The sequence below is a fragment of the Paraburkholderia sp. J63 genome (assembly GCF_905220245.1).
Taxonomy (GTDB): domain Bacteria; phylum Pseudomonadota; class Gammaproteobacteria; order Burkholderiales; family Burkholderiaceae; genus Paraburkholderia.
In genome coordinates this window covers 171809-225859 of record NZ_CAJMZF010000010.1, presented here as the reverse complement: position 1 = coordinate 225859, position 54051 = coordinate 171809, and the positions used below count along the sequence as shown (strand labels likewise).

Sequence of the window (54051 nt, the reverse complement as noted above, 5' to 3'; positions counted from 1 at the left end):
ATTTGAATATCAGAATGCTAAAACGCAACTCGTGTCGCCTTGCGGGTTGCCCACTGGCGGGCAGCGTCGTGGTCGTGAGAGGCGACCCGCTGCCCGCCCGTGGACAACCCACGACTCAACGCTTCACGGAGACTAGATCACATCAAATCGCTTTCTGCAAATCCGTCCGTCGAGTCGGGTCAACCTCAATTTTCAAGCTACGGTGATTGCATTTTTAGCGCACATTGGCAGTTGCCATCGCCCCCTCATGCCAGCCGCTCCTGTAATACCACGATCAGGCGCTGAGCAAGCGGTGACAGATATGCGCCCGCCCGGTACGTCATGCCCACTTGCCGGCGCAAGTCTAATTGCTCCGTGCCCAAGCGCAATGCGCGCAAGCCCCGCAACGCCCCTAGCGACTCGGTTCCGGCCACGCAGAGCATCGTCGTGCCGCGCAGCAGGTAAAGCAGCGAGTTACTCCCGAAGTCCGTCTCGACGCGCAGCTTCGGCCCCGCGAGGCCGCGCTGCCGGAACGCCTCGTCGACCTGCTGACGAATCCGTATGTGCGGCGCGGGCAGCAGCCACTGCTCGTCGGCCAGGTCGGCAAGCGTGAGGCCGCGCTTGCGATGCAGCCGATGACCCTCGTCTGCCAGCACGACGAGGCTGTCATGAAAAAGCTCGACGAACTCGCAGGTGCCATCGTTGCTGTCAAGCTGTGGCGCAACGATCAGGTCAAGTTCGCCCGCGAAGAGCAGTGCGCCGAGATCACGCGCGAGCCGCCGGCGTAACCGCAGCTTCGCCGCGGGCCGCTCGGTCATCAGTTGCTGGCACGCGCCGAGCACGAGCGAGCCCGGCACAGTCGGCGAATAGCCGATCCGCAACAGGCCCTGCTCGCCGCTGCGCAGCGCTTCCATTTCCTTTAACGCGTCGTCGTACTCGAGCGCGATACGCCGCGCTCGCGCAAGAAAGAGCGTGCCGGCGGGCGTTGGCGTCACGCCATTCACGGTGCGTTCGAAAAGCGGCAAGCCAGCCTGTTCCTCCACGCGCCGCAGCGCCTTCGTAAGCGCCGGCTGGCTCATGCCGAGCGCTTCCGCTGCCTTGCCGATGCCGCCGTGCTCCTGCACGGCCAGTAGATAATCGAGGTCGCGTGTTTCCAAGGTCATTCCCATTGGTTATGCACCTATGCCAGCTACGGCATTGAGGTGATGCCCAACATCTTACAGACTACGGTCAGACCGATGAACCAGGAGACACGCATTGAGCTTTGCCTATTTTCTGCGCCGTGCCGCACGCTACTGGGGCGACCGCCCGGCGGTCATCCACCACGACCGGCATCTGAGCTTTCGTCAGCTCGACGAGCGCTCGACGCGCCTCGCCAATGCCCTGCTGGGATTGAGCCTCGCGAAAGGTGACCGCGTCGCCGTGCAATCGCGCAACTGCACGGAGCTGGTCGAAATCGAATGCGCGCTCTACAAGGCCGGCCTCGTCAAGGCTGCGCTGAATCCGCGCTTCACGGCGCATGAGGCCGCCGATGTCGTCGAAAATTGCACGCCGCGGGTCCTGATTGCAGGACCGGGGTACACCGGCTATACGCGGCAGTCGGCCGGCTTCGCCTCGATCGAGACTTTCATCGCAATCGGCGGGGACGCCCCCGGCTATGCCGGTTACGAGACACTGATCGAACGCGCGAGTCCGCAGGCGCCGGACTATCGTCCGCAGACAGACGACCTGGCCGTGCTGCACTTTTCGTCGGGTTCGACCGGACGCATCAAGGCGGCCATGCAAACCTACGGCAACCGCCTCGCGTCGCTGCGCAAGATCGTCCTCGGCATGGACCGCCCGGCGCGCCCGGGCGACCGTCTCGCGCTGATCGGGCCGGTCACGCACGCCTCGGGCATGCTGATGCAGCCCTATCTTTTCAACGGCGCGACGCTCGTTCTGTTCGATGCCTTCGAGCCAGCCCGTTTTATCGCCGATATCTCGCGCCTGTCCATCACCCATGCCTTCATGGTGCCAGCCATGATCAACATGCTGCTCGGCGAACCGGCCCTCGACACAGCCGACCTGCGCAGCCTGAAGATGCTCGGCTACGGCGCCGCGCCGATGGCGCCCGCACGCATCGAGGAAGCCTGGGCGCGCATCGGCCCGGTGCTCTCGCAAGGCTATGGCGCGAGCGAGTCGACTTCGGGCGTGACCCGCCTGTCCATCGCCGATCACGCCGACGCGCTTGCGCATCGTCCCGCGCGGCTCGCTTCATGCGGACGGCCGCTCGGCGAAACCGAGGTCTGCGTGGTCGACGAACAGGGCCGCGAGGTAAGCGGCGAGACCATCGGTGAAATCGTGATTCGCGGCAACGACGTCTTCCGCGGCTACTGGGGCGCGCCGGAGCTGACCGCCGAGGTGCTCGTCGACGGCTGGCTGCGCACCGGCGACCTCGCGCGCGTTGACGAAGAGGGCTTCATCTATCTGGTCGATCGCCGCAAGGACATGATCATCTCGGGCGGTTTCAACGTCTATCCGACCGAGGTCGAAGCGATGCTCTACCGTCATCCGGATGTGCTCGAAGCTTGCGTGATCGGCGTGCCCGACGACAAATGGGGCGAAGCCGTCAAGGCCGTGGTCGTGCTCAAGCCAGGGCGCGAGGCGACGGCCGAGGCGCTCGCCGCGCACTGCCGCACGCAGCTCGCCGACTACAAGCTGCCACGCTCGATCGCTTTCGTCGCCGGCCTGCCCAAGAACGCGAGCGGCAAGATTGCCCGCAAGCTCGTGCGCGAGCAGTACTGGCAAGGCGCCGCGCGGCGCGTCAACTGAATTCACAGGAGACCTTATGTTCGACCACCTGAACGGTCCCGCGTTTGTAGCAACGCGCGAAGGCATCCGCCGCTTCGTCGCCGACGAACTACTGCCGATGGAGCGCGAGCTCGGTCTCGGCAGCGAGGACGTCTGGCCGAAAGCGACCCTGCAGCGGGTATGGCGGCGCTCGGCCGAACTCGGCTACTACGCGGCCTGCCTGCCGGTTGCGCTTGGCGGCAAGGAACTCTCGATTCTCGAGCAATGCGCGCTGAAGGCCGACCTCGCCGCTTCAGGGTCGGCGCTCGCCCCGCATGTGCTGGGCGACCTGGGCGGCCCGCCGCGCGTGGGCAACATGCTGAAATACGCGACGCCCGAACAGCTCGAGCGGTATTTCAAGCCGGTCATTCGCGGCGAGAAGTCGACCTGCTTTGCGCTGACCGAACCGCATTCGGGCTCCGATGCCCAGAGCATCTCGACCACGGCCATCGTGGATGGCGACGCGCTGGTGATCAGCGGCGTGAAGCATTACATCAGCGGCGCCCCGTTCGCCGATTTCGCGATTCTGATGTGCGTGACCGACGCAAGCGCGAGCCCGCCCGAGATCACCGCCGTTCTCGTCGATCTCGATCTGCCCGGTGTCACGGTCGAGCAGCGCTACGTGCCGATGTCGGGCCAGCATATCGATGCGGATATCCGCTTCGAGAGCGTGCGCGTGCCGCTTGCGAACGTATTCGGCGGCAAGGGCAACGGCTTTCGGCTCGGCATGTCGCGCATCAACGTGAACCGCCTGCTGCATTGCCCGACCATGCTCGGGCTCGCGACGGCGGCCTACGAGGCCTCGCTGGACTACGCCCGCACGCGCCGCCAGTTCGGCGGCCCGATCGCGCGCTTCCAGGCGATCCAGCACATGCTCGCCGACATGGCCGCCGCGCTCTGGGCCTGCGAGAGCATGATCGCCCAGACCGCGATGCTGGCCGATGCCGGCGCCGATCTGCGCGCGAAGGCGGCGGCCTGCAAGCTGTTCGTCTCGGAGCGCTGCTTCGAAGTGGCCGACAAGGCGGTGCAGATCCACGGCAACGTGGGCGTCACGCGCCACCACCCGATCGAGCAGACGTTCCGCAAGCTGCGCATGTTCCGCATCTTCACCGGCACGAGCGAAATCCAGCGCAACACGATCGCCCGCGCCATCCTCGAGCCCGCCCAGGCCACGAGCTGAACCGGCAATACCGGCATAAGGAGATTCAAGCCATGGCGCAAACGAAACCGGCGTGGTCCTGCCTGAAAGACGTCAGGATTGTCGACGTGAGCCAGCTACTGCCGGGACCCCACGCGACGTCATTGCTCCAGCAACTCGGCGCCGACGTCGTCAAGGTCGAGCCCCCGGGTGCCGGCGACCCGACACGCATGCTCAGTCCCGTCCTGTTCGCCCAGCTCAATCGCGGCAAGCGCTCGGTGGCGCTCGACCTCAAAACACCGGCCGGCAAGCAGGCGTTCATCGAACTGATCCGCGAAGCCGATGCGCTGGTCGAGGGCTTCCGGCCCGGTGTCATGGCGCGCCTCGGGCTCGACTATGCGACGCTCGCCGCGGTGAACCCGCGCCTCGTCATGTGCTCGATCTCGGGCTTCGGGCAGACCGGCCCCTATGCGCACGCGCCGGGCCACGATCTGAACTACCTGGCGCTGGGCGGCTTCTGGTCGGTTCCCGTTCAGGTCAACGACCGCGTGACGCGGCCGCGCATCCGGATCGCCGACTATGCGGCGTCGAGCCATGCCGCGCTCGCGCTCACCGCGGCCATTCTGAGCGCCCGTGCGAGCGGGCTCGGCCAGCATCTCGACGTCTCGATTCACGACTGCGTGATGGCATGGACCGCACCCGCCGCGTGGGCGTCGCGCGAGTACGTCGACCATCCGCTGGACTCCACGGGCGTGATGCCGGAGAACGATCTCTTCGAGACACGCGACGGCCGGCACCTCGCGCTCGGCATTCTCGAGAACAAGTTCTGGCTGAATCTGCGCGAGGCCATCGGCGCCGACTTTCCCGCGCTGATGGACGAACGCTTCGCAACGCGCGCCGGGCGGCAGCGGCACAAGCAGGAGGTCAACACGCTGCTTGCGCGGATCTTCGCGACGCGTCCGCTTGCGCAATGGATTGCGACGCTGCAACGTTTCGACCTGCCCGTCTCGCCCGTGCTCGACGCACACGAACTGTTCGCGGACCCCCATGTGCAGGCGCGCGGCATAGTGCGCGAGATCGCCGCCGACCAGACCGTCGCATGCCGCTTTCCGGTGAAGTTCTCACTCGGGCTGCCCGACGGCGACGACACCGTCCCGATGCCCGGCGAGCACGAAAGATAAGGCACGAACAGAACGACAATCACGGAGACAAAGACGGTGAAAATCGACGATCCCTCGTACAGCCCGGGTCGCGCATGGTCCATCGCGGCCATGCTCGCCCTGATGATGCTCGTGAATTTCCTGGACAAGGTCGTACTGGGACTCGTCTCGGTACCGATGATGCGGGAGCTTCATCTCACGTCGACGCAGTTCGGCGTGATCGGCGGGAGCCTGAACTGGCTGTTCTCGATTTCAGCGGTGCTCGGCGGTCTGCTGGCAAATCGCGCATCGACGAAATGGCTGCTGCTCGCCATGGCCGCTGCGTGGACCACACTGCAATTGCCGATGCTGCTTGCCGGATCGATCTGGAGCATCCTCGCCTGCCGTGTGCTGCTTGGCGCGAGCGAAGGGCCTGCTTCGCCAGTCGCCGTGCATGCGCTCTACAAGTGGTTTCCCGATGCGAAGCGCAATCTGCCGGTTGCGGTGCTCCACCAGGGAAGCGCGCTTGGGCTGCTCGTTGCGGGACTCGGCATACCGGTCGTCAGCGCGCACTGGGGGTGGCGCGCGAACTTCCTCGTGCTGGCCGCGCTCGGCGCGCTCTGGTGCGCCGCCTGGCTTGTCTTCGGCGCGGAAGGAGCCCTGACCACGCGCGCGCCTGCCGCGTGCCAGGTACGCGTGCCCTATGCCCTGCTGCTGACCGACCGGACCGTGCTAGGCACCTTTGCCGGGCACTTTGCCGCGAACTGGATTCTCGCCATGACGCTGACCTGGATTCCGACGTGGCTGCAACTCGGCATGGGCTACGAGGCGCATGCAGCCGGACGCATGTTCGCCTTGTTCGTCGCGATCACGGCGCCGCTGAGCCTCGGGCTTGCAGCGCTCTCGCAGCGGCTGCTGGCGCGCGGCGTGCCGTCGAGGCTCGGCCGAGGGGCATTCGTTGCGGCAACCCTCGCCGTCGCAGGGATGCTGATCTCGGCGCTCGCACTGCCCGGCCTGCCGCCGCTCGCGAAGTTCGTGCTGCTCACGCTCGGCAGCGGCATGACGCTCGTGACGTACTCGATCGGACCCGCGATGCTCGGCGAGGTGACACCCGATTCGCAACGAGGCGGCATCCTCGCGCTCAGCAACGGATTCTCGTCGCTCGCGGGCCTCGCGGCGCCGGTCGTCACCGGCATGCTCATCGACCAGGCCGGAGGCTCGACGGCGCAGGGATTTGAAACCGCGTGCTCCGTGTGCGGCTTCGTATTGCTCGGCTGCGGCGCGCTCTGTGCGTTTTGTCTGGATCCACAGCGATCGTCCGCGAGGCTTGCGGGTTCGACGTCGGACGCCAGGGCAAATCAGACGCTCACCGATCCCGGTTAGTCGCGATCGCCATATCGCTTCGTGAGATGTCGATCTATCAATAATTAGCAATACAAAAAAAATATAGAACGTTCAAGGAGACACATGAAAAGGATTTTGATGGCCACCCTGATTGGCGGCATGCTTCCGCTCACGTCCTACGCGCAATCGACTGTCACCCTGTATGGCGACATCGGCGGCGGCATGCGCTGGACGAATGGGCTCAAGGGCGGCGCGGCCGTTGGCTTCAACAACAACATCGTGGCCGGCAACCAGTTCGGCTTCTTCGGCAAGGAGGATCTGGGCGGCGACCTTCAGGCGATCTTCAAGCTCGAAGGCGCTTTCAACAGCGGCACCGGTGCATTGAAGAATGCCGGGACGCTGTTCTCACAAGCGGCGTTCGTCGGGCTCAAAGGCGATTTCGGCCGGCTCACCTTCGGGCGGCAGCTCAACGCCAACGAAGACTTCGCGATTCTGGTCGATCCGGCCGGCGGCCAGGGCCAGTCGCTCGCGATCGAGCCCGGCGTGGTATTCGACGCGAACTACTTCACGCTCGACTCGCGCTTCAACAACACCATCAAATATCTCGGTCAGGCCGGTGGTTTTCGCTTCGGTGCGAGCTACTCACCGGGCGGGGTTGCGGGCAACACCCGCGCCGGCACCAACTATTCCGGCGCTGCGATGTATCAGTGGGGGCCGGCGTTCGGCGGCGTCTCGTACCAGAAGACCTGGAATGCCACGGCAACGCAGTGGGCGCAGACGTTCCAGACCGGCGGCTCCGTGCAGGTCGGGCCCGCGCGCCTCTATCTGAGCTACGCGGACCTCCAGGTGACGGCGGCGAACGCCACCGCGCCAAGCCGGCGCGATCACATTCCAGGTGGCGGCGTCGTGTGGGTTCCGGTTGCATCGTTGCAGTTCACCGCGGCGTTCTATGACGACATTGCCAGCCACCTCGGCAATGCGCAGTCCGCGAGCGGCCACAAGATCACCACCTACGCGATCGCCGAATACTTTCTTTCGAAACGCACCGAACTCTACGCCGAAGCCGACTACAACGGCTTTTCGGGTGCGTACCGGTTCGATCCGTCGAATATCGCCGCGCTCGGCACGGCAACTGGTACGCGATCGACGACCGGCGTGTCGCTTGGCGTCATGACGCGCTTCTAAGTTTCGCCCCTCTTTTTTCCCTTTTGATGGACTCCATGAACAGCATGAACGTCTCTTGTCGAATTCCGCGAACGGTTGTCGTGGCCATGCTCCTCACGCTCACGAGCCACACCTTTGCACAAACTCCGGACGCGGCAACGGGCAGCATGCCCGCAGCGAGCGCGCCGTCGTCGGCAAAAGCCGTCGACAGAAAGCTCGCGCATCGCGTTGCCAGCAGGCTGGCGCGCACGCGTGGGCTGAATGCCGCGCGCATCCTTGTGAAGGCGCGCGACGGCCAGATTACGCTCTCTGGATCCGTAACCGACAGCGCGCAGATTCCGCTTGCCACCGATGCCGCCAGGCAGGTGGACGGCGTCAGTCACGTAGAGAACCGCATTCGTGTTTCCGGGACGTCGCTGTAGACGACGCGGGCCACAGATTTTGAGGAGCACACTGTCATGAATCGACACAATGATCCGACAACCCGTTCGACCCACGCGCTTCTTGCCATCGCATTGATGTGCACCAGCCTGGCACTGCCCGTTGCCGTGCGCGCGCAAACCGCGGGCACGTTCGCCGATGGCACCGAAGCGAGTGTCATGCAGGGCTTTCCGCCGCCCGACGACGCGCTCGCCAATCGTGCAAATTCGCTGCGCTATCCCTACCTTCGCTGGTCGTTGCGCAACACGCGCATGCTGATCCCCACCGCCAATGTAGACCGTGCGGACAACCCGTTGCCGTTGTCCGATGGCCCCCGGCTCGATCCCGACGCGGTGCAATTCACGGTGGACGGCACCACGCTCACCCTCGCGGACTATCTGCGCCGCACGCGCACCGATGGCTTCATCGTCGTTCACGATGGGCGCATTGTGATGGAGCGCTATTTCGATGGCTACGGTCCACGTGAGACGCATGCGTGGGCGTCGATGACGAAATCGGTGACGGGGCTGGTCGCGGCACAGTTGATCGCCGAGGGCAAGCTCGACCCGGAAGCGCCGCTCTCGACCTACGTGCCGGAGCTGGCGGGTACGCCGTTCGGCGACGCCACACTTCAGCAGAATCTCGACATGGAGGTGGCGATCCGCTACCCCGCGGCTCTGCCGCCGGATCTGGGTCTCTTTGGCGCAATCGGCATCGTGCCGCGCCCAGGTGGCGCCCCCGACAGCATCTATGGTTTCCTCAGGGTGGCGCACAAAGCCCCCGACGCGGCTAACGGGCGTGTCTGGTATTACCAGAACGGCTCGCCGGAAGCCGTGGCCTGGGCGATAAGGCGTGTCACCGGTGAGTCGTGGAGCAAACTGGTCACCCGCATGATCTGGCAAAAGATCGCCGGGGACGACGGCGACGTCGTCGTCGATCGCACGGGCACGGAGATGGCCAGCGGCGGCTTGAACACCACGCTGCGCGATGCGGCGCGCTTCGGCGAGATGGTACGCACAAGCGAGGCCGGCGACACCGCACGATTTCCCGCGGCGGCGACTCGTCTTGCGTTGAAACCGGCGCAGAACGCCGCAGCCTTCGCGCGTGGCAATCTTGCGCCGGGACGACCCGGCTACAGTTACCACGATTACTGGTACCAGCTCAACGACGGCGATGGATCAATCGCGGCCGGTGGCCGCTTCGGTCAGGCCATTCTCGTCGATCCACGCGCACGCCTCACGATCGTCAAGTTCTCGTCAGAACCCGACCAGGCGGAGCGCCCGACAAGCGCCTCGAGCGGTGCAATCACGCACACACCGCTGGAGACAGCTGATGCATTGCACCGGGCTATGCTGGCAATCGCCGGGGCGCTCGAAGACCGACAGCCACAATGACGCGCAATGCTGGAGCGCGTCGATGTCGCCATACCACCACGGTCGGCCACGCTCCACAGAACGGAATTGATGCGCCGCACACGGCCCTGCTGCCGGTTGATGTACCGATGAAAGTGGCCATCACTGACGATGGCATCGAGCGCGCGCTCGCAATACCCGGAACGGCTGACGTGCGGCGCATCCTGACGTCGGCCAGATCGCTGGCAAACCCGGTGCTGCATGCGAGAAAGCCGACACCGCACGCCGCGCAAATCCGCCGATCTAGACCGCAAGCGGTACGCGCTCGGGCTCGTCTGCTTCGAACCAGTTCAGGTTGCGAGCCGCAATCGGGCCGAGCGATTCGAGTATTTCGCGCAGATGCACCCTCATCGCGTCTTCCGCGGCGGCCGGATCGTGAGCGCGCAACGCGGCGAGAATCTTCGCGTGTTGCCTGATCACCAGTTCGAGCGGCGATACGTCAGGAAGGCTCAGATAACGCACACGATCCATCTGGGCCTTGATGTCCTGGATCGTATCCCAAGCCGCGGCACAATCGATCGCCTGGGCGATTGAACGGTGAAATGATTCGTCCAGTGCGAGGAACGCCGGCATGTCGTTCACCTTGGCCGCCACGCGCTGCTCGCGCAGGTTTTCACCCAGGAGTTGCAATTGCGCATCGGTAATTGAGTCAGCCGCCTTGCGAACAACGGCCGATTCGATGGCTTCCCGGATAAACCGGCCCTCACGTACCTTGCGAGGCGAGATTTTCTTTACGAAGGTGCCCCGCTGCGGCAATACCTGCAATATTCCGGCTTCCGAGAGTTTGATAAACGCCTCACGCACCGGCTGTCGGGATACCTCGAACTTTTCAGCAATTTCCTTTTCGGACAGCGGCGTTCCGGGCGGCATCTGTCCAATAAAAATCGCCTGGCGCAACGCGCGGAAAATTTGCTTGCTGATGGGCTCGTGCGAATCGAGCGCTATCGTCGCCGTCATGTCAGGGAGCGGCGACGGTGCTGCGGCGGCACGCCCCGCCCTTCCCTTGGGGCGTGGCGTGTCGGCAGAAAGAGGGCCGGTAGGTGCGGGGTCCGCTACGGCAGTTTTCATCGGCGTGGGGTACAGGATCTGATAATGGCAGTCGCGCCTCGTGCTCGCATGCCAAGACCGACCGCTTACCATACTAGCATGCATTTCCGCGAATCGCTTACGTCCCCCCTGTCGCCGCCTCTTGCTGGCAGCGGGAGTCAGAACCGGACGCGCAGCGCCGCGCGAACCAGCGCCTGGTTACGGTTCGCCGAATCCCCGAGGTTGCCGATGTCGGCAACCGCCGCCGTACCCAGCGAGGAGGTGCCCGACGCCCGCTGCCAGGTCCCTTCCAGGTAGACATCCGTGCGCTTGGAAAGCAGGTAATCGGCCAGCAGGCTGAACTGGTTGAAGTGCTGATTGCCGACCGAACTGCCATCGGCCTTCGTCACGCCCGCGCCCTTCAGGTAGTCATAGCCCGCGCTGAAGAACAGAAACGGGCTATACATATACCGGACGGCGACGTCGACATTGTTGAAGCGCGCCGTTGCGCCGTCAAAACCATGGGTGAGATTGCCGTACTGGACGTTCGAGTACGATGTCGTGACGGTAACCGGTCCGACTGTATATCCCGCGCCCACGATACCCACCTGATAGGAGGTCGCGCTGGCATAGCCCGAATTCAACGAATAGGCGAGTTGGGAACTGCCACCCACGGTATCGGTGAAGAAGCCCGAGCTTGCGCTCCCCGTCGGGTCCTTGAAGTATTCGAAGGCGGCCCCCAGGACAAGCGGCCCGTTCGCGTAGGCCGCGCCGATCGAATATCCGCTGTTCGCCGTCACATTACCGGCCACGCCGCCCACGCTATATTCGCCTCCAAACGTCAGACCGCCGAAGTTCGGGCTCATGTAACGGATAGCGTTGTTGACGCGCACGGAGTTGCCCGCATTATCCAGATCGCCCGGGTGCATAAAAGCCGTCGAGCCGGCCTGCGTCCCCAGGGCGGTCACCGGCTGGGCGAAGTAAAAGACCATGTCGTATTGACGGCCCAGCGTCAGGCTGCCGAACCGGCTGCTATTCAGACCGACGAACGCCTGCCGCCCAAACGGCGTGCCACCCTGCGCAAATGCGCCGTTGTTCAGATTCACGCCCGGTTCGAGTGTGAATATTGCCTGCAAACCGCCACCCAGATCCTCGATGCCTTTCATTCCCCAGCGGCTGCTGCTGATGCCGTTGGTCGAATCCAGCGTGATCTTGCGGCCCCCCGTGGCACCCCCGGCATTGCTCAGGAACATCACGCCCTCGTCGAGAATGCCGTATAGCGTCACGCTGCTTTGTGCCTGAGCATTCGCCATATACGCGCTTGCCGCGACCAGTGCCAAAAGGGTCTTTTTCATTGCTGGATCTCCGTGGTGTCTTATTAATAAATTAGTAACGCTAAATAATTGGCGTGCCTGACCGTGCGACGTAGGCGCTATAAGCGGGTTCCGCGCCGGAGTGCCCGTCTGCTTCGGCTTTGCTTTGCTTCCCTGCCTTTACCCGACGTCGTCCGCCAGAATCGCGCCAGCGCTTCGCTCAGGCAGTCGGGTTCCAGTCCGGCACCTGGCTGCCCGGCTTGCGTCGCGCGGGGGCCGTCTCGGGCAGCATGATCGCGCCCGCAATCGTGATCGCGATCGTGACCGCCATATAGGCGCAGTAAAACCATGGTGCGCCGTGTTGCGCGGCAAGCAGCCAGCCGGCGCCCAATGCCCCCACCGAGCCGAACAGCGCGCCGAATTGCTGGATCACGGAGACGCCGCTCGCTCGCATGCGCGTGGGAAACAGTTCGGAAAAGAACGCTGCCTGGGTGGCGTACATCGCGCTGTGGCCCACTGCCAGCACCCCGACGAGGCACAGCCAGATCCACGCCTGGACCTTGTAGTAGACGAGGGCAAAGCTCGGCACCAGCAAGAGCAGGCACAAGGTCGCGCCGAACAGGTACACATTGCGCCGGCCGAACTTGTCGGACAGATGGCCGAATAGCGGCAGTGTCACCAGTTCGATGAGGATGGCGATCAGCGTGGCGTCAATCATGACCTGGCGCGCAATGCCCTGGCTCACCGCGTAGCCGACGATGATGACGGCGAATGTCGTGAAGGTGGTGCTCTCTCCGAGCTTGGCGCAACAGCCCCACAGCAGACTGCGCTTTTGCTGTTTGAACGCGGCTGCCAGCGGACTTTCCTCGTCCTTGCTTTCGCTGCGCAAACGCGCAAAGAGGGGCGATTCGCTCAGGCTCAGGCGGATGTACAGGCCAACGGCGACCAGCGCGAGACTGAGCAGGAACGGAATGCGCCATCCCCAGGCGAGGAACTGCCCGGCTGTCAACGTCGTATCCAGCAGCGCGAATATGCCCAGTGGTATGACGAAGCCGGCCGGTGCGCCTATCATCACCCACGAGCCGAAATAGCCGCGGCGAGCGGGCGGCGCATGTTCGCAGCAAATCAGAATCGCATTGCCCTGCTCTCCGCCAATTCCGAAGCCGTGCAGCATCCGCACGAAAACGAGTGCGAGCGGAGCCGCGATGCCGATCGTCTCGTAGGTGGGCATCAGGCCCACCACGAAGGTCGCGGAGCCCACGATCAGCAGCGTGGCGACGAGCGCCGACTTGCGGCCAAATCGATCGCCGATATAGCCGAACAACAGACCGCCCACGGGGCGAGCCAGGAACCCGGCAGCATAGGTTCCCAGCGATACGAGCGTGCCGATCAAAGGAGGCAGGTTCGGAAAGAAGAGTTTGTTGAAAACAAGCGAGGAAGCGGTTGCGTAGATGAAAAAGTCATACCACTCAACCAGGGTGCCAATCGTTGAGGCGGTCGCGACCTTGCGCAACATCTGGGGCGTTACTGCGCCCTGCGCGGTGGCGGACGATACGGTGCTATTCATGAGTCTGTCTCCTCCTGGAGGTTTCGCCGTGACTCGTCGCGACCGGCGTCACAGGCCGAACGGGAATGCACGAGCGGAATTCGGCGGGCCGGCATGCAGACCGGCGTCCGTTCTGTTGTCTGGGGCCTGGGCGCGGGGTCAGCGCCCCTGGAGGCTCACCAGCTCCAAAGGGTGCCGTCTTCGAGGCGCGCGACGGGTAAGTAGGCCGGGTCGTAGGGATAGCGCGCGGCCAGCGCCTCGTCGATGTCCACGCCGTGACCGGGCGCGTCGCCGGGATGCATCGTTCCCCGGTTGAACTGCCACGCATGGGGAAACACCTCGAGCGCCGCCTCCGGGAAACCCATGTATTCCTGGACCCCGAAATTCGGCACCCATAAGTCGAAGTGCAACGCCGCGCCCATGCACACGGGCGACAGGTCCGACGCGCCATGACAACCCGTGCGCACCTGATACAGCGAGGCAAAGTCCGCAATGCGCCGCAGATGGGTGATGCCGCCGGCGTGCGTGAGCGTTGCGCGGATGTAGTCGATCAACTGATCTTCGATCAACTGCTTGCAGTCCCAGATGCTGTTGAATATTTCACCCACCGCAATCGGCGTGACGGTGTGTTCGCGAATCAGACGGAAGCCTTGCTGGTTTTCCGCCGGCGTCGGGTCCTCGATCCAGAACAGGCGATAAGGCTCCACCGCTTTACCGAGCCTCGCGGCTTCAATAGGGGTAAGACGGTGATGAGCATCGTGCAGCAGATGCGTGTCGAAGCCGAATCGCTCGCGTACCGCCTCGAAAAGCTTCGGGACGAAATCGAGGTATTTCTCGGTCGACCAGCTATGCTCCTCGACCCCGCCCTTGGTCGCCGGCTCATAAACACCGTTGCCCTTTGAAACGCCATAAACGGAGCGCATATTGGGCACCCCGCATTGAATGCGAATTGCCTGGTAGCCCTGATCGATATGCTCCGCATAGCGGTCGAGCGCTTCGGCAATGTCACGCCCGGTCGCATGCCCGTAGACCATCACGCTATCGCGCGAAGCCCCGCCCAACAGCTTATAAAGCGGCATCCCCGCAACCTTGCCGAGAATGTCCCAGAGCGCCATGTCCACGGCGGCGATCGCCGTCATCGTGACGGGGCCGCGCCGCCAGTACGCGCCCTTGTAGAGGAACTGCCAGATATCCTCGATACGGCCGGGATCGCGGCCGATCAGCAGCGGGCACACATGCTCCTTGAGATACGCCGCGACGGCGAGTTCACGACCGTTGAGCGTAGCGTCACCGATACCGTACACGCCTTCATCCGTCACCACTTTCAGCGTGACGAAGTTGCGCCCCGGACACGTAACGATCACATCAGCCCGGACGATTTTCATGGGGATTTCCTTGAGTGGCATTCGATGAAAGCGATGCTACCATACAAGTATATTTTATCGTCAACACGGGGTATTCCCGACCCAAAGGCCCGAAATGAATACGGAATCAAGGCTTTGCCGCAAGGCGCTGACTTCATTGACCGACCATCTGCTTTCGCCGGCATGGCGTGATCCGGATATCGGCATCGTCCATCTGGGCATCGGCAACTTCCACCGCGCCCATCAGGCGATCTACACGGAGGAAGCCGTCGCAGCCGCCGGTGGCGAATGGGGAATTTGCGGCGTGACGTTGCAAGGCGATGTCGGCAAGCGCGACGCCCTGGCCGCACAGGATGGGCTGTATAGCGTCGTGGAGCGGGGTCCGGACGGGGAACGCGTGACGGTCGTGCGGATTCTTCGGGAAGTGCTCGCCCTGCCGCATGACCGTGCCGCGCTTTTCGCGCGGCTCGCCGATTCCCGTGTGCGAATCGTCTCGCTAACCGTGACGGAAAAGGGCTATTGCCGTGACGGAAAGACCGGCGATGTCGATTTTGGGCATCCCGATGTCATTCATGATCTTGCCCACCCCGACCAGCCGAAAACGGTTCCCGGGATTCTCGTCGCCGCGCTGCGGGAACGCCGCGATAATCCGTTCACGGTTCTCTCGTGCGACAACCTCATGCACAACGGGGCGGCGTTACGCCAGGTCACCTGCAGCTTCGCGAATGCGATCGATCCTGCCTTGGGCGAGTGGATTGCCGCAGCAGTCGCCTTTCCGTCGACCATGGTCGATCGCATTGTCCCTGCCACCGCCGACACCGATCGGGTATCGGCTGCCACGACGCTCGCGCACGCCGACGCCCTGCCCGTTCCTTGCGAGCCATTCCGGCAATGGATTATTGAAGATTGTTTTCCCGCCGGACGCCCAGAATGGGAATTGGCCGGAGCACAACTGGTCAGCGATGTGGCGCCGTTTGAGCTGGCCAAATTACGGATGTTGAACGGCACCCATTCCGCCCTCGCCTATCTGTCCATGCTCGCCGGCTTTGAAACCATCGATGCGGCGATCCGCGAACCGGACATGCACCGGTTGATTCACTCGATGATGACCTGCGAAATCATTCCCACGCTGGCGATGCCGGCCTCCTTCGATACGCTGGCGTACCGTGACGCGCTCCTTTCGCGGTACGCCAATCCGGCGCTCAAGCATCGCTGTGCGCAAATAGCCATGGACGGTAGCCAGAAGATCCCGCAGCGTCTGCTCGGCGCGATTGCAACTCGCATCGAAGCTGGACAGCCGTTTGCGCGACTTGCACTGGCCATCGCGGCGTGGATGGCGTTTCTGCGTGGCTACGCCGACAATGGCTCGCACTATGAAATCAAGGACCCGTTGGCCGATAAACTGGCCTCGCTCGTTGCGGCGGCCGGCCCGTCGCCTGCGAAACGGGTGACGGCATTGCTATCCGTGCAGGAGATTTTCCCTGTCGAACTCGCCGGCAATCCGGTCTTCCAGCATGCGGTAACCGATGCACTGACGGCGATCGATCGTGGTGCGTGCAAGGCGATTGAACGATACGCACGGTGAAAAGGCGTGGGCAGACCAGGTGCAGGCTCGCGCGCCCCATCGGCCAACCCGCCGCCGGACCTGGACGCCACGTTAGCGGTAAAGCGAGATGCACGAACCGCCGAGGCCGACGCCATCATGCCGATGGCTTTTTGAACGCGCGGCGATGATCATCCGGCTGACAACCGTTCACACTCTGGGCGGCGAGCGCCCCGGGTCGAACCGGCTCCGGCAGACACCGCCGTCAAACACTTCACGAGCGCGTAATCGACGCCCCGCCATCGACCAGTGACGCCGTCCCCGTCACGAAGGACGAATCGTCGGATGCCAGATAGAGAGCCGACCGGGCAATTTCTTCCGGCTTTGCGATCCGTCCGAGCGCGTGCAGGCCGGTCACGAACGCTTGCGATTCGGCCGTGTCATTCATGCCGCGATACATCTCCGTGTCCACGGCGCCCGGGAGAATCGCATTGACGCGCACACCGTGCGGCCCGTATTCGGCCGCGAGCGCTTGCGTCAATCCGATCAGCCCGGCCTTGCTTGCCGCATAGGCCGCGGTTCCCGGGAAGGCGAACGAATAGCCGACGAACGTCGACGTGAAGATGATCGATCCCCCGCCCTGCTTGATCATTTCAGGAATCTGATGCTTGGCGGCGAGAAACGCGCTCGTCAGGTTGGTGGCCAACGTGGCCGACCAGCCCGCTTCCGAAATCGCCGTGGACGGCCCCATTTCACCGAGCGTCCCCGCGTTGTTATAGGCGACGTCGAGACGGCCGAAGCGATCGACCGCGAGTGCGACCAGCGCCTTCGCGAAGTCTTCGGATTGCACATCCCCCGACAGCGCCACGGCCGTCCCGCCTTCGCGGGCGATCTCCGTCACGAGCGAATCGAGTTCCGTTGCGCGGCGTGCCGCGACCACGACCTTGGCGCCCTCAGCAGCGAACAACTTTGCGGCGGCGCGACCAATACCTGCGCTCGCGCCCGTGACAATGGCGACTTTTCCTGTCAGACGTTGCATTTTCGATCTCCAGCTTCATTTGCGGACCGTTGCCCGATGCACCGGATTCCTGAAGCGAACTTTAGAATTTCCGTCTTGCTTGAGAAAGACCCAAAACATGGCGTTATCATTCAGTTTTTATGAATGATCAGGCGGCTTATGGACCGGCTACGCGCATTCGAGGTCTTCGTGACGGTCGTCAACCGGGGCAGCTTCGCGCGCGCGGCCGATACGCTCGAAACCTCGCCCGCGAACGTGACCCGCTATGTGAACGAACTGGAGGCGCATCTCGGTACACGCTTGCTCAATCGCACCTCGCGCAAGCTCTCGCTTACCGAAGGCGGCGAAACGCTTTATTCGCGATGCAAGACGATCCTCGACGATGTGGCCGAAACGGAAGGGCTCGTTTCGACGACGTCGATCGAGCCGCGCGGACGGCTGCGTATCAACGCGCCGGTCAGCTTCGGCATCCTGCACCTTGCACCGTTGTGGCCGCGGTTCATGCAGCGATATCCCGATGTCGAACTCGACATTGCGCTGATCGACCGTGTCGTCGACATCGTCGAGGAAGGCTTCGATCTGGCCATTCGCATCTCGCGCGCGGGCACGCAGGACCATGCGGCCCGCAAGCTGGCGACGTCGAGAAACGTCCTGTGCGCGTCTCCCGACTATCTGAAGCGTTCAGGACATCCGCAAGTCCCGGCGGACCTGCCCGGACACCGATGCATCGGCTACACCCTTGCCGCCACGGCGGACGTGTGGCAACTGACGGACGGCAACGGCAAAACCCACGCCACCGCGGTCAACTGTCACCTGCACACCAATAACGGCGACACGGCACGCGCGGCCGCGCTTGCAGGGCACGGCGTGATCTGGCAGCCGACGTTTCTCATCGGCGATGACCTCCGCGCGGGCAAGCTCGTTCGGGTGTTGCCTGAATACCGCTTGCCGGATATCGATATCCTCGCCATCTATCCGAGTCGTCGCCACGTGAGCGCAAAGGTACGTGCGGCAATCGATTTTCTGGTCGACGCGTTTGCGGGCGTGCCGCCTTGGGACAAGATGTGAAGGGGCAAAGCCGACGATCCTGGCGCGTCGCGAGGCGCAACTCCTCGGCATCCACGAACATGGCGCTGGGCACGCAGGCTTGGAAAGTCGCGGGGCGTACAAACCCCGTCGGGGCCCGAGCCCTCAGCCCTCGAAATCGAGCCCGCCGATCAGCACTTCCGGCTCGCCTTGCGTGCGCGTGGTGAAGTCCACCGGGCGCGCTGTCTCCCACGAAGCCATCTTGCGCACGGTCGCTTCCAGATAGTGCTCGAAGCGCGCCTCGCCGCCGGGCTCCATGAGGCGCTCGATCTCCTCGACATCCCACGTGAGCGACACGTTCAACGGATACGCGTACGGATGGCGCACGTCGCTCGGCCTGCCCCACAGACGCACGCGCGTGGGATGCCCGCGTCCCTCGTGGGGCACGACTTCCGTGTGCACCTCGGGGCCGAACTGGCTCGCCAGCCGCGCGGCGATGCGCGGCGCGAATTCTTCTTCGAAGCGATAAAGGGCTGCGCTGCTCATGCGCGGGTGTCTCCGTTCTGCTTGTGTCGATCCGTGGTGATCTGTGCCGATCGTCCCGATTGTGGCGATTACAGCGATCGCGGCGCGCGACCGGATGGATGATGGCGAAAAGACCCGCGTGCGCAAACGCGGGCGGGCCTCGCACCGAAACATGCTAGCGCGAGCCAGGCGCGGGAGCCAGCCCCTGTCAGACGATCCGCGTCCCGCTTTCACCTGGCGTAGTGCGTTGCGCGCCGCTGGCGCTCAGGCCGCCTCGCGCGAGCGCTGGGCCGCGCGAATCGTGGCGCGCAGCCCCTCGAACGAATAGAGCGCAAGCGCGATCCAGATCGCGCCATAGCCGATCGCGCGCGTCGACCCAAACGGCTCGCCATAGATGAGTACGCCGGTGAGCAACTGCAGCGTGGGCGTGACGTACTGGATGAGGCCGAGCATCGAAAGCGGAATGCGCCGCGCCGCGGCCGCGAAGAGCAGCAGCGGCACGGCCGTGACCGGCCCGGCGGCGGCCAGCAGCAATTGCATCCCGAGCGGCGCATGCGCGAAATGGCTCGCGCCGGCCATGCCGATGATCGTCAGATAGACGACGGCGACGGGAAAAAGCAGCACCGTCTCGAGCGCGAGCCCTTCGAGCGCGCCCAGTTGCGCGGTCTTGCGCAACAGCCCATAGCCGCCGAAGGTCAACGCGAGCGCGAGGCTGATCCACGGCGGTGCGCCGTTCTGCCAGGTGAGCCAGGCCACTCCGAGCGCCGCGAGCGCCACGGCGCACCATTGCGACGCTCGCAACCGCTCGCGCAGGAAGGCATAGCCGAACAGCACGTTGATGAGCGGGTTGATGAAGTAGCCGAGGCTCGCCTCGACGATATGCCCCGCGTTCACGGCCCAGATGTAGATGCCCCAGTTGGCCGAGAGCAGCACGGCGCTCGCGGCGAAGCGCGCGACGAGCCGCCTGTCGCGCAGCGCGGGCCCAAGCCACGCCCAGTGATGCCGCACGAGCAGCACGGCGACGATGAACACGAGCGACCATGCCATGCGATGCGCGAGCATTTCGAGCGCGGGAATCTGGTGCAGCGTCTTGAAGTAGACCGGAAAAAGACCCCAGATCGTGAAGGCGGAAAAGGCGTAGGCGATGCCGGGATTCATGAGTGGTTTTATCGAATCGGTGTCTGTCTGTGACCGTGCGCGGCGGCTTTATCCCGCAAATTTTGCGGGGAGATTCGAACCGACCCTGCGCCGATCCGCCGGTTTTGCGACAATAGCGGATTTTCGCCGCCAGCCTTTGCCGCTGTCCAGCCTGACGCTACGCTTACGATCTTCCGATGGGCGCGCGTGAGCGTTGCCACGTCATCCGCGAGGCATGAGGCTCCGACCCGGTCTTCGAGCCCCGGTCGCGGCCCCGTCTTCTCAACAAGAAAGCAGCGCGATTTGCCACGCCCGCGATGGTCCTACCTCATATCGATCCGCTTTATTCGCTCTCCGGCCTGCTGGTCGGGTTTCTGGTCGGCCTGACTGGCGTGGGCGGCGGCTCGCTGATGACCCCGATCCTCGTGCTGCTGTTCCACGTGCATCCGGCCACGGCCGTGGGCACCGACCTGCTCTACGCGGCCGCGACCAAGTCGGCGGGCACGCTCGTGCACGGGCTCAAGGGTTCGGTGGACTGGCGTGTGACCCTGCGTCTCGCGGCGGGCAGCGTGCCGGCCGCCACGGTCACGCTGATCCTGCTGCACCGCTACGGCATGGACACGCCGCGCGCCGGGCATCTGATCCAGGCGGTGCTGGGGGTGGCGCTGCTCATCACCGCCGTCGCGCTGATCTTCCGGCCGCAGCTCGCCGCGTTCGCGGCGCGCCATCGCCACGGGCCCAGCGAGGCGCGCACGCTGCTCTTCACGATCGTGACGGGCGCCGTGCTCGGCGCGCTGGTGTCGCTTACCTCGGTGGGAGCCGGTGCGATCGGCGTGACCGTGCTGCTGCTGCTCTATCCGGCGCTGCCGACGGTGCGCATCGTCGGCTCCGACGTGGCGCACGCCGTCCCGCTCACGCTGCTCGCGGGCGCGGGGCATTGGCTGCTCGGCTCGATCGACTGGTCGATGCTGCTTTCGCTGCTCTGCGGCTCGCTGCCCGGCATCGCGATCGGCAGCATGCTCTCGTCGCGCGCGCCCGAGAAGCTGCTGCGCGGCCTGCTCGCGGCAACGCTCACGCTCGTGGGCGTGCGACTCGTGCTTGCCTGAAGGGTCAGGCGAAAGGCCGCGCGCGCGTCTTCCCGCGTGGTTTGTCGTCCGCGGTGCACGCGAGCACGAGCGTCCGCACGGCGCGCAGGCCGTGCGGCAAGCCTTTCCTTGCGGCGAACCTCTCAGCCGAAACGCCAGCCCCGCCGCTCAGGCGTGCGGCGCGCTGCTGAAAAAGCGGCCGTTCAGATCGGTTTCGAACTGGCGCAGCCACTGGCCGCGCGCGTCGATGCGATACGCCTGAGCCCAGGCGCCGCGCCGCACGATCACGAATTCGCCATGCTCGGGATCGTCGGGATCGGATTCTCCATGGACATCGAAGTGAATCGGAGCGAAGCCGTGCCGCGCGCACGCCAGCTCAAACGCCGCACGATCAACGAGAGGCAAGTCGGTATAGGTATGGATAGTCATGGCATTTCCCCGCAGTGAAGCCATGCGCGGGCCTCGCAGGGTCCGCACAACTACACGGTATACCCCCAATCGCAGGAATGTTGTGTGTCAGTCCACACATGCGCCACCCGCCAGCCATCGGCGCCGTTTTTTGCTCTGAAAAAAAGCCCCGGCAAGATGCCGGGGCCTGTTCGCGCGGTTTGTCTCCGCGACGCCATGGTCGTGCCCGCAATTCTCGCCATCCGGCGCCGAACCGCGGACAGCACACCGTTTTACTGCTGCATGACCGTCAGCTTGTTCGACACCGACTTCACGCCGGCCACGCCCTGCGCAACCTGGCCCGCCTTGTCGATCTGCCCCTGGTTAGGCACCGTGCCCGTGAGCGTGACCGCACCGCTGCGCGAGCGCACGGTGATGTTCGAGACGTCGACGCCCTGCGTCTTCGAGAGCGCCTTGCGCACCGTGTAGCCGAGCTTGCGGTCGACCTTCTTGGCCGAGGTCGGGGCCGCTGTCGTCGTCGTGGCGGCCGCGCCGCTTGCCGCCGAGTTGTCCTGCGCATACACGCTGCAGGCGACCGTCACGCAGGCCACTGCAGTCAGCGTCTTCAGAAAAGCGACCGATTTCATGTTTTCTCCTTGTTGCTTTCGCGTTGTTGCTTCACTCGTTGCGAGGATGGACCGCTACCCGGCCGCCGGACGGACTGGCTCGCCGTCCGTCAGAGCCGGTCTGACGGCTTCGTTACGACACCCACGGGCAGTGTGCGAGCACGCGCCTCGCGCGCACGGACGCTGCCATGGCCCGGACACGCTGCTGCGAGAGGCAAGGATGGAATGGCACGCGACGGTACATGCGTACGTCGCGCCGGCAGTGGCAGTGCGCAGCGCCTGTTCCGGCTTTGCCACGCCTGCACCGATTGCCTGATTATGCCTGGTAGCTTGTTATGGACTGGACGGGCCTTGTGGCGCGTACCGCATGGCGCTAACGCCATGGCGATCCACAATTTAGCCTGGGTGCGGCGCGAGTGCAAAGGGTTTAGGGGGCGGTTGCGCGATGACAGCAGACATGTCATTGCAACAGCCAATCTCAGGTAACATCGGCGGGCATACCGGCGTGGGCGTAAGGGCGCAGGCGTGCCTGTGCGGGCATCCCAGCGCGGGCGTGCCCCCGGGCGCCCCGCGCCGCGCAACGTTTCCCCGAACCTCCCGAGGCCCGCCATCCCCCAATGAAGTTCCGTACCGGCCGCAAACCTCCTCCCCGTCTCGTCGCGCGCTTCGTGGCGATTTCGTGGCGCGACCTGGCCGTCTCGTTCGGCCCCATCCTGCTGATCAGCGCGGCCGCCATCTGGCTGGCCGTGCGCCTCATCCAGCCCGCTCCGCCCAGCACGCTCACGATGAGCGCCGGCCCCAAGGGCAGCACGTTCTGGAACGCCGCGCAGAAGTACAAGACCATCCTTGCGCGCAACAACATCACCGTGAACGTGCTCGAATCGGAAGGATCGGCGCAAAATCTCCAGCGCCTTTCCGATCCGTCCTCGCACGTGGACGTCGCGTTCGTCCAGGACGGACTCGCGGCCCAGCCGCCAGCAGGGCTCGTTTCGCTCGGCAGCGTCGCGTACGTGCCGCTCGCGGTGTTCTATCACGGGCCGCCCGTGAAGCTGCTCTCGGAGTTCGAGGGCGAGCGCATCGCCATCGGCGCCGAGGGCAGCGGCACGCGCGAGCTCGCGCTCACGCTGCTCAAGGCCAACGGCATCGAGCCGGGCGGCAAGACCAAACTGCTGCCGCTCTCGGGCGACGACGCCGCGCGCGCGCTCGTCGCCGGCAAGATCGACGTGGTCTTTCTCGCGGGTGACTCCGCGCAGCCGCCGGTCATGGGACGCCTGATGCGCATGCCGGGCGTGCGCTTCTTCGACTTCGCCCAGGCCGACGCCTACGCGCGGCGCTTCCCGTACCTCACGGCGATCACGATCCCGATGGGCGCGTTCGATTTCGGACGCAATCTGCCCGCGGCGCCGCTGCACTTCATCGCGCCCACGGCCGAGCTGGTCGCGCGCGATTCGCTCCATCCGGCGCTTTCCGACCTGCTGATCGAGGCGGCGAAGCAGGTGCACGGCCGCTCGACGCTGCTGCAGCGCGCCGGCGAATTCCCGGCGCCGCGCGCGCAGGACTTCCCGATCAGCGACGACGCCGCGCGCTACTACAAATCGGGCAAGAGCTTCCTGTACCGCGTGCTGCCGTTCTGGCTCGCGAGCCTCGCCGACCGCCTCATCGTCGTGCTCGTGCCGATCATCGTGGTGCTGATTCCGGGTCTGCGGCTCGTGCCGGGTCTCTATGCCTGGCGGGTAAAATCGCGCATCTACCGCTGGTACGGCGCGCTCATCGCGCTCGAGCGCGCCGCGAACGCCGACAATTCCCCCGCCGAGCGGCGCACGCTCAGCCGCGAGCTCGACAAGATCGAGGAATCGGTGAACGGCATGAAGATGCCGCTTGCCTATGCGGGCCAGTTCTATGTGCTGCGCGAGCATATCGGCTTCGTGCGCGAGCGGTTGCTGGCCGTGCGCGAGCGGCTCTCGGCGATGGAAGACGGCGCCGATAACGGCGGTGCGGACGGCGAAGGCGGCGAGCGGGACGAAAGCGGCACCGGTGGCGAGAGGCGCGAGGACAACGTCGACGACCGCGGCGACGGCGGCGGCAAGGACAGCCACGAAAGCACCAGCGCAACCAGCCAGAGCAGCGCGAGCGCCAATGCGCCGCGCGACCCGTCAGCCGGCGAAGCGCCGACGCGAAGCACGTAGCGCACGCAAAGCGCACGAACGAAAAAAACGCAGCACCCAGCAGCAAATACGATCAATACTCGAACAACGGATCGCCGATGCGATCCACAAGCAGTCCATCTCGGAGGAACAGCATGATCAGCGGCATCGACGCCAACCGGCCGGCCTGGTTCTACGACTTCGTGTCGCCGTTCTCGTACCTGCTGCTGGAGCAATACGACAAATGGCCGGGCTTCGACTTCGCGCCGACGCCGGTGCTGTTGAGCGACCTGTACCGCCACTGGGGCACGCCCTATGGCGGCGCGATCCCGGCCAAGCGCATGTTCACGTACCGGCACGCGCTCTTTCGCGCGGAGCAGCTTGGCATTCCGTTCAAGATGCCGCCCGCGCATCCGTTCGACTCGGTCAAGCCTATGCTGCTCGCCATCGCGGCCGGAGGCGAGTTTGCCTGCGTGCGCGAGATCTTCCGCTTCATCTGGCGCGAGGGACGCGATCCGTCGAGCGACGAGGGCTTCGAGCAACTCTGCGAGCGCGTGGGCATCGCCCACGGCGAAGCGCTGATCGAGCAGGAGTCGATCCGCGCGCAACTGCGCCGCAACACCAACGACGCCATCACGATGGGCGTATTCGGTGTGCCCACTTTCTGGATGAACAAGCAGCTCTTCTGGGGCGAAGACGCGCTGCCCATGGTGCTCTACTGCGCGCGCTCGCCGAACTGGCTCGATTCGCGCGAGGTCAAGCGCATCAGCGCGCTGCCTTCGGGGCTCCCGAAGCCGGAAACGGCCTGATCGGCACTGCGCGCAACCGGGCCCGCGCGAGACGGCTTTCGCGCCGGCGGCCCCTGCTGATGCCGGTCATATTCCAGACCCTATGGCGGTCGCGCACGCAACAGAATAGGGTTATGGATCAAGCCGTGCGCGACAGACGCGCGGCACTCCCCACGCTTACCGCATTGCCATGGACGACACTGCCCTTTCCCTCGATATCTGGCTCGTGCGCGTGCTGCGCACGCTGCTGATCGAGCGCAGCGTCACGCAGGCCGCGCTGCGGCTGAACCAGACACAGCCGGCGATCAGCACGGCGCTGCGGCGGCTGCGCGAGGTGCTCGGCGACCCCATCCTCGTGCGCGGCAAGGCCGGGATGGTGCCGACCGAATACGGCGAGTCGCTGCTGCAGCACGCGCAACGCGTGCTGCGCGACGTCGATTTCGTGGCCACGCCGCACGGCGACTTCGACCCGGCGCGCTCGAAGCGCACCTTCCGCGTGGCCGCGCCCGACTACCTCAACGACTTCTTCATGCCGACGCTGATCGCCTGCTTTCGCGAAGCGGCGCCCTCGGCGCGTCTGGAGATTCTCTCGCTCTCGCCCACGCTCGATCATCACGCCGCGCTGGAAGCGGGCGAGCTCGACATCGTGATCGGCAACTGGCCCAAGCCCGATCCGCACTTCGCGCGCAGCGACCTGTTCACGGACAAGATCGTCTGCATGATGCGCGCCGACCATCCGCTCGCGCGCGCGCCGCTCACGCGCGAGGCGTATCTTGCGGCCGCGCATCTGGCGCCCACGCCCTATACCGGCGCGAACGCGAGCCCCGTCGATCTGGGCTTCGCGAAAGCGCGCGCGCAACGGCGCATCGTCGCGACGCTGCCCTACTTCGGGCTCGCGCCCCAGGTGCTGCTGCAATCGGACCTGATCTTCACGACCACGCGCCGCTTCGCGACGCACTACGCGCGGATGATGCCCATCGCCGTGGCCGAGCCGCCGTTCTCGTTTCCGCGCATTCGCTGCTATCAGCTATGGCATCCGCAGCCCGACCGGCCGAGCGACGTCGACTGGCTGCGCGGGCTGATCGACAAGGTGTCGGCGACGCTCACCGAGCCGGCGAGGAAGTCGAGGGCGAAGGCAGCTGTAAAAAAAGACGCGACGCAAGCAATTTCGATAACCGGCAAATAATTTCGTTAAAAATCGGGCGCTCTTCGATAAAAACGTTAAAAACGCGCCCCACCGAATCCAGCTGAGTCCAGACAAAAAAACACCCCAAACACCGGACTAACGTCCAACGTTTGGGGTGTAGCTCTCTGCAGGCACTGGATTTTTCTCGCCCACCGTCGCGTGGGCACTCGACCTCAAACTCGCGCAAGCACCGGCGCGCTCTTCGCGTGAGTCACTTCGGAAAGCGGCACTCGCATCTGCATCAGTTGCGCAGCCACGGCGACCGCAATCGACGAAGGCGCCTTGTCGACGATGCCCGTCACGCCGATCGGGCAGGTCATCTCGCTCATGTGCCCTGCCGCCACGCCGCGCTCGATCAGGCGGCGCTCGAACTTCACGCGCTTGGTCTTCGAGCCGATCAGCCCGAACCACGCGAAGTCGCGCCGCTGCATGATGCGCAACGAGAGTTCGAAATCGAGCGCGTGGTTGTGCGTCATCACGATGAAGTACGCGCCCGGCGGCGCCTCGTCGACGATCGCGGCGGGCGTGTCGGTCGCCTCGACCTGCACGTTGGGCGGCACTTCGTCGGGGAACAGCTCGTCGCGCTCGTCCACCCATTGCACGACGCACGGCAGCATGCCGAGCAGCGTCACGAGCGCATGGCCCACGTGCCCCGCGCCGAACAGCACGACGTGCATCGGCCCGTAATGCGGCACCGGCGTGCTGCGCCGACCGATCACGACGCGCCCCATGGCGTCGATCCGTTCGCAATGCCTTGCGCCTTGATTCGCACCGCTGATCATTTCACGAGACTCCTTCATCGCTGCGCACTCGATCACGTTCGATTACGTTCAGGCGCGCGCCATCGCACGCACCGCACGCACGCCCTTGAGAATTTCCTCGGCGGTCGCGGGCGCATTCATCGGCGGATTGAAGCGGTAATCGCCCACGCTCGCCACGGCGTCGCGCAACGCGAAGAACACCGAGAACGGCAGCAACAGCGGCGGCTCGCCCACGGCCTTCGAGCGATGGATGCTGTCTTCCACGTTGCGGTTGTTGAACAGCTTCACGTTGAACTCGAGCGGCGTGTCGTTCACGGTCGGGATCTTGTAGGTGGACGGCGCGTGCGTCATGAGCTTGCCGTCCGGCTTCCACCAGAGTTCTTCGGTCGTGAGCCAGCCCATGCCCTGAATGAAACCGCCCTCCACCTGGCCCACGTCGAGCGCGGGGTTCAGCGACGAGCCGGCGTCGTAGAGCGCGTCGGCGCGCAGCACGCGCATTTCGCCCGTGAGCGTGTCGATCACGACCTCGGAAACCGCCGCACCATACGCGTAGTAGTAGAACGGGCGGCCGCGCAGCGTCTTCTGATCCCAGTACAGCTTGGGCGTCGCGTAGAAGCCATCCGACCACAGTTGCACGCGCGCGAGATAGGCCTTCGCGATGAGTTCCTCGAATGGCACGACCTGGCTGCCGACGATCACGCAATCGTTGGCAAAGCGCACGTCAGCGGCCTTGACGCGGCCTTCGCCCCACGTGGTGGCCGCGAGCGTGGCAAGCCGCTCGCGCAACTGGCGCGCGGCGTCCTGGGCGGCCTTGCCGTTCAGGTCGCTGCCCGTCGAAGCGGCCGTGGCCGAGGTGTTGGCCACCTTGCTGGTATCGGTCGCGGTCACGCGCACGCGGCCGAACTCGATGCCGAGTTCGTGCGCCACGACCTGCGCGACCTTGGTGTTCAGGCCCTGGCCCATTTCCGTGCCGCCGTGGTTCACGAGCACGGAACCGTCGGTGTAGATATGGACGAGCGCGCCCGCCTGGTTGAAGTGCGTGACGTTGAACGCGATGCCGAACTTCACCGGCGTGAGCGCGATGCCCTTCTTGAGCACCTCGTTGTTCGCGTTGAATTCGCGGATCGCGGCACGGCGCGCGCGATAGCCGGTGGTGTCCGCGAGCTCGTCGATGATCTCGTGAATGACGTTGTCTTCGAGCACCTGGCCGTACGGCGTCTCGTTGTTTTCCGTCTTGCCGTAGAGGTTGCGGCGGCGCACGTCGAGCGAATCGACGCCGAGCGAGCGCGCGATGTCGTCCATGATGTACTCGATCGCGAACGCGCCCTGCGGGCCGCCGAAGCCGCGGAACGCGGTGTTCGACTGCGTGTTGGTCTTGCCGCAGTAGCCCGCGATGGAGACGTCGGGCAGCCAGTAGGTGTTGTCGAAGTGGCAGACGGCGCGCGTCATCACCGGGCCCGAGAGATCGGCGGAGAAGCCGCAGCGCGAGGTCATGTCGACCGAAATGCCTTCGATCGTGCCCTCGTCGTCGTAGCCCACTTCATACGTGTAGTGGAAGTCGTGACGCTTGCCCGTGATCATCATGTCGTCGTCGCGGTCCGGACGCAGCTTCACGGGGCACAGCAGCTTCCACGCGGCGAGCGCCGCGCAGCACGCAAAAATGCCCGACTGCGATTCCTTGCCGCCGAAGCCCCCGCCCATGCGGCGGCATTCCACGAGCACGTTGTGCGAGTGCACGCCCAGCACGTGCGCGACCAGATGCTGCATTTCGCTCGGGTGCTGCGTCGAGCACCAGACGTGCATGCCGTCGTCGTCCTTCGGCACCGCGTAGGCGATCTGGCCTTCCAGATAAAACTGCTCCTGGCCGCCCAGCAGCATTTCGCCTTCATGGCGGTGCGCGGCGCGGGCCGCGCGCGTGGCGGCCTCGCCGCGCGAGAGCTTCATCGGCGGCAGCACGTATTGCTCGGCGGAGCGCGCCTGCTGCGCGGTGAGCACCGCGGGCAGCTCCTCGTATTGCACTTCGGCGCGGCGCGCGGCCTGGCGCGCCGTGTTGTGCGAGGTCGCCACCACGATGAACATCGGCTGGCCCACGTACTGCACGACGCCATCGGCCAGGATCGGGTCGTCGTGGATGATCGGGCCGCAGTCGTTCACGCCCGGAATGTCGCCGGCGGTGAGCACGGCCACGACGCCCGGCGTCGCGCGAACCTTGTCGAGGTCCATCGAGACGATGCGCGCGTGCGCCTTCTGCGACATGCCGAGCGCCGCGTGCAGCGTGCCCGCCACGTTCGGAATGTCGTCGGTGTAGGTGGCGCGCCCGCTCACGTGCAGGTGCGCCGATTCGTGCGCGCGCGAGACGTGCACCTGAGCGAACTCTTCACGCGCTTTCGCTTCTTCCAGGAACGGTTCGGCTTGCTGGTTCATTGTTTCGATCTCCGTATTTAATCCGTTTCCTGTTCTATCAAGCCGCGCTTTCCGCCGATTCGGCCGCGACGGCGCGCACGTTGAGCGCCTGCGGTGCGAGCGGATTGTTCGGCCGCGTTTCGAGCCAGAAGCGATACAGCGTGTTCTTTGCGGCTTCGAGGCGATAGTCGCTCGTCGCGCGCATGTCGGAGAGCGGCGCGTAATCGTTGCCCATCGCGATCATGGCCGCCTGCGCGGTGGCCTCGTGCCATTGCGCGTCGGCGAGCACGCCTTCGGTGTGGGTCGCGCGCTTGGGCGTGGCCGCCATGCCGCCGAACGCGATGCGCGGCTCGCGGATCGCGTCGCCATCGGCGATGAAGGAGAACGCGGCGCACACCGCCGAGATATCGGAGTCGAAGCGCTTCGAGATCTTGTAGGTGCGGAACTTGAGGTTGGCACGCGCGCCGGTGCGGGTCGGCACCTTGAGCGCGAGCACGAACTCGTGCTCGGCCATGTCCTTCTTCTGGTAGGCGAGATAGAGGTCTTCGAGCGGCATCTCGCGCACCGTCTCGCCGCCGCGCAGCACCACGCGCGCGCCGAGCGCGATCAGGCCCGGCATCGAGTCGCCGATCGGCGAGCCGTTCGCGACGTTGCCGCCGATCGTGCCCGCGTTGCGGATCGGCAGCGAAGCAAAGCGCTGCCACATCTCTTCGAGTTCGGGATAGTGCTTCGCGAGTTCCGCGTAGGCGCGCTCGACCGTCACGCCCGCGCCAATTTCGATGAACGCGTCGCTCACGTCGATCTGGCGCATCGATTCGACCTGGCCCACGTAGACGAGGTCGCCGAGTTCGCGCATCTGCTTGGTGACCCACAGGCCGATGTCGGTGCTGCCCGCGAGAATGCGCGCGTTGGGGCGCGCAGCCTTGATCTCGGCGAAGGCGTCGACGGTGCGCGGCGCGTCGTACTGCTGGCCCTTGTGCTCGTAGTGGAACGTCTCGCCGCGCTCGAGCGTGGCGAGCGTCTGCGCGAGCGCCTTCACGTCGATGGGTTGTTTCGGCGCGTCGGCCTTGAACATCTGCTCGGCGGCGTCGAGGATCGGGCGGTAGCCCGTGCAGCGGCACAGATTGCCGGTCAGCGCGTTGGCGATCTCGTCGCGCGACGGCACGCTGCACTGCCCGGCGGCCTTGCCCGCGCAGCCTTGCCCAGGCTTCCCGCCGTGCTCATGACCATGCTTTTCGTAGAGCGCCCACATCGACATGACGAAACCGGGCGTGCAGAAGCCGCATTGCGAGCCGTGGCAGTCCACCATCGCCTGCTGCACCGGGTGCAGCGAGCCGTCGGGCTGGCGCAGGTCTTCGACGGTGAAAAGCGCCTTGCCATCGAGCGTGGGCAGGAACTGGATGCAGGCGTTAACGGCCTTGAAGCTCACACCGCCCTCGGCCGTGCGCTCGCCGACGACCACCGTGCACGCGCCGCAGTCGCCTTCGGCACAGCCCTCCTTGGTGCCCGTGCAGCGCGCGTCTTCGCGCAGGTACTGGAGAACGGTGCGGGTGACGTCCGCGTCGCTGACTTCGCGAATCGCGTTACGGTGATAAAAGCGGATCGGCTGCTGGCTCATGGTGTCTGTCTCGTCGTGTTCTGCGGCTCGCTGGACTGCCCGAGGGGGCTGCGTTCACCGCGCTTGCTTCTGTGGACGGTTCGAAAATTATCATTACCAATATTGAGAACCCATAGGCAGAGGTACATGGGGGATATATCGTTGGGGCGATAAATCGCCGGGACGCGGTTGGGCTGAGCTTATGCCCTGGTGGCTGGATTGTGCGACCAGGACAAAAATTGTCGCGAATCCGCCAGCCACGAAGCCCAGCGTCCGCATCACCCGGAGCAGGGCATCCCATAAGGCGCCCAAGCGGGCGCCGGAATCGTGCCAAAAGCGGCCATCGCCGCCCAACCTCGCTCATTTATCCACTTGCATGCTGCACTGCGCTACGCGCGAAAACGCGCGAAAACGCGCGAAAAATCGCCCGGAACACCCATCGGAACCCCTTTTCAACGTCTGCAGAAGAACCGGTTCCATGGGACAATCACGCCTTTCCCGCCGTTATCCATCCGCGTTTTCCCCATGTCCGCCGATTCAGCGCCCGAGCGCAACGCCGCGTCGACGACCTTGCAGATCATCCCGGTCGTCTTTTTCACTTTCCTCTGCTACCTGACCATCGGCATTCCGCTCGCCGTTCTGCCGGGCTACGTGCACAACGACCTCGGCTTCAGCACGATCGTGGCCGGCGGAGCGATCAGCGTGCAATACATCGCGACGCTCTGCTCGCGGGCGCTGGCCGGACGCTCGGCCGATACGCTCGGCCCCAAGAAGACCGTCTCGATCGGCCTGATCGGCTGCGGCGCGAGCGGCGTGCTGTTGCTGCTCGCGACGCTCGTCGCGCACTGGCCGGGGCTCTCGCTCACGCTGCTCGTCGCGAGCCGGCTGCTGCTCGGCTGCGGCGAAAGCCTGTGCGGCACGGGCGCGATCCTCTGGGGCATCGGCCGCGTGGGCACGGCGCACAATGCGCGCGTGATCTCGTGGAACGGCATCGCCACCTATGGCGCGCTCGCCATCGGCGCGCCGCTCGGCGTGGAAATGGCGCACTACCTGGGGTTCTGGACGCTCGGCGTTTCGGTGATCGCGCTGGCCGCGCTCGGCTCCTGGCTCGCGCGTCCGATCGCACCGGTGCCCATCGTGCACGGCGAGCGCATGTCGTATCGCAGCGTGTTCACGCGCGTGCTGCCGCATGGCCTCGGCCTCGCGCTCGGATCGGCGGGCTTCGGGTCGATCGCCACCTTCATCACGCTCTTCTATGCGGCGCGCAACTGGCCCAACGCCGCCTTCACGCTCACGCTGTTCGGGCTGATGTTCATCGGCGCGCGCCTGCTGTTCGCGAACACCATCAAGACCTTCGGCGGGTTTCGCGTGGCGATTGCGTCGTTCTCCTGCGAATGCGCAGGTCTTTTGCTGCTATGGCTCGCGCCCACGCCGCATGTCGCGCTGCTCGGCGCCGCGCTCACGGGCTTCGGCTTCGCGCTGGTGTTCCCCGCGCTGGGCGTGGAAGCGGTCGGGCTCGTGCCGGCGGCAAGCCGCGGCGCGGCGTTGTCGGCTTACTCGGTGTTTCTCGACCTCTCGCTCGGCATCACCGGGCCGCTTGCGGGGTATGTCGCGAATCTGTTTGGTTATGGATCAGTATTTTTGTTCGCTGCCATCGCAGCAGCGGCAGCCGTGGCGCTTTCGGTTTCGTTGCATCGCAAGAGTGTGCGCAACGCCGCGCACGGCAGCCCCGCCGCTCCTGATGGGCAAAACGGCGCGCAGTCATAACGCGCAGATTAGCCGCGCCAAATAGAAAAACCGCACCGGGCATTGCAGCGCCCGGTGCGGCTCATCCCATTCGCAGTGGCGGGCGGCGTGAAGTCCTGAACGCCGCCGCGCCGCCGGCTTACTCCTTCACGGTCTTCACCGCGGCCGGATCGAGGTTCTTGCCGGTGGCCGCGTTGTACTTCTGCACCCACTCTTCCGTGAGCTTGCGCACCGCGCGGCCGATCTTGCGGTAATCCGATTCGTTCAGGTTCGCGAGCGACACGCGGCCCGACGGATGCGCCGTGCCAAAGCCCTTGCCCGGGAGCAGCACGACGCGCGCTTCGCTCGCGAGACGGAACAGCAGCTCGTTCGGCTGGACCTGCTTGAGCAGCCAGTCCACGAACTCGCGGCCGAACAGCTTCTCGCCCATGTACTCCATGTCGAGAATCGTGTAGTAGTCCACCTGGTTCGGATCGGTCTCGTCGTAGGCGATGCCCATCTCCTCATACAGCGCGCGCTTGCGGCTGCGGATCAGGCGCTTCAACGCGTTCTTGTACGCGTCCGGCGTGTCCATCAGCGAGAACAGCGAGAACAGCACCATCTGCACCTGCTGCGGCGTCGACAGGCCGGCCGTGTGGTTCAGCGCCACTGTGCGGCTGTCCGCGACGAGGCGGTCGATGAACTTGAGGCTGTCCGGGTCTGTCGTGATCGACTCGTAACGCTTGTGCAGGATCTTCTTCTCGTCCTTCGGCAACTTCGCGATCAGGTGGTCGAGCACGTTGTCGCGATGCGTTGCGACCGTGCCAAGACGCCAGCCCGTCGCGCCGAAGTATTTCGAATAGGAGTACACGAGAATCGTGTTCTTCGGCGCGAGCGCGAACAGCGAAACGAAGTCGTCGGCGAAGGTGCCGTACACGTCGTCGGTCAGCAGGATGAGGTCCGGGCGCTCCTTGACGATCTCGGCCATGTACTCGAGGCTCTCGTCGCTGATCCGCACCGAAGGCGGGTTGCTCGGATTCACGAGGAAGAACGCCTTGACCTTCGGGTCGCGCAGCTTGTCGAGCTCCTTCTTCGAGTATTGCCAGTTGTTCTCGACCTTGGCCTCGACGTGCACGACGTTGAGGTCGTAGTCGTTGAGCTCCGGAATTTCGATGTACGGCGTGAAGATCGGCATGCCGAGCGCAATCGTGTCGCCCGCCTTGATGAGGAAGTTCTCCTTCATCGTGTTGAAGATGTACGTCATTGCCGCCGTGCCGCCTTCCACCGCATAGATGTCGAACTCGCCCACGAACGGATGCTTGCCGATCATCTCGCGGCGCAGGTATTGCCCGACGATGATCTCCGAGAGCTTGAGCATGCGGTCCGGCACCGGGTAGTTACAGGCGAGGATGCCTTCGCACATCTCATAGAGGAAGTCGCCGGCCGAGAGGCCGAGCTGGTCGCGCACGTACGACACCGCGCCGCCGATGAACTCGATGCCAGCCTGGCCCTTGTTCTCGCGCAGAAACTGGTCGAAGCGCTCGACGATGCCCGCGCGCTGCGGGAAGCCGCCCACGCCCTCCGGCATGTACGAGAACGAGCGCTCCGATTCGCGCATCGCGAAGAGGCCCAGTTGCCAGAAGCCATGACGCGGAATCGTGGCGAGGAAGTTGGGATTGCCGCGGCCGGCGTTGAGCATCGAGAAGTTGGCCGGGCGTTCGGCCGCGCCGCCGCCGGCGGCCTTGATCAGCTCGTCCTTGAGCTCGAACGGGCTCAGCGCGTCGAGACCTGCCTTTTCCTTCGTGTCGTTGCCTTTACCTTTTGCCATGGTGCTCTCCATTGGAAGACGTTGGGCGTGCCGCCGTGGCTTGCGCCGGACGCATTGCCTACACGCGGCACGCGATTTCGACAGACCGATGCAGGCGGGCCAGCGCGTCTACGACGCGCGGCCCGTCTGCGCAGCCCGATTCACTTCATGTCATGCAAGACCGACCACGAGCGGCCCGAGCAGCGTGAGCAGCACGTTGGCGATCGCGTAGGTGATGGCGAACGGCACCGTAGGCACGGCGCTTTCGGCCTTGTCGAGAATGCCGCCGAAGGCCGGGTTCGCACTGCGGGAGCCGGACAGCGCGCCCGCGAGAATCGCCGCGTTGTTGTACTTGAGGACGTAGCGACCAAACAGCATCGTGAGGATGAGCGGCACGATCGTCACGACCACGCCGAGCAGGAAGATCGTGATGCCGCTCTGCTTGACCGTCACCACGGCTTGCAGGCCCGAGTTCAGCCCCACCACCGCGACGAACGCCGCCAGGCCGAAGTCCTTGAGCAGTTGCGAAGCGGCCGGCGGCATCACGCCGTACATCGGATGCTTGCCGCGCATCCAGCCGAACAGCAGACCCGCGAGCAGGCAGCCGCCGCCCGAGCCGAGCGTGAGCGGAATGCCCGCCACGTTCACGACGATCAGGCCGATCAACAGGCCCAGCACAAGGCCCACGCCCATGTAGATGAAGTCGGTCTTGTTGCTGTAGGCGAGCTCGTAGCCGGCTTCCTGCACCGCGCGCTTGGTATCGGTCGAGGTGCCGTACAGGGTGATCACGTCGCCGTGCTCGAGCGCCGTGCCGGGCAGCACCGGCACGGGCTGCCCCGCGCGCTCGATCTTCTCGATGTAGACGCCGTGGCGCAGATCGCGATCGACGTTCTTGCGCACCTCGGCGATCGTCGTGTGGTTCATGCCCTTCTTCGAGAACACCACCTGGCGCGTCTGCATCACGAGGCTCATGCCGCCCGAGTCGGGCATTTCCGGGCCGACCATCTCGCCCACCTCGACCATCTGCTCGCGGCGGCCGACGACGAGCACGAGGTCGTCGCGGCTCAGCACGAAGTCGGGCGTGGGGTCGACGAGCTTGCCCGCGCGGCGGATCTTCTCGATGGCGACGAGATCCTTCTCGGCCTGCTCGATCTGCTTGACCGTGCGCCCGGCCGCCACCTCCACGCGGAACACGCGGCCGAACAGCTCGGGCAGCGCGGTGAGCTGGCCCGGCCCCGCCGCGGCGCTGCCGCCGGCCATTTCGCGCTCGGCGTCCATCGAGGCGTCTTTGAGGCTGCGCCCCATGAACTTCGGCAGGATGTTCACGCAGACGATGATCGCGCCCAGCGAGCCGAACACATAGGTCACGGCATAGCCGATCGCGACGTCGGCCTGCATGGCCTTCACCTGGTCAGGCGGCAGGCCGAGGCGCGCGATGGCGTCGCCAGCCGTGCCGATGATCGCCGACTGCGTCATGCCGCCCGCGGCGAGACCGGCGGCGAGGCCCTTGTTGAGGTGAAAGAGCTTCGCGCAGACGAGCACCGTGGCGAGGCCCGCGAGCGCCATGAACACGGCCATCGCAATCTCGCGCAGCGTCTTGCGATTGAGCGAGTTGAAGAAGCCCGGGCCGGAGTCGTAGCCCACGGCGTAGATGAAGACCGCGAACATCACCGCCTTCACGCCGTTGTCGATCGTCACGCCCACCTGACTGATCACGACCGCGGCGAGCAGCGACCCGCCCACGCCACCGAGCTGGAATTTGCCGAAGTTGATCTGGCCGATCCAGTAACCGACCGCCAGGGAGAGAAATAAGGCGATTTCCGGCGATTTGTGAAAGATGTCATGTAGCCATTCCATCGTGCCCTCGCATTGGTAGAAGTAACTGCTTGATGCTGTGTGAAGTTGGACGGCCTGTTTGGACGGCCTGTTGGACAACCTGATGAAAGAAAGCACGTCGATTTGGGATGCCGCGGCGGTCATCGGCCGCGCTTTGGCGCGCGCGATGTCCGTGACCGCACGCGCGCCACTCGCTGCTCAGCCGAAGTCAGCCGAACTTCGTCGCGAGGCCGACCACCACGGGCCCCATGAGCGGCAACAAAATATTCGACAGCGCGTAGGTGATCGTGTAGCCGATCACGGGCGTCGAGTTTCCGGTTACGCCGACGAGCGCACTGATCGCCGGCGTGCTGCACTGCTGGCCTGCAATCGCGCCGAGCAGCATCGGCGCTTCGAGCTTGAGGAACATGCGCCCGATCCACAGCGAGAGAAGGCCCGGAATCAGCACCATCAGGATGCCGGCGAGCGGCAGCGCGAGACCATACTCGCGCACGAGCTTGATGGCGTCCGGTCCGGCCGAGAGCCCCACGGCCGCGATGAAGGTCGCGAGGCCGAAGTCCTTGAGCACCTGCGCCGCGGCCGAGGGCAGCGAGCCGACCACCGGGAAATGCGAGCGCAGCCAGCCGAAGAAGAGGCCCGAGAGCAGACACCCGCCGCCCGTGCCGAGCACGAGCGCGACGCCGCCCACATTCACGCCGAGGCGGCCGATCATCATGCCCACGAGCACGCCGAGACCGAGGTAGACGAAGTCGGTCTTCTGGGTCTGCTGAATCACGTAACCGAGGCGCTGCGCGCCGCGCGCGACGTCGGTGGGCGCGCCGATCAGGGTGAGCACGTCGCCGCGGTGCACCACCGTGCCGGGCAGCGCGGGCACCGTGGCGTCCAGCCGCGTGATCGCGCCCACGTAGATGCCGCGCCCCGCTTCCGGCGAGGCGCGCTCGCGCATCTGCGCGAGCGTGAGACCGTCGGCTTCGCGGCGCGTGAGCATCACGTCCGTGCGCTGCACGAGCAGCTTCACGAAGCCCTCGCCCGACACCTCGGCGCCCAGGCTGCCCGACGCCTCCACCACGGCCTCGCGCCGTCCGCCGACGAACACGACGTCGCCCGCCTGCAGCACGAACTGCGCGTCGGTGTCGATCTGGCGCTTGTCGCGCAACACGCGTTCGACCGTGATGTTGTTGCCGAAGCGCGCCTCGAACGCGCTAACCTGGGTGCCCGCGGCCGGCCCCACTTCGAATGCGCGGCCCTCGAGCGGCGGCAGCGCGAGCCGCTGGCCTTCGTCGAGCACGCCGTCGCCGCCGAGCTTGCGAAACAGACGCGCGGCTTCTTCGCGCAAGTTCACCCGCATGAGGATGGGTGCGATCTGGCTCGTGAACAGTACGATGGTGATCAGGCCAAAGAGGTAGCTCACGCTGTAGGCGGTCACTACGTGTGCCTGCAGCGTGCCCACCTGTGCGTCGGAGAGGCCGAGCTTCGCGATCGCCTCGGAGGCCGTGCCGATCACGGCCGACTCGGTGGCGGCGCCCGCCAGCAGGCCTGCGGCCGTGCCCGCATCAAGCTTCATGACCACGACCGCGATCATGATGAGCGTCATGACCGAGACGATTTCGATGATCGACAGGAGCCCGTAGCGCCAGCCACGCCCGACGTTCGCGAAGAACTGCGGGCCGCCCGTGAAGCCGAGCGCGAAAATGAACAGGGCAAAGGCGATGTTCTTGAGATCGGGCGAGATGCGTGCGCCCGTCTGGCCCAGCACGAGTGCAACGATCAGCGTGCCGCACACCCCGCCGAGCGAAATTGGCCCGAAACGGACCGAGCCGATCAAATAACCCAGCGCGAGACTCACAAACAGGGCGATCTCGGGCTGCGACTTCAGCAATTCGACGATCATGTCTGGTCTGCCGATTTACGTTTTAGTTTTTAGAAAAAGAGCATAAAAAAACATGCCCGCAGCATACACATCTTTATTTTGATGCTTCGCGGCATTTTGGCGCGACGCTCAAAAAAATCCAGCCACTCTTCATTAAGTTTATGCGGAAAATGCTAAACAAAGCCGCAACAAAGCCGTCCATACATTGGAAACAAACGTTTATAAACAATAAAGCCAAAAAATGACCAGACCTGGCTTCATCGCTGGGCGGAACAAACCAGAGAAGCCGCCCTATGCTACATGCGTCCGATAAATCGTGCGTTTGAACCCGGTAGTGCGCTGCATGCAATGCCGCACTGCCCCGCCCGGAAATCAAATCCTTTACAAGAGTGAAACACCGGCGCCGTTTGAGATAGATATTGCAATTCCAGGAGACTGTCAATATTATTTTCATACTAAATACGGCGACCACAAGACCGCCGCCAGCATGCCCCATCGTCAAACCATACAGGCGCAATACAGCCGCAATGTCGAAAAGAACGCCCCTTACTTAACCCGGTAAATGCAAACAGCATACAAGGCGAAATTCGATGAATCAAATACATGCCATGCGCGTCTTCGTCATGATTGCGGAATCGCAAAGCTTTCGCCGGGCGGCGCAGCAACTCAATGTCTCTAGCGCACTGGTCACGCGCTCGGTTGCCATGCTCGAGGCGCATCTGCATACCCGGCTCATCAACCGCACCACGCGTAATCTTTCGCTTACCGAAGCAGGTCAACGCTATCTCGAGGGTTGCCGCAGCGTGCTCGAGGAGCTCGACCATCTCGAAAATGCGCTCGCGCACACCGAGCGCGAGCCGGGCGGCACGCTGCGCGTGGTGGCGGCCAGCACGCTGTCGCTCGTCACGCTCACGCCGCTCGTCGATGGCTACCGGCGGCGCTATCCAGGCGTGAACGTGCATCTCACGCTAGCCGAGCGGCAGATCGATCTGGTCGAGGAAGGGTTCGACGTGGGCATCGTCGCGGCCGCGCCCGCGCGCAACGGCCGTAGTAACCACAGCAGCGACAACGCGGAGGTCATCGAGCGGGCGCTCGGCGTGGCAACGTTCGTGCCATGCGCATCGCCCGCGTGGATTGCGGAGCACGGCGAGCCGGCCACGCCCGCGCAGCTCGCGCGCCATGCGGCGCTGACGCTGCCCCCCGAGGAGCGCAGCGTCAACTGGCAGTTCGCGAAACCCGGCGAGCGCGCGCAGCAGGTCACGCTACGCCCCGCCTATACGGTGAACAACATGCTGATGGTGCGGCACGCCGCGCTCGCGGGCATGGGCGTGGCGGTCGTCCCGGCGTCGCTCGTCGCCGACGACTTCGCTGCCGGCACGCTCGTCCGCCTGTTGCCCGACTACGAGATCGACGACCCCGAAGCCCATATGTCGATCGTCTATCCGAACCGCCAGTATCTGCCCGCCAAAACGCTGCGCTTCGTCGATTACGCCGTCGAGCACTTTCAGCATGCTTGCGACGACGGTGCCGGCAAAACGACAGCTGCACCTGCCGCGGCCCTCGCGGCCAGTGCAGCCAGTGCGGGGGCGCTGCGGCCGATGAATGGCACGCTCGCGGGCAGTCCGGCGCTACAGGTGATGAGCGGCACTTGAAGACCGGCAAAGCACAAGCCGGCCACAGGCCGCGCGTTCAAGGCAGGTACAGGCGAGGTGCAAGCCACGTGCAAGCGAGGCACAAGCCGCCCTCAACCCAGCCTCAAACAGTCACCACCAGGCAGTCACCACGCGCACAGTAGCTAACCCATCACCTGAGCGCCGCCGCTATTGCGGCCCTTGCGCCTCGCCGTGCCCGTCCCCGTCCATCCCCACGGCGCCGCACAGCTCGCGCAGCAGCGGCGCTTCGCGCTCGTGCACTTCCACAGGCAGCCATATCGCGCCGGCCCACGCGAGATAGCGCGCGCGATGCTGGCCGTTGCGAAAGGCCACCACGCCCTCGTGCGCGAGGCCGAGCCACCCCGCGAGCCCGGCCACGCGCCGCTTCGCGATCGTCACATAGGGCATTTGCGGCACCCGCTCGTTCTGCGGGTCGAGAAACTCGCAGATGCCGCGCACCTTGCCCGAATGCCAGTCATCGACGGGCTTGAGCACGTAGTCGGTATCGTCGCGGTCCGCGCAGACCAGCAGCTTGGACAAGTCGACGATCACCACCTCGTGACGCGTGCCGTCGGTCGCGAAGACGCGCCTGAAGCGCACGTGGTCGTAAGGATGATGGGCCGGCACCGGCACGACCCAGAAAGGTTCGGACGCGGGCGGCAGCACTGACGGTGACGGAGTCGAAGACATTTCGGCGGGTGTGGACAAGGACGTTTGCGGCATGCGAAGGGCGTGTCTCTCGTAGGGGTGAAAAGCGGCCTAAGCTACGAGGGATTCGTGAATTTTTTGTGACCTATGCACCGTGAATGCACAGGCTGTCTGTGCGCCAGGAGACAGACTGATGGACAACACGAACCTCACCCAAGCCACGAGCACCGAGACCTTTGGAAACCACGTGCGCATCGAAGCGCGCAACCAGATCGCGACCATCGTGCTCGATCGGCCCGAGCGCCGCAACGCCATTGACCGAACGGTGGCCGAGGCGCTGGCCGCCGCCTTCGCGCGCTTCGAAGCGAACCCGCAATGGCGAGTGGCGGTGCTGTTCGGCGCGGGCGGCACATTTTGCGCGGGCGCCGACCTCGGCGCGCTCAACGACGACGCCCGGCGCAACGTCGTCCATGCCGACGGCAGCGGCCCGGGCCCGCTCGGACCCACGCGCATGATGCTCGCGAAGCCCGCCATCGCCGCCATCGCGGGCTACGCGGTCGCGGGCGGCCTCGAACTCGCGCTCTTTTGCGATCTGCGCATCGTGGAAGAAGACGCCGTCCTCGGTGTGTTCTGCCGGCGCGTGGGGGTGCCGCTGATCGACGGCGGCACCGTGCGCCTGCCACGCCTGATCGGCCTGTCGCGCGCGCTCGATCTGATCCTCACCGGGCGCGCCGTGCATGCGCAGGAAGCGCTCGCCTTCGGCCTCGCGAACCGCGTCGTCAAGCCGGGCACGGCACGCGAGCAAGCCGAGTCGCTCGCGGCGCAGCTAGCGGCCTTGCCGCAGGCGGCCTTGCTCGCGGACCGCCGCTCGGCCTTCGAAAACAGCACGCTGGACGATCTCGCCGAGGCGTTGCGCCGCGAAGGCGCGGGCGGCTATCGCGCGGTCGTGGACGAAGGGCTCGCGCTCGCCGCACGCTTCGCCGCGGGCGCGGGGCGTCACGGCGATCCGCTCGATGGCTGAGTCTTGAAGTCTCTGCGCGAGCCGCTAAATTTAAGTCTGACAGTCGATCGTTGAGCCAGCGCGACCGACTGCCTGCACTGCCTGTACCGCCTGCATTGCCCGCACCGCACGCCGCCAGCGTCGTCCACGCCATCCGCTGCACGATGGGCCATTCCCTGGACGAGACGTCGCCGCGCACGGCCCATGATGCCGCATCAGGGGATCCTCCATGCCGACGGACCGAATCATCCGGTTTGCGGACTTCGAACTCGACGTCGAGCGCTACCAGCTACGGCGCGCGGGCGAAGCGGTGCGGCTGGAGCGGCTGCCGATGGATCTGCTGATCCTGCTCGCGTCCCGTCATGGCGAGCTGATCTCGCGCGCGGACATCGTCGAGCGGCTGTGGCGCGGCAATCCGTATCGCGACACCGAGAACGGCATCAACACCGCGATCCGCAAGATCCGCATCGCGCTCGCCGACGACCCGGCGCAGCCGCGCCATCTCGTCACCGTGAAGGGCAAGGGCTACCGGCTCGATGGCGCGAGTTTCGCAAGCCCTGCCGACACCCCGGCCGACGCAGGCGCGGAGCCCACCGGCGCGCACAGCGCCGTGCGCGTGCTGGTGCTGCCGTTTGCAAACCTCACCGGCGACGGCAAGGAGGACTATCTCTGCAGCGCGCTCGCCGACGAAATCTCGGCGACGCTCGGCGCACTCGGCGCGGACCGTCTGCGCATGATCGCGCGCACCACGGCCGCGCGCTATCGCGACACGGCCAAGAGCATCGGCGAGATCGCGCGCGAGCTCAAGCTCGATTACGTGCTCGAAGGCTCGTTCTCGCGTGAAGCGCAGCAGGTGCGCATCCTCACGCGCCTGATTCGCTGCGCCGACGAAGTGCAGATCTGGAGCCACGCCCACGAACCGGTTGCGCAGGGCACGCTCGAGATCCTCAAGGAAGCCGCCACCGCCCTCGCGCAAGAACTCGCCTCCACGCTCTCCGAGCAACAGCGCTCCTTGCTCGCGCGGCGGCTGCCCGTGGATCCGGCCGCGCACGACGCCTATGTGCGCGGGCGCTACTTCTGGTATCGGCGCGTCCATTTCGATGCATCGTTCTGCGCCCATCACGGCATCGACGGCGAAGATTTCGCGCGTAGCCGCGCCTACTTCGAAGCGGCGCTGGAGCATGACCCGAACTACGCGCTCGGTTATGCCGGGCTCTCGAACTACTACGGCGCCTCGGTCGTACATGGCCTGTTCGCGCCCGATGACGGCTGGCCCATCGCACGCGCGCTCGCGCAAAGCGCACTGGAGCTCGACCCGGAGCTGCCCGAAGCGCATCACGCGCTCGCCGCCGTGCGCTACTTCTTCGACTGGGACTGGCCGCGCGCCGAGATGGGCTTCAAGGAGGCGCTGCGTCACAATCCGAGCTATCCGGAGGCGCACCGGCTCTATGCGCGACTGCTGCTCTCGGCGGGCCGCCATGCCGAAGGCCAGATCGAGATGGCGCGCGCCGAGAAAATCGACCCGCTCGCGTTCCAGGGCTCGCGCGCGTTCGGCATGATCCTCGCGGGGCAGCATGCGCAAGTCGTGAGCGAATATCTCGCGCCGGGTCACATGGAGCATTCGCCGCTCGTCTACCAGGTGCTGGCGACTGCGTTCGAAGTGAAGAAGCTCTTTGCGCAGGCCGTGGACGCCACCGTGGAAGCGCTCGAGCGCTGCAATCTTCCGATACGCTCGACGGCCGTTCGCGCGCATTGGAAAGCCGGCGGCTACGACGCGGTGCTGCACTGGTATCTGGACGACCTGCTCGCGCGCCGGCGCAGGCAGTACACGTCGCCCTTGCTGATCGCCGAAGCCTATGCGCGGCTCGCCCAGCCCAACGAGATGTTCCAGTGGCTCGATGCCGCGCTAGCCGAACGCAGTTCGCGCCTGTGCGAACTGCGCATGAATCCGTGGTTCCGGCCATATCGCGCGAGCGGACGCATGCGACGCATCGAACAGCACATCAGCGGGGCCCAGACGCATTGAAATACGCATCGGCGCTTGGGTTTCACGCGCTCTTTTTGAGGGCATCTCGGGGAACGCTCAAGGGCAGCTTCCCGGAAACGCCAAGGGCGCCTCATGAGCGCCCCTGGTGTGTCAGCAGGTCAATCCCCGGATGCCGGCCGGGCTACGTTGCCGGCCATGGCGGCCGGCCCGGTCGGGTGTCGTCCGGGGTCTCCGTGTCGGCCTCATTGGCCGTGGTAAAGCTCTTTATTCAGGCGATCGTGCTCACCCGACTGCATGGAGTGCACGAGATCCTGATACACCTGTGCATGCGTCACCGATTGCGGCGCCCCCACCGCGCTATTGGTCATGGGCGTGCCGCCCACGTCCTGCGAAGCCGAAGGCGCGCTCTGCGACGGATCGGACGACGTATCGGCAAACGTCAGTCCCGAGAAAAAGGCAGCCGAGCAGGCCACCGCGATGCGTACTGCGTTCAAGGTATTCATGTCATCGCTCCGAAGGGAAAGCGCATGCACCCCACCCGCCATGCGCGGCGCGGACGAAGCCAGCTCTCGCCCACCAGCTGAAGAACGGGCGCCGCGCCGGGATGCGCACTGGATCGTGAACAAATGGTGCGGCGCGCCTGCGAGGCGCACCATGGACGCACCCTGAAGAAATCGTCAAGCACACCGGCTGCTGGGCCGTGTTGCGCAAGAAGAACGCAAGAAAAGCGTGCCGCATGCGGCGCGGCGCATTTCAGTACAATCCCGGCTTGATGAACGTGCCGCGCAAGGCGGCGCTCATGCGGCTGATCGGCATCTTCATCGTCGGCAACCTGCTGTGCGCGCTCGCGCCCAACTACGCGATCCTGATGGCCGCGCGCATCGTCACCGCGTTCTGCCATGGCGCGTTCTTCGGCATCGGCCCGGTGGTCGCCGCGGGGCTCGTGGCGCCCAACCGCCGCGCCCAGGCCATCGCGCTCATGTTCACGGGCCTCACGCTTGCCAACGTGCTGGGCGTGCCGCTGGGCACCGCGCTCGGCCAGCTCGCGGGCTGGCGCGCGACCTTCTGGGCCGTGACCGGCATCGGCGTGCTCGCGGCGGCGGCGCTGCAGGTCTGCCTGCCGAAGCATATCGAGATGCACAAGGCCAGCCTCGTACACGAATTCAGCGTGCTCAGGAACCCGCAGGTGCTGATGGTGCTCGGCATGAGCGTGCTCGCCTCGGCGAGCCTCTTCACGGTGTTCACCTACATCACGCCGATCCTCGAAGACGTGACGGGCTTCTCGCCCCATGACGTCACCTTCGTGCTGCTCGTGTTCGGCCTCGGCCTCACGGTGGGCAGCACGCTCGGCGGCAAGCTCGCCGACTGGAAGCTCATGCGCTCGCTGCTTTCGTTGATCGCCGCGATCGGCGTGGTGCTCGCCGTGTTCGCGTTCACCATGCACGACCCGTTCGCCGCGGTCGCGACCGTCTTCGTCTGGGGCGTGCTCGCCTTCGCGATCGTGCCGCCGCTGCAGATGCTGATCGTGAATCGCGCGAGCGATGCGCCGAACCTCGCCTCCACGCTCAACCAGGGCGCCTTCAATCTCGGCAACGCGAGCGGCGCCTGGCTCGGCGGCGCGGCGATCAGCACGGGCGCGCCGCTCACCGCGCTGCCCTGGGTGGGCATCCTCATGGCGTTCGCGGCGCTCGGGCTCACGTTCGTTTCGGCACAGCTCGACCGGCGCGCGCGCCGACGCACGGCGGTGGCGGGGCCGACGTCCTGCGTCTGACTGGCTGAGCCGGCTCGCGCTTCTGCGCTGGCTTCGTCACCTACCTCGCTGAACACCGCTCAGCCTCACCACGCGCGCGAGCATCGAACCGGCGGCGACGCACTGCACATGCTCACACGCCGGCCAGCGCGCCGACGCGCATCGCCGCGCCCGTAGTAGCATCCCGTCCGATGAAAACCGTCCTCACCCGCGATTTCCTCGCGCTGATCCTGAGCGTGGCCGTGGTCGGCCTCGGCTCAGGCGCGACCCTGCCGCTCACCGCCCTCGCCCTCACCGACGCCGGCTACGGCACCGCCATCGTCGGCCTGCTTACGGCCGCGCAAGCGTTCGGCGGGCTCCTCGTCGTGCCGGCCACCGCGTGGATCACAACGCGCTTCGGCTCGCGCCAGGTGATCGTGGGCGCGGTGCTCGCCGTCGCCATCGCCACCGCGCTCATGCAGTTCTGCGCGAACCTGTGGCTCTGGGCGCTCCTGCGCATGGTCTGTGGCGCGGCGCTGATGCTGCTCTTCACCATCGGCGAGGCGTGGGTCAACGAGCTCGCCGACGACACCAACCGCGGCCGCGTGGTCGCCATCTACGCGACCACCTTCACGCTGTTCCAGATGTCGGGCCCGGTGCTCGTGAGCCAGATCGCGGGCATCACGGCGTGGCGCTTCGCGATCTGCGGCGCGATCTTCCTCGTCGCGCTGCCGATGCTCGCGGCGATCCGCACGAACGCCCAGGCCGCCGATCTGCACGAGCCGCACGGCGGCTGGCGCAACGTGCTGCCGAAGATGCCGGCGCTGATCGTCGCCACGGGGTTCTTCGCGCTGTTCGACACGCTCGCGCTCTCGCTCCTGCCGCTCTTCGCGATGGGCCACGGCATCGACAGCGAAACGGCCGTGCTGTTCGCGTCGGTCATTCTGCTCGGCGACACCACCATGCAGATCCCCGTCGGCTGGCTCGCCGACCGGCTCGGCCGCGAGCGCGTGCACGCGCTCATGGGCGTGGTCGTGGCGGCGCTCTTGCCGCTGCTGCCGCTGGCCATCGCGACGCCGTGGCTGCGCTGGCCGCTGCTCTTCGTGCTGGGCGCGGCGGCGGGCTCGATCTACACGCTAGCCATCGTCGCGTGCGGCGAGCGTTTCGAGGGCGTGGCGCTCGTTTCGGCAAGCGCGCTCATGAGCGCCGCGTGGAGCGCCGCGAGCTTCGGCGGCCCGATCGTCACCGGCGCGCTGATGGAGCGCGCGGGCCGCGACACCATGCTCTGGGTGCTGTTCGCGTGCGCGCTGGTGTTTCTGGCGACGCTACGCTGGGAACGCGCGCGGGGAATTGCGCGCGTGCGGGCCTGAAGCCGTATCGGGTCGATGGCGCTTCCGAACACCGACCAAAAATCGCCCAAAAACGGCAACGGCCGATGCGCCTTTCGAGCGCATCGGCCGTTTCTCCATCGACGTCAATGCGACGCCGACTTCCTTACTTCAACGCAGGCGATATCTTGCCGACGCACGTGCCGAAGCCCACGCGATAGCCGTCGCCCTGGCACCAGCCCGCGAGCGTGAGCTCATCGCCGTCAACGATGAAGCCGCGCGTGCCGCCGCTCTTCAATTCGAGCGGATTCTTCCCGTTCCACGTGAGTTCGAGCAGGCTGCCGAACGAATCGGGCGTCGGGCCCGAGATCGTGCCCGAGCCCATCAGATCGCCCACGCGCGTATTGCAGCCGGCCACCGTGTGATGCGCGAGCTGCTGCGCCATCGACCAGTACATGTGACGGAAATTCGTGCGCGCGATCGTGGTGGCCTCGCTCGCGCCTTCGGGGCGCAGCAGCACTTCGAGCGCGATGTCGAACGCATGATTGCCCGCATGGCGCAGATACTCGAGCGGCTGCGGCTCCTGCGCCGGCTGCGCGACGCGGAACGGCTCCAGCGCGTCGAGCGTCACGATCCACGGCGAGATCGTGGTGGCGAAGGTCTTCGCGTTGAACGGCCCGAGCGGCACGTATTCCCATTGCTGGATATCGCGCGCGCTCCAGTCGTTGAGCAGCACCATGCCGAAGATATGGTCCTCGGCGTTCTCGCACGCAATGGGCTCGCCGAGCGCATTGCCGCGCCCGATGACGAAGCCCGTCTCCAGCTCGATGTCGAGCTTGCGGCACGCGCCGAAGGTGGGGCGCTCCTGATCGGGCAGCTTGAGCTGACCATTGGGGCGGCGCACCGGCGTGCCGCTCACCACCACCGACGAAGCGCGCCCGTTATAGCCGATCGGCATTTCGGACCAGTTCGGCAGCAGCGCATTCTTCGGATCACGAAACATCGAGCCCACGTTCGTCGCGTGCTCTTTCGACGAATAGAAGTCCGTATAGCCCGGAATCTCCACGGGCAGATGCAGCTTCGCATCGGCGAGCTTGACGAACGCACGCTGGCGCAGCGCGGCGTCGTCGCGCAACGTGGTCGTTTCGCGGGCAAGCAGCGACGAAAGCTGCACGCGCACACTGCGCCACGCATCGCGGCCGAGCGCGATGAAATCGTTCAGCGCGGGCTGCGCGAAGACATTCTGCGTGCTGGCCGATTGAGCGGGCAGACGCAGCAGCCCGGCCTCATGCAGCACCGCCAGATCGACGACCGAGTCGCCGATCGCCACGCCCACGCGCGCGTTCGCGTGGCTTGCCGTGCTGAACACGCCGAACGGCAGGTTCTGGATCGGGAAATCGCAGGCTACGTCGTTGGCGCTTTCGATCCAGCTCTTGCGCTGCGGATCGAGCGTTGCCTGCAGATCGGCGGGAATGGGCTTGCTCATTGTTGCTCCGGATTGAAGTGTTTCTTGAGGCCTTGCCAGCACTCGTAGTAATGCGCCTGCAGTTGCGCCGTTTCGAGCGCGAAGCGCGTCGGACGGATCAGCGTGCGGGTCTCGAACATGAACGCCATCGTGTCGCCCACCTTGTGGGGCTTCGACGTATCGGCGCTCGACGCCTTCTCGAAGGTCTCGGCATCGGGGCCATGGCCCGACATGCAGTTGTGCAGGCTCGCGCCGCCCGGCACGAAGCCTTCGGCCTTCGCATCGTACACGCCGTGCACGAGGCCCATGAACTCGCTCGCCACGTTGCGGTGGTACCAGGGCGGACGGAAGGTGTTCTCGGCCGCGAGCCAGCGCGGCGGGAAGATCACGAAGTCGATCGAGTCGACGCCCGGGGTGTCGGTCGGCGCGTGCAGCACGAGGAAGATCGACGGGTCCGGATGGTCGAAGCTGATCGATCCGATCGTGTTGTAGCGGCGCAGGTCGTACTTGTACGGCGCGTAGTTGCCGTGCCATGCGACCACGTCGAGCGGCGAATGGCCGATGTCGGCGCGCCAGAGTTCGCCGTTGAGCTTGGCGACGAGCTCGAACTGCCCTTCGCGGTCCTCCCAGGCCGCGCACGGCGTGAGGAAGTCGCGCGGATTCGCGAGCCCGTTCGAGCCGATCACACCGAGGTCGGGCAGACGCAGCAGCGCACCGAAGTTCTCGCAGATATAGCCGCGCGCCTCGCCGTCGGGCAGCTCGACGGCAAAGCGCACGCCGCGCGGGATCACGGCGATCTCGAAGGGCTCGACTTCGAGCTTGCCCATCTCGGTCGCGATCGCGAGGCGCCCTTGCTGCGGAACGATCAGCAGCTCGCCGTCGGTGTTGTAGAAGAAGCGGTCGACCATCGGGCGGTTCGCCGCATAGAGATGAATCGCGCAGCCGCTCATCGAGGCCGCCGAGCCGTTGCCCGCCATCGTGACCCAGCCGTCGACGAAATCGGTCGGCTCCGTGGGCATCGGCAGCGGGTCCCAGCGCAGCTGGTTGGGCGGCGTGGGCGGCACGTCGCCGAAGTCGGCGACGAGGCGCGGCGCGCGGGTCTTGCCGGCCTCGCCGCTCGCGCGCGCTGTGAGCGGCGTGAACGGCTGATGCACCGCGCCCGGGCGGATGCGATAGAGCCACGTGCGGCGATTGTGCGAGCGCGGCGCGGTGAAGGCCGTGCCCGAAAGCTGCTCGGCATAGAGGCCGTAGGCGCAGCGCTGCGGCGAATTCTGGCCTTCGGGCAAGGCGCCGGGCAAAGCCTCGGTGGCGAATTCGTTGCCGAAGCCGCTCATGTAGCGATCGGCGGCCGCGCTGCTTTGTCCGGCCCCGGTTAGGTCCCGCAAGGGTGCGTTCATGACTGTCTCTCCACGTTCTACCGCGCCGCGAGCGCCGGAAGGGCGCCGTCGGGCCGGCTCGAATGATCCGGTTCTGCGGCCAACACACATCGGATTCCTCCGACAGGCTCGCCGTTCAATTTACGAATAGTAAAACGGATTATGAATAGTGAAATTCCACGTAAACCCTAAGCCGCTCCTGGGCCGGGCCAGAAATCTGCTTCCACAGGGATATGGTTATCACCAATCGGTGCATGCCGGAGCGCTGGGGGCTGCTACCATCAAGTCATGCGGCCCCACAGCCGCCACCACGAACCGGCGCGGGCCGCGGGCCCGCGCATTCTTCATCTCATTAAGCTCGTCGCCACCTCACTTCGCGTCATGATCGCTCCGACCATTCCCGAGCTCGTCGCCCGCTCCGCCGATCACCCGTTTCTCGGCGAGCATCTGACGTTGGGCACCGGCCCGCATCGCGCCGAAGCCGTCGCGCGCCGTAACGGCGTGGAGCTCCTGAGCGCCTACGAGCCGATTTACGACATCAGCGTGCACGGCGGCGCGCAGTCGCTCACGGCCGATCTCACGCTGGCCTCGCGCTTCGGCGACGAACTCGGCTTTCAGGCGGTGACGCTGCGCGAGCAGAACGGCAAGCCCGAACCCTTCGACCCGTTCGACTCATTCGACGACGAGCTCGACGATCCCGAGCTCGTCGCGCTCGACCGCTGCGTGCGCGCGCTGCACACGATCAACTTTCTCGGCTCGCAGCAGCATGGGCTGCTGTTTCTGCGCGTGCACGAGCGGCTGCTCAAGAGCGTGAGATACGACCATGGGCGGCACTTCTCGAACGTGCTGGTCTCGTTCGGGCTGAACCCGGGGCGCGTGGTGATCGAATTGCCGGCGGCGGCGGTCGCGCACCGGACTTTCGTCGGCTATCTGACGAAGAGTTATCAGCGCTATGGATTCAAGGTGGCGGGCAATCTGCCCAATGCCGGGCAGATCCTTTCGGTGTCCGACATGGCGCGGCTCGACTTCGTGAAGATGGATGCGAGCGCGGCCCTGCGCGATTCGATGGTGAAGCCGCTCGTGAGCTACGCGGCGCGGCTGCGCATGCCGCTGATCTTCAACCGCGTGGTGGATGCCGCGCAGTTCGAGCAGTTGCAGCAGTACGACGTGCGCTTCGTGCAAGGCCCCGTGTTCGCGACGCAGGGTAGCGCGGCATAACGTGATCTTGCGGGGGGCCAGCAAGGCGCCCGCCCAGATGTGCAAAAGCCGCGCGTGCGCCAGGATCGGCGACTCGCGCGGCTGCAGTACTGGAAGCGGGGGGATTACAGGCTGACGGGTTCCTGCTCCAGCTCCACGCCGAAACGCGCGAGCACGTCGCGGCGGATCGCCTGGGCCAGTTCGAGGATGTCGTTGCCGGTCGCGCCTCCGCGGTTCACGAGCACGAGCGCCTGGCGCTCGTGCACGGCCGCCGCGCGCAGCGCGCGTCCTTTCCAGCCGCACTGATCGATCAGCCAGCCCGCTGCGAGCTTCACGCGGCCGTCGGCCTGCGGATACGAGATGATGCGCGGCTCGCGCACGACGAGCGCGTCGAACTGCGGCGCCTCGATCACCGGATTCTTGAAGAAGCTGCCCGCGTTGCCGAGCACGAGCGGATCGGGCAGCTTCGCGCGACGCACCGCGACCACGGCGTCGAACACGTCGCGTGCGCATTGCGCCTCGGGCAGCCCGCGCTGCGCGAGCTCGCGCGCGAGGTCGGCATAGCCGGCGTTGGGCCGCCACGTCTTCGGCAGCCGGAAGGTCACCGAGGTAATCACGAAATGGTCGCGCCCTTCACGCTTGAAGAAGCTGTCGCGATAGCCAAAGCCGCAATCGGCGGCATCGAACTCGTACGGCGTACCGGACTCGAGCTCGATCGCGCGCACGCTCGCGCAGCGCTCGGCCATTTCCAGCCCGTAAGCGCCGATGTTCTGGATGGGCGCCGCGCCCACGGTGCCCGGGATCAGCGCGAGGTTTTCGAGGCCCGGCATGCCCGCTTCGAGCGTCCACGCCACGAAGTCGTGCCAGTTCTCGCCGGCGCCGGCTTCGACGTACCAGGCGTCGTCGTCCTCGCGCGTCACGCGCTTGCCCGCCAGCGCGACGAGCAGCACGAGACCGTCGAAGTCGCGCGTGAGCACGATGTTGCTGCCGCCGCCCAGCACGAGCGTGCGCAGGCCCTGCGCGCGCGGATCGCGCAAGGCGGCAACGAGATCCGCCTCTTTTTCGATTCGGCAGGCGAGGCGCGCATGCACGTCGAAGCCGAACGTGTTGTGCGCGCGCAGCGGATAGCCGGGGGCGAACCACACCGGGGACGGATCGGCAGACGCGGCGGAAACGGGCATCGAGGACGGATGTGACACGAAAAAGCTGAAAACGGAAAAACGGGCGCGGAAGACGCGGGCACGCAGCGCCGCGCAGCCTTGGGCAAACACGACGGCGCCGGTAAAATGACGTCGGTCCGTGATTATAGCGAGTACAAGGCACCGCACCGGAAAACACGGTCGCGGCCTGCGGGCGCACGATTCGTGCGGCTCGCGCCACTCGCACTTTTGGGAGAAAGCAATGCCATCGTTTGACGTCGTCAGCGAAGCCAACATGATCGAAGTGAAGAACGCCGTCGAGCAATCCAACAAGGAGATCTCCACGCGCTTCGACTTCAAGGGCTCGGATTCGCGCGTCGAGCAAAAAGAACGCGAGCTGACCGCGTTCGCCGATGACGATTTCAAGCTCGGCCAGGTCAAGGACGTGCTGGTCTCGAAAATGGCCAAGCGCAATGTGGACGTGCGTTTCCTCGACTACGGCAAGATCGAGAAAATCGGCGGCGACAAGGTCAAGCAGGTCATCACGGTGAAGAAGGGCGTCTCGGGCGACCTCGCCAAGAAGATCGTCAGGCTCGTGAAGGACAGCAAGATCAAGGTTCAGGCGAGCATCCAGGGCGATGCCGTGCGCGTCACGGGCGCCAAGCGCGACGATCTGCAAAGCGTGATCGCCATGCTGCGCAAGGACGTGACCGATACCCCGCTCGACTTCAACAACTTCCGCGACTGATCCGCGCCGGTCTTTCGCACGCATACGGGCGACGCGCGAGCTGCGCGCCGCCCGCTCTTCCCCTGCCCCGTCTTCATTAGTCGCCCGTCACGACGCGCGGCATCAGCACCTCGCCGGTCTCCAGCAGCACCCGTCGGGCCGGCCGACGCAGCCAAGCCCCCGTCAATTCAGACAATGGTTCGTTGATCGCAGACATTGCACTGCGAGATTGCGCGCAGGCTTCGCCCAAGGATTACGATGCCTTAAACGGTGAAACCGCCGCTTGCCCCGACGACAGCGCGAGCGGCGTGGCACAGCGAGGGCCGTTCCAAAGGCCAGGCGATCGCCGGAGAGACACAGACACGCGGTCATGCCCTGCCGCGGCGCTCCACCCACTCAATCGTGAGCGGCCATTGCCATGCGCATTCTGTTCGTTATCGGCCACCTGGGCGACTACCACGTCCCGCGCTATGAGGCCCTCGTCAGCGCCGGGGCCAGCCAGGGGCACGAAGTGGCGCTGCTCGAGGTGTTCCCGCGTTCGGGCGTCTATGGTTTTCCGCAGGAGCGCCGCGCGGCGTTCTTCGCCAGCCGGCCGCAGCGGGCGCAAACGCTGGTCGAGGACGGCACCGACAGCGACGGCCTCGGCGCGCGCGCCACGGCGCGCCTGATTGCGATCGTGCGCCAGTTCATGCCGGACGTGGTCATCACGCTCGGCTACAACACCGGCTACTCGTCGCTCCTGTGGCTGCTGCGGCTCGTCACGCGGCGCTTCAGGCTCATTTACATGTCGGACTCGAAGGCCGACGACGGCGTGCGGCTGCGCATCAAGGAACAGCTGAAGCGCCTCGTCGTGAGCCGTTTCGACGGCGCGCTCGTCGCGGGCGAGAAGCATCGCTGCTACGCGCACTCGCTCGGGATTCCCGTGGAACATTCTCGCATCGGCTTCGACGTGATCGACGTCGAACGTTTTGCGCGTCTCGCCCAGGCGGCGCGCGACGACGCCGATGCCGTACGCGCCCGCTTCGGGCTGCCGCAGCGCTATCTGCTATGCGTGAGCCGCTTCGTCGCGCGCAAGAACGTCGACGTGCTGATCGACGCCTACCGGGACTCGGGCGTCCACCGCGAGGGCATCGGGCTCGTGCTGGTCGGCCAGGGCCCGCTCGAAACCCAGTTGCGCAAGCGCATCGCCGCGCACGGGCTCGCGCCGCAGGTGACGATACTCACCTCGCTCGCCAATCAGGATATGGCGAACCTCTACGCGCTCGCCGGGTTCGTCGTGCTCGCGAGCGAATTCGATCAATGGGGGCTCTGCGTGAACGAAGCGTTCGCGGCCGGCTGCCCGGCGATCGTCACGCGCACCTGCGGCGTGGCCAACGAAGTGGTCATCGACGGCATGAACGGCTTCGTCGTGGAACCGCGCGACGCAGCGACGCTCGCGCGACGCATCCAGGAACTCGGCAGCGACCGCGCGCTGCGCGAGCGCTTCGCGGCCAACGCGCAGAGCGCGATCCGGCGCTGGACGCCCACGCTCTTCGCGTCGAACGCGCTGGCGCTCGCCGAACTCGTCACGCGCGACGCGCGCGGCCACGCGGGGCATGAGCTGGTCTGAGCGATCCGCGCCGCGCGGGCGACGCCCGCAGTCTCGACCGCTCACAGATTGGGCGC

43 protein-coding genes and 1 pseudogene (1 of these 44 running past the window's edge) are annotated in these 54051 nt (G+C 65.5%); 22 read left to right on the top strand and 22 right to left on the bottom strand.

Going from position 1 to position 54051, the window contains the following annotated elements; all coding sequences use genetic code 11:
• Window positions 1-245 precede the first annotated feature (245 nt).
• Window positions 246-1136 carry a LysR family transcriptional regulator gene (locus U5775_RS13995; RefSeq protein ID WP_322058718.1) on the bottom strand — a complete coding sequence of 297 codons (891 nt, stop codon included), beginning with the start codon at window positions 1134-1136 and terminating at the stop codon, window positions 246-248.
• 100 nt (window positions 1137-1236) lie between these two features.
• On the opposite strand from U5775_RS13995, the gene U5775_RS13990 reads away from it, so the two are divergent.
• The 7 genes from U5775_RS13990 (at window position 1237) to U5775_RS13960 (ending at window position 9407) form a co-directional block, all read left to right on the top strand.
• A complete protein-coding gene (locus U5775_RS13990) occupies window positions 1237-2790 on the top strand; it encodes a class I adenylate-forming enzyme family protein (protein ID WP_322058717.1) in 1554 nt (517 codons plus the stop codon).
• Between the two features lie 16 nt (window positions 2791-2806).
• Window positions 2807-3988: an acyl-CoA dehydrogenase family protein gene (locus U5775_RS13985; protein WP_322058716.1), complete on the top strand. Its 1182-nt coding sequence runs from the start codon at window positions 2807-2809 to the stop codon at window positions 3986-3988.
• Between the two features lie 32 nt (window positions 3989-4020).
• The gene (locus U5775_RS13980) at window positions 4021-5127 is read left to right on the top strand and encodes a CaiB/BaiF CoA-transferase family protein (protein ID WP_322058715.1); all 1107 of its coding nucleotides are present in this window, start codon (window positions 4021-4023) and stop codon (window positions 5125-5127) included.
• A gap of 36 nt (window positions 5128-5163) precedes the next feature.
• Complete coding sequence (locus tag U5775_RS13975) at window positions 5164-6468, top strand: MFS transporter (RefSeq protein WP_322058714.1); 1305 nt, start codon at window positions 5164-5166, stop codon at window positions 6466-6468.
• 84 nt (window positions 6469-6552) lie between these two features.
• Entirely contained in the window at window positions 6553-7614 is a 1062-nt protein-coding gene (locus U5775_RS13970; RefSeq protein WP_322058713.1) for a porin, read from the top strand.
• Window positions 7615-7649: 35 nt separating this feature from the next.
• Complete coding sequence (locus U5775_RS13965) at window positions 7650-8015, top strand: BON domain-containing protein (protein ID WP_322058712.1); 366 nt, start codon at window positions 7650-7652, stop codon at window positions 8013-8015.
• 36 nt (window positions 8016-8051) lie between these two features.
• A complete protein-coding gene (locus U5775_RS13960) occupies window positions 8052-9407 on the top strand; it encodes a serine hydrolase (protein WP_322058711.1) in 1356 nt (451 codons plus the stop codon).
• Between the two features lie 261 nt (window positions 9408-9668).
• Here the strand turns inward: U5775_RS13960 and U5775_RS13955 are convergent, their stop codons facing one another.
• From U5775_RS13955 to manD, 4 genes are all read right to left on the bottom strand, one after another.
• Window positions 9669-10493 carry a GntR family transcriptional regulator gene (locus tag U5775_RS13955; protein ID WP_415913567.1) on the bottom strand — a complete coding sequence of 275 codons (825 nt, stop codon included), beginning with the start codon at window positions 10491-10493 and terminating at the stop codon, window positions 9669-9671.
• Between the two features lie 137 nt (window positions 10494-10630).
• Window positions 10631-11806: a porin gene (locus U5775_RS13950; RefSeq protein WP_322058710.1), complete on the bottom strand. Its 1176-nt coding sequence runs from the start codon at window positions 11804-11806 to the stop codon at window positions 10631-10633.
• Between the two features lie 178 nt (window positions 11807-11984).
• Window positions 11985-13331: an MFS transporter gene (locus U5775_RS13945; RefSeq protein ID WP_322058709.1), complete on the bottom strand. Its 1347-nt coding sequence runs from the start codon at window positions 13329-13331 to the stop codon at window positions 11985-11987.
• A 155-nt stretch (window positions 13332-13486) separates the two neighbouring features.
• A complete protein-coding gene (manD, locus tag U5775_RS13940; RefSeq protein ID WP_322058708.1) occupies window positions 13487-14695 on the bottom strand; it encodes a D-mannonate dehydratase ManD in 1209 nt (402 codons plus the stop codon).
• 94 nt (window positions 14696-14789) lie between these two features.
• Between manD and U5775_RS13935 the strand changes: the two genes are divergently transcribed.
• On the top strand, window positions 14790-16259 hold the full coding sequence (locus U5775_RS13935; RefSeq protein ID WP_322058707.1) for a mannitol dehydrogenase family protein: 1470 nt from the start codon (window positions 14790-14792) through the stop codon (window positions 16257-16259).
• A 232-nt stretch (window positions 16260-16491) separates the two neighbouring features.
• Here the strand turns inward: U5775_RS13935 and U5775_RS13930 are convergent, their stop codons facing one another.
• A complete protein-coding gene (locus U5775_RS13930; RefSeq protein WP_322058706.1) occupies window positions 16492-17256 on the bottom strand; it encodes an SDR family oxidoreductase in 765 nt (254 codons plus the stop codon).
• Between the two features lie 138 nt (window positions 17257-17394).
• Between U5775_RS13930 and U5775_RS13925 the strand changes: the two genes are divergently transcribed.
• Window positions 17395-18303 (top strand): LysR family transcriptional regulator, encoded by a 909-nt coding sequence (locus U5775_RS13925; protein WP_322058705.1) that lies wholly within the window; start codon window positions 17395-17397, stop codon window positions 18301-18303.
• A gap of 123 nt (window positions 18304-18426) precedes the next feature.
• On the opposite strand, the gene U5775_RS13920 is transcribed toward U5775_RS13925, so the two are convergent.
• Window positions 18427-18807: a DUF5594 family protein gene (locus tag U5775_RS13920; protein ID WP_322058704.1), complete on the bottom strand. Its 381-nt coding sequence runs from the start codon at window positions 18805-18807 to the stop codon at window positions 18427-18429.
• A gap of 243 nt (window positions 18808-19050) precedes the next feature.
• Window positions 19051-19944: an EamA family transporter RarD gene (rarD, locus tag U5775_RS13915; protein ID WP_322058703.1), complete on the bottom strand. Its 894-nt coding sequence runs from the start codon at window positions 19942-19944 to the stop codon at window positions 19051-19053.
• Between the two features lie 296 nt (window positions 19945-20240).
• Between rarD and U5775_RS13910 the strand changes: the two genes are divergently transcribed.
• Entirely contained in the window at window positions 20241-21029 is a 789-nt protein-coding gene (locus U5775_RS13910) for a sulfite exporter TauE/SafE family protein (protein ID WP_322058702.1), read from the top strand.
• Between the two features lie 147 nt (window positions 21030-21176).
• On the opposite strand, the gene U5775_RS13905 is transcribed toward U5775_RS13910, so the two are convergent.
• The gene (locus U5775_RS13905; protein ID WP_134750201.1) at window positions 21177-21437 is read right to left on the bottom strand and encodes a hypothetical protein; all 261 of its coding nucleotides are present in this window, start codon (window positions 21435-21437) and stop codon (window positions 21177-21179) included.
• 251 nt (window positions 21438-21688) lie between these two features.
• Complete coding sequence (locus U5775_RS13900) at window positions 21689-22042, bottom strand: BON domain-containing protein (RefSeq protein WP_322058701.1); 354 nt, start codon at window positions 22040-22042, stop codon at window positions 21689-21691.
• Between the two features lie 596 nt (window positions 22043-22638).
• Between U5775_RS13900 and U5775_RS13895 the strand changes: the two genes are divergently transcribed.
• The 3 genes from U5775_RS13895 to U5775_RS13885 all read left to right on the top strand — a co-directional run bounded on the left by U5775_RS13895 (window position 22639) and on the right by U5775_RS13885 (window position 26139).
• A complete protein-coding gene (locus U5775_RS13895) occupies window positions 22639-24207 on the top strand; it encodes a TAXI family TRAP transporter solute-binding subunit (protein ID WP_322058700.1) in 1569 nt (522 codons plus the stop codon).
• Between the two features lie 113 nt (window positions 24208-24320).
• Window positions 24321-24974 carry a 2-hydroxychromene-2-carboxylate isomerase gene (locus tag U5775_RS13890; protein WP_322058699.1) on the top strand — a complete coding sequence of 218 codons (654 nt, stop codon included), beginning with the start codon at window positions 24321-24323 and terminating at the stop codon, window positions 24972-24974.
• A 169-nt stretch (window positions 24975-25143) separates the two neighbouring features.
• Window positions 25144-26139, top strand: a complete 996-nt coding sequence (locus U5775_RS13885) for a LysR family transcriptional regulator (RefSeq protein WP_322058698.1) — start codon at window positions 25144-25146, stop codon at window positions 26137-26139.
• 173 nt (window positions 26140-26312) lie between these two features.
• On the opposite strand, the gene xdhC is transcribed toward U5775_RS13885, so the two are convergent.
• From xdhC to xdhA, 3 genes are all read right to left on the bottom strand, one after another.
• Window positions 26313-26870 carry a xanthine dehydrogenase accessory protein XdhC gene (xdhC, locus tag U5775_RS13880; protein WP_322058731.1) on the bottom strand — a complete coding sequence of 186 codons (558 nt, stop codon included), beginning with the start codon at window positions 26868-26870 and terminating at the stop codon, window positions 26313-26315.
• A 99-nt stretch (window positions 26871-26969) separates the two neighbouring features.
• The gene (xdhB, locus tag U5775_RS13875) at window positions 26970-29324 is read right to left on the bottom strand and encodes a xanthine dehydrogenase molybdopterin binding subunit (RefSeq protein WP_322058697.1); all 2355 of its coding nucleotides are present in this window, start codon (window positions 29322-29324) and stop codon (window positions 26970-26972) included.
• A gap of 37 nt (window positions 29325-29361) precedes the next feature.
• Window positions 29362-30921: a xanthine dehydrogenase small subunit gene (xdhA, locus tag U5775_RS13870; RefSeq protein ID WP_322058696.1), complete on the bottom strand. Its 1560-nt coding sequence runs from the start codon at window positions 30919-30921 to the stop codon at window positions 29362-29364.
• A 504-nt stretch (window positions 30922-31425) separates the two neighbouring features.
• Between xdhA and U5775_RS13865 the strand changes: the two genes are divergently transcribed.
• Window positions 31426-32667, top strand: coding sequence for an MFS transporter (locus U5775_RS13865; RefSeq protein WP_322058695.1), 1242 nt, complete (start codon window positions 31426-31428; stop codon window positions 32665-32667).
• Between the two features lie 118 nt (window positions 32668-32785).
• Here U5775_RS13865 and U5775_RS13860 read toward each other — a convergent pair whose 3' ends face one another.
• The 3 genes from U5775_RS13860 to aspT (U5775_RS13850) all read right to left on the bottom strand — a co-directional run bounded on the left by U5775_RS13860 (window position 32786) and on the right by aspT (U5775_RS13850) (window position 38159).
• The gene (locus U5775_RS13860; protein WP_322058694.1) at window positions 32786-34453 is read right to left on the bottom strand and encodes a bifunctional aspartate transaminase/aspartate 4-decarboxylase; all 1668 of its coding nucleotides are present in this window, start codon (window positions 34451-34453) and stop codon (window positions 32786-32788) included.
• 150 nt (window positions 34454-34603) lie between these two features.
• Window positions 34604-36289: an aspartate-alanine antiporter gene (gene aspT, locus U5775_RS13855; protein ID WP_322058693.1), complete on the bottom strand. Its 1686-nt coding sequence runs from the start codon at window positions 36287-36289 to the stop codon at window positions 34604-34606.
• Window positions 36290-36476: 187 nt separating this feature from the next.
• The gene (gene aspT, locus U5775_RS13850; protein ID WP_322058692.1) at window positions 36477-38159 is read right to left on the bottom strand and encodes an aspartate-alanine antiporter; all 1683 of its coding nucleotides are present in this window, start codon (window positions 38157-38159) and stop codon (window positions 36477-36479) included.
• 569 nt (window positions 38160-38728) lie between these two features.
• On the opposite strand from aspT (U5775_RS13850), the gene U5775_RS13845 reads away from it, so the two are divergent.
• The gene (locus U5775_RS13845; protein WP_322058691.1) at window positions 38729-39790 is read left to right on the top strand and encodes a LysR family transcriptional regulator; all 1062 of its coding nucleotides are present in this window, start codon (window positions 38729-38731) and stop codon (window positions 39788-39790) included.
• Between the two features lie 168 nt (window positions 39791-39958).
• Here U5775_RS13845 and U5775_RS13840 read toward each other — a convergent pair whose 3' ends face one another.
• Window positions 39959-40480 (bottom strand): plasmid fertility inhibition factor family protein, encoded by a 522-nt coding sequence (locus U5775_RS13840; protein WP_322058690.1) that lies wholly within the window; start codon window positions 40478-40480, stop codon window positions 39959-39961.
• 151 nt (window positions 40481-40631) lie between these two features.
• Between U5775_RS13840 and U5775_RS13835 the strand changes: the two genes are divergently transcribed.
• Both U5775_RS13835 and U5775_RS13830 read left to right on the top strand, forming a co-directional pair.
• The gene (locus U5775_RS13835) at window positions 40632-41459 is read left to right on the top strand and encodes a crotonase/enoyl-CoA hydratase family protein (RefSeq protein WP_322058689.1); all 828 of its coding nucleotides are present in this window, start codon (window positions 40632-40634) and stop codon (window positions 41457-41459) included.
• A 208-nt stretch (window positions 41460-41667) separates the two neighbouring features.
• Window positions 41668-43464 carry a winged helix-turn-helix domain-containing protein gene (locus tag U5775_RS13830; RefSeq protein WP_322058688.1) on the top strand — a complete coding sequence of 599 codons (1797 nt, stop codon included), beginning with the start codon at window positions 41668-41670 and terminating at the stop codon, window positions 43462-43464.
• Between the two features lie 203 nt (window positions 43465-43667).
• Here U5775_RS13830 and U5775_RS13825 read toward each other — a convergent pair whose 3' ends face one another.
• Window positions 43668-43928, bottom strand: a complete 261-nt coding sequence (locus U5775_RS13825) for a hypothetical protein (RefSeq protein ID WP_322058687.1) — start codon at window positions 43926-43928, stop codon at window positions 43668-43670.
• A 233-nt stretch (window positions 43929-44161) separates the two neighbouring features.
• Here U5775_RS13825 and U5775_RS13820 point away from each other — a divergent pair, with 233 nt between their 5' ends.
• Window positions 44162-45196: an MFS transporter gene (locus U5775_RS13820; RefSeq protein ID WP_322058686.1), complete on the top strand. Its 1035-nt coding sequence runs from the start codon at window positions 44162-44164 to the stop codon at window positions 45194-45196.
• A gap of 128 nt (window positions 45197-45324) precedes the next feature.
• Window positions 45325-46524 (top strand): annotated as a pseudogene (locus U5775_RS13815) (MFS transporter); the annotation flags it as partial.
• Window positions 46525-46648: 124 nt separating this feature from the next.
• Here U5775_RS13815 and fahA read toward each other — a convergent pair.
• Entirely contained in the window at window positions 46649-47968 is a 1320-nt protein-coding gene (gene fahA, locus U5775_RS13810) for a fumarylacetoacetase (RefSeq protein WP_322058684.1), read from the bottom strand.
• Window positions 47965-49344: a homogentisate 1,2-dioxygenase gene (hmgA, locus tag U5775_RS13805; RefSeq protein ID WP_415913566.1), complete on the bottom strand. Its 1380-nt coding sequence runs from the start codon at window positions 49342-49344 to the stop codon at window positions 47965-47967. The genes fahA and hmgA overlap by 4 nt, the downstream gene beginning before the upstream one ends.
• A 360-nt stretch (window positions 49345-49704) precedes the next feature.
• On the opposite strand from hmgA, the gene U5775_RS13800 reads away from it, so the two are divergent.
• On the top strand, window positions 49705-50541 hold the full coding sequence (locus U5775_RS13800; protein WP_322058683.1) for an EAL domain-containing protein: 837 nt from the start codon (window positions 49705-49707) through the stop codon (window positions 50539-50541).
• Window positions 50542-50645: 104 nt separating this feature from the next.
• On the opposite strand, the gene murB is transcribed toward U5775_RS13800, so the two are convergent.
• Window positions 50646-51701, bottom strand: coding sequence for a UDP-N-acetylmuramate dehydrogenase (gene murB, locus U5775_RS13795; RefSeq protein WP_322058729.1), 1056 nt, complete (start codon window positions 51699-51701; stop codon window positions 50646-50648).
• A gap of 220 nt (window positions 51702-51921) precedes the next feature.
• Here murB and U5775_RS13790 point away from each other — a divergent pair, with 220 nt between their 5' ends.
• Together U5775_RS13790 and U5775_RS13785 are read left to right on the top strand one after the other, a co-directional pair.
• The gene (locus U5775_RS13790; protein WP_028209548.1) at window positions 51922-52407 is read left to right on the top strand and encodes a YajQ family cyclic di-GMP-binding protein; all 486 of its coding nucleotides are present in this window, start codon (window positions 51922-51924) and stop codon (window positions 52405-52407) included.
• 397 nt (window positions 52408-52804) lie between these two features.
• Window positions 52805-53995 carry a glycosyltransferase family 4 protein gene (locus U5775_RS13785; protein WP_322058682.1) on the top strand — a complete coding sequence of 397 codons (1191 nt, stop codon included), beginning with the start codon at window positions 52805-52807 and terminating at the stop codon, window positions 53993-53995.
• A gap of 41 nt (window positions 53996-54036) precedes the next feature.
• Here the strand turns inward: U5775_RS13785 and U5775_RS13780 are convergent, their stop codons facing one another.
• Window positions 54037-54051, bottom strand: the 3' end of a protein-coding gene (locus tag U5775_RS13780; RefSeq protein WP_322058681.1) for a GNAT family N-acetyltransferase. 999 nt of this gene lie beyond the right edge of the window; the window shows 15 of its 1014 coding nt (coding positions 1000-1014); the start codon falls outside the window, past its right edge; its stop codon occupies window positions 54037-54039.

Coding starts and splice junctions, on each gene's coding strand:
- U5775_RS13985 (WP_322058716.1), top strand. CDS start 2,807: ATGTTCGACCACCTGAACGGTCCCGCGTTTGTAGCAACGCGCGAAGGC.
- U5775_RS13980 (WP_322058715.1), top strand. CDS start 4,021: ATGGCGCAAACGAAACCGGCGTGGTCCTGCCTGAAAGACGTCAGGATT.
- U5775_RS13970 (WP_322058713.1), top strand. CDS start 6,553: ATGAAAAGGATTTTGATGGCCACCCTGATTGGCGGCATGCTTCCGCTC.
- U5775_RS13965 (WP_322058712.1), top strand. CDS start 7,650: ATGAACAGCATGAACGTCTCTTGTCGAATTCCGCGAACGGTTGTCGTG.
- U5775_RS13960 (WP_322058711.1), top strand. CDS start 8,052: ATGAATCGACACAATGATCCGACAACCCGTTCGACCCACGCGCTTCTT.
- U5775_RS13955 (WP_415913567.1), bottom strand. CDS start 10,493: ATGAAAACTGCCGTAGCGGACCCCGCACCTACCGGCCCTCTTTCTGCC.
- U5775_RS13950 (WP_322058710.1), bottom strand. CDS start 11,806: ATGAAAAAGACCCTTTTGGCACTGGTCGCGGCAAGCGCGTATATGGCG.
- U5775_RS13945 (WP_322058709.1), bottom strand. CDS start 13,331: ATGAATAGCACCGTATCGTCCGCCACCGCGCAGGGCGCAGTAACGCCC.
- manD (WP_322058708.1), bottom strand. CDS start 14,695: ATGAAAATCGTCCGGGCTGATGTGATCGTTACGTGTCCGGGGCGCAAC.
- U5775_RS13935 (WP_322058707.1), top strand. CDS start 14,790: ATGAATACGGAATCAAGGCTTTGCCGCAAGGCGCTGACTTCATTGACC.
- U5775_RS13930 (WP_322058706.1), bottom strand. CDS start 17,256: ATGCAACGTCTGACAGGAAAAGTCGCCATTGTCACGGGCGCGAGCGCA.
- U5775_RS13925 (WP_322058705.1), top strand. CDS start 17,395: ATGGACCGGCTACGCGCATTCGAGGTCTTCGTGACGGTCGTCAACCGG.
- U5775_RS13920 (WP_322058704.1), bottom strand. CDS start 18,807: ATGAGCAGCGCAGCCCTTTATCGCTTCGAAGAAGAATTCGCGCCGCGC.
- rarD (WP_322058703.1), bottom strand. CDS start 19,944: ATGAATCCCGGCATCGCCTACGCCTTTTCCGCCTTCACGATCTGGGGT.
- U5775_RS13910 (WP_322058702.1), top strand. CDS start 20,241: ATGGTCCTACCTCATATCGATCCGCTTTATTCGCTCTCCGGCCTGCTG.
- U5775_RS13905 (WP_134750201.1), bottom strand. CDS start 21,437: ATGACTATCCATACCTATACCGACTTGCCTCTCGTTGATCGTGCGGCG.
- U5775_RS13900 (WP_322058701.1), bottom strand. CDS start 22,042: ATGAAATCGGTCGCTTTTCTGAAGACGCTGACTGCAGTGGCCTGCGTG.
- U5775_RS13895 (WP_322058700.1), top strand. CDS start 22,639: ATGAAGTTCCGTACCGGCCGCAAACCTCCTCCCCGTCTCGTCGCGCGC.
- U5775_RS13890 (WP_322058699.1), top strand. CDS start 24,321: ATGATCAGCGGCATCGACGCCAACCGGCCGGCCTGGTTCTACGACTTC.
- U5775_RS13885 (WP_322058698.1), top strand. CDS start 25,144: ATGGACGACACTGCCCTTTCCCTCGATATCTGGCTCGTGCGCGTGCTG.
- xdhC (WP_322058731.1), bottom strand. CDS start 26,870: ATGGGGCGCGTCGTGATCGGTCGGCGCAGCACGCCGGTGCCGCATTAC.
- xdhB (WP_322058697.1), bottom strand. CDS start 29,324: ATGAACCAGCAAGCCGAACCGTTCCTGGAAGAAGCGAAAGCGCGTGAA.
- xdhA (WP_322058696.1), bottom strand. CDS start 30,921: ATGAGCCAGCAGCCGATCCGCTTTTATCACCGTAACGCGATTCGCGAA.
- U5775_RS13865 (WP_322058695.1), top strand. CDS start 31,426: ATGTCCGCCGATTCAGCGCCCGAGCGCAACGCCGCGTCGACGACCTTG.
- U5775_RS13860 (WP_322058694.1), bottom strand. CDS start 34,453: ATGGCAAAAGGTAAAGGCAACGACACGAAGGAAAAGGCAGGTCTCGAC.
- aspT (WP_322058693.1), bottom strand. CDS start 36,289: ATGGAATGGCTACATGACATCTTTCACAAATCGCCGGAAATCGCCTTA.
- aspT (WP_322058692.1), bottom strand. CDS start 38,159: ATGATCGTCGAATTGCTGAAGTCGCAGCCCGAGATCGCCCTGTTTGTG.
- U5775_RS13845 (WP_322058691.1), top strand. CDS start 38,729: ATGAATCAAATACATGCCATGCGCGTCTTCGTCATGATTGCGGAATCG.
- U5775_RS13840 (WP_322058690.1), bottom strand. CDS start 40,480: ATGTCTTCGACTCCGTCACCGTCAGTGCTGCCGCCCGCGTCCGAACCT.
- U5775_RS13835 (WP_322058689.1), top strand. CDS start 40,632: ATGGACAACACGAACCTCACCCAAGCCACGAGCACCGAGACCTTTGGA.
- U5775_RS13830 (WP_322058688.1), top strand. CDS start 41,668: ATGCCGACGGACCGAATCATCCGGTTTGCGGACTTCGAACTCGACGTC.
- U5775_RS13825 (WP_322058687.1), bottom strand. CDS start 43,928: ATGAATACCTTGAACGCAGTACGCATCGCGGTGGCCTGCTCGGCTGCC.
- U5775_RS13820 (WP_322058686.1), top strand. CDS start 44,162: ATGCGGCGCGGCGCATTTCAGTACAATCCCGGCTTGATGAACGTGCCG.
- fahA (WP_322058684.1), bottom strand. CDS start 47,968: ATGAGCAAGCCCATTCCCGCCGATCTGCAGGCAACGCTCGATCCGCAG.
- hmgA (WP_415913566.1), bottom strand. CDS start 49,344: ATGAACGCACCCTTGCGGGACCTAACCGGGGCCGGACAAAGCAGCGCG.
- U5775_RS13800 (WP_322058683.1), top strand. CDS start 49,705: ATGATCGCTCCGACCATTCCCGAGCTCGTCGCCCGCTCCGCCGATCAC.
- murB (WP_322058729.1), bottom strand. CDS start 51,701: ATGCCCGTTTCCGCCGCGTCTGCCGATCCGTCCCCGGTGTGGTTCGCC.
- U5775_RS13790 (WP_028209548.1), top strand. CDS start 51,922: ATGCCATCGTTTGACGTCGTCAGCGAAGCCAACATGATCGAAGTGAAG.
- U5775_RS13785 (WP_322058682.1), top strand. CDS start 52,805: ATGCGCATTCTGTTCGTTATCGGCCACCTGGGCGACTACCACGTCCCG.